At 73.6% G+C, this 56652-nt stretch carries 46 protein-coding genes and 1 pseudogene (1 of these 47 only partly in view); 26 read left to right on the plus strand and 21 right to left on the minus strand.

What is annotated here, in order from left to right; genetic code table 11:
- Positions 1 to 190: the final stretch of an aminoglycoside phosphotransferase family protein gene (locus tag ACZ4XD_RS08085; RefSeq protein WP_468039340.1), read on the plus strand. 701 nt of this gene lie to the left of the window's left edge; the window shows 190 of its 891 coding nt (coding positions 702–891); its start codon lies beyond the left edge, outside the window; it ends in the stop codon at positions 188 to 190.
- Between the two features lie 50 nt (positions 191 to 240).
- Here the strand turns inward: ACZ4XD_RS08085 and ACZ4XD_RS08090 are convergent, their stop codons facing one another.
- Positions 241 to 960 (minus strand): exonuclease domain-containing protein, encoded by a 720-nt coding sequence (locus ACZ4XD_RS08090; RefSeq protein WP_468039342.1) that lies wholly within the window; start codon positions 958 to 960, stop codon positions 241 to 243.
- A 227-nt stretch (positions 961 to 1187) separates the two neighbouring features.
- On the opposite strand from ACZ4XD_RS08090, the gene ACZ4XD_RS08095 reads away from it, so the two are divergent.
- The gene (locus ACZ4XD_RS08095; protein ID WP_468039344.1) at positions 1188 to 2132 is read left to right on the plus strand and encodes an SDR family NAD(P)-dependent oxidoreductase; all 945 of its coding nucleotides are present in this window, start codon (positions 1188 to 1190) and stop codon (positions 2130 to 2132) included.
- A gap of 17 nt (positions 2133 to 2149) precedes the next feature.
- Here the strand turns inward: ACZ4XD_RS08095 and ACZ4XD_RS08100 are convergent, their stop codons facing one another.
- From ACZ4XD_RS08100 to ACZ4XD_RS08110, 3 genes are all read right to left on the minus strand, one after another.
- Complete coding sequence (locus tag ACZ4XD_RS08100) at positions 2150 to 3400, minus strand: SAV2148 family HEPN domain-containing protein (RefSeq protein WP_063770835.1); 1251 nt, start codon at positions 3398 to 3400, stop codon at positions 2150 to 2152.
- A 100-nt stretch (positions 3401 to 3500) separates the two neighbouring features.
- On the minus strand, positions 3501 to 4829 hold the full coding sequence (locus ACZ4XD_RS08105) for a copper amine oxidase (protein ID WP_468039347.1): 1329 nt from the start codon (positions 4827 to 4829) through the stop codon (positions 3501 to 3503).
- Positions 4830 to 4869: 40 nt separating this feature from the next.
- Positions 4870 to 5676 (minus strand): Tat pathway signal sequence domain protein, encoded by an 807-nt coding sequence (locus ACZ4XD_RS08110; protein WP_468039349.1) that lies wholly within the window; start codon positions 5674 to 5676, stop codon positions 4870 to 4872.
- A 255-nt stretch (positions 5677 to 5931) separates the two neighbouring features.
- Here ACZ4XD_RS08110 and glgX point away from each other — a divergent pair, with 255 nt between their 5' ends.
- Positions 5932 to 8136 carry a glycogen debranching protein GlgX gene (gene glgX / locus ACZ4XD_RS08115; protein WP_468039351.1) on the plus strand — a complete coding sequence of 735 codons (2205 nt, stop codon included), beginning with the start codon at positions 5932 to 5934 and terminating at the stop codon, positions 8134 to 8136.
- Here the strand turns inward: glgX and ACZ4XD_RS08120 are convergent.
- On the minus strand, positions 8096 to 9418 hold the full coding sequence (locus ACZ4XD_RS08120) for an MFS transporter (RefSeq protein WP_468039353.1): 1323 nt from the start codon (positions 9416 to 9418) through the stop codon (positions 8096 to 8098). The genes glgX and ACZ4XD_RS08120 overlap by 41 nt on opposite strands.
- Before the next feature lie 150 nt (positions 9419 to 9568).
- On the opposite strand from ACZ4XD_RS08120, the gene treY reads away from it, so the two are divergent.
- Complete coding sequence (treY, locus tag ACZ4XD_RS08125; RefSeq protein ID WP_468039355.1) at positions 9569 to 12028, plus strand: malto-oligosyltrehalose synthase; 2460 nt, start codon at positions 9569 to 9571, stop codon at positions 12026 to 12028.
- A gap of 56 nt (positions 12029 to 12084) precedes the next feature.
- Here the strand turns inward: treY and ACZ4XD_RS08130 are convergent, their stop codons facing one another.
- Positions 12085 to 12981: a LysR family transcriptional regulator gene (locus ACZ4XD_RS08130; RefSeq protein WP_468039357.1), complete on the minus strand. Its 897-nt coding sequence runs from the start codon at positions 12979 to 12981 to the stop codon at positions 12085 to 12087.
- Between the two features lie 131 nt (positions 12982 to 13112).
- Between ACZ4XD_RS08130 and lpdA the strand changes: the two genes are divergently transcribed.
- Positions 13113 to 14558: a dihydrolipoyl dehydrogenase gene (lpdA, locus tag ACZ4XD_RS08135; protein WP_468039359.1), complete on the plus strand. Its 1446-nt coding sequence runs from the start codon at positions 13113 to 13115 to the stop codon at positions 14556 to 14558.
- A gap of 49 nt (positions 14559 to 14607) precedes the next feature.
- Here lpdA and ACZ4XD_RS08140 read toward each other — a convergent pair whose 3' ends face one another.
- Positions 14608 to 15153, minus strand: a complete 546-nt coding sequence (locus ACZ4XD_RS08140) for an FHA domain-containing protein (RefSeq protein ID WP_468039361.1) — start codon at positions 15151 to 15153, stop codon at positions 14608 to 14610.
- A 192-nt stretch (positions 15154 to 15345) separates the two neighbouring features.
- Here ACZ4XD_RS08140 and treZ point away from each other — a divergent pair, with 192 nt between their 5' ends.
- The gene (treZ, locus tag ACZ4XD_RS08145) at positions 15346 to 17124 is read left to right on the plus strand and encodes a malto-oligosyltrehalose trehalohydrolase (RefSeq protein WP_468039363.1); all 1779 of its coding nucleotides are present in this window, start codon (positions 15346 to 15348) and stop codon (positions 17122 to 17124) included.
- A 7-nt stretch (positions 17125 to 17131) separates the two neighbouring features.
- On the opposite strand, the gene ACZ4XD_RS08150 is transcribed toward treZ, so the two are convergent.
- A complete protein-coding gene (locus ACZ4XD_RS08150) occupies positions 17132 to 17665 on the minus strand; it encodes a type 1 glutamine amidotransferase domain-containing protein (RefSeq protein ID WP_468039365.1) in 534 nt (177 codons plus the stop codon).
- A gap of 253 nt (positions 17666 to 17918) precedes the next feature.
- Here ACZ4XD_RS08150 and ACZ4XD_RS08155 point away from each other — a divergent pair, with 253 nt between their 5' ends.
- From ACZ4XD_RS08155 to ACZ4XD_RS08170, 4 genes are all read left to right on the plus strand, one after another.
- Positions 17919 to 19529: a PucR family transcriptional regulator gene (locus ACZ4XD_RS08155; RefSeq protein ID WP_468039367.1), complete on the plus strand. Its 1611-nt coding sequence runs from the start codon at positions 17919 to 17921 to the stop codon at positions 19527 to 19529.
- 63 nt (positions 19530 to 19592) lie between these two features.
- Positions 19593 to 20528, plus strand: a complete 936-nt coding sequence (locus tag ACZ4XD_RS08160; RefSeq protein ID WP_468039369.1) for a metallophosphoesterase family protein — start codon at positions 19593 to 19595, stop codon at positions 20526 to 20528.
- On the plus strand, positions 20525 to 21184 hold the full coding sequence (locus ACZ4XD_RS08165) for a 4'-phosphopantetheinyl transferase family protein (RefSeq protein WP_468039371.1): 660 nt from the start codon (positions 20525 to 20527) through the stop codon (positions 21182 to 21184). The genes ACZ4XD_RS08160 and ACZ4XD_RS08165 overlap by 4 nt, the downstream gene beginning before the upstream one ends.
- Positions 21185 to 21318: 134 nt before the next feature.
- Complete coding sequence (locus ACZ4XD_RS08170) at positions 21319 to 22617, plus strand: NPCBM/NEW2 domain-containing protein (protein ID WP_468039373.1); 1299 nt, start codon at positions 21319 to 21321, stop codon at positions 22615 to 22617.
- A 149-nt stretch (positions 22618 to 22766) separates the two neighbouring features.
- Here the strand turns inward: ACZ4XD_RS08170 and msrB are convergent, their stop codons facing one another.
- From msrB to ACZ4XD_RS08190, 4 genes are all read right to left on the minus strand, one after another.
- Positions 22767 to 23174, minus strand: coding sequence for a peptide-methionine (R)-S-oxide reductase MsrB (gene msrB / locus ACZ4XD_RS08175; RefSeq protein WP_468039375.1), 408 nt, complete (start codon positions 23172 to 23174; stop codon positions 22767 to 22769).
- 15 nt (positions 23175 to 23189) lie between these two features.
- On the minus strand, positions 23190 to 24587 hold the full coding sequence (gene murC / locus ACZ4XD_RS08180) for a UDP-N-acetylmuramate--L-alanine ligase (protein WP_468039377.1): 1398 nt from the start codon (positions 24585 to 24587) through the stop codon (positions 23190 to 23192).
- A gap of 147 nt (positions 24588 to 24734) precedes the next feature.
- Positions 24735 to 25409, minus strand: coding sequence for a response regulator (locus ACZ4XD_RS08185; protein WP_468039380.1), 675 nt, complete (start codon positions 25407 to 25409; stop codon positions 24735 to 24737).
- Entirely contained in the window at positions 25406 to 26665 is a 1260-nt protein-coding gene (locus ACZ4XD_RS08190; RefSeq protein ID WP_468039382.1) for a sensor histidine kinase, read from the minus strand. The genes ACZ4XD_RS08185 and ACZ4XD_RS08190 overlap by 4 nt, the downstream gene beginning before the upstream one ends.
- Before the next feature lie 184 nt (positions 26666 to 26849).
- Between ACZ4XD_RS08190 and ACZ4XD_RS08195 the strand changes: the two genes are divergently transcribed.
- On the plus strand, positions 26850 to 27947 hold the full coding sequence (locus ACZ4XD_RS08195; RefSeq protein WP_468039384.1) for an ABC transporter permease: 1098 nt from the start codon (positions 26850 to 26852) through the stop codon (positions 27945 to 27947).
- The gene (locus tag ACZ4XD_RS08200; protein ID WP_468039386.1) at positions 27944 to 28630 is read left to right on the plus strand and encodes an ABC transporter ATP-binding protein; all 687 of its coding nucleotides are present in this window, start codon (positions 27944 to 27946) and stop codon (positions 28628 to 28630) included. The genes ACZ4XD_RS08195 and ACZ4XD_RS08200 overlap by 4 nt, the downstream gene beginning before the upstream one ends.
- A gap of 94 nt (positions 28631 to 28724) precedes the next feature.
- Here the strand turns inward: ACZ4XD_RS08200 and ACZ4XD_RS08205 are convergent, their stop codons facing one another.
- Together ACZ4XD_RS08205 and ACZ4XD_RS08210 are read right to left on the minus strand one after the other, a co-directional pair.
- Positions 28725 to 29222, minus strand: a complete 498-nt coding sequence (locus tag ACZ4XD_RS08205) for a hypothetical protein (RefSeq protein ID WP_042159562.1) — start codon at positions 29220 to 29222, stop codon at positions 28725 to 28727.
- 139 nt (positions 29223 to 29361) lie between these two features.
- The gene (locus ACZ4XD_RS08210) at positions 29362 to 30186 is read right to left on the minus strand and encodes a pyrimidine reductase family protein (RefSeq protein ID WP_468039388.1); all 825 of its coding nucleotides are present in this window, start codon (positions 30184 to 30186) and stop codon (positions 29362 to 29364) included.
- Positions 30187 to 30253: 67 nt separating this feature from the next.
- Between ACZ4XD_RS08210 and zapE the strand changes: the two genes are divergently transcribed.
- Complete coding sequence (zapE, locus tag ACZ4XD_RS08215) at positions 30254 to 31372, plus strand: cell division protein ZapE (protein ID WP_468039390.1); 1119 nt, start codon at positions 30254 to 30256, stop codon at positions 31370 to 31372.
- A gap of 110 nt (positions 31373 to 31482) precedes the next feature.
- Positions 31483 to 32856, plus strand: coding sequence for an alkaline phosphatase PhoX (locus ACZ4XD_RS08220; RefSeq protein WP_468039392.1), 1374 nt, complete (start codon positions 31483 to 31485; stop codon positions 32854 to 32856).
- A 171-nt stretch (positions 32857 to 33027) separates the two neighbouring features.
- Here the strand turns inward: ACZ4XD_RS08220 and ACZ4XD_RS08225 are convergent, their stop codons facing one another.
- Together ACZ4XD_RS08225 and ACZ4XD_RS08230 are read right to left on the minus strand one after the other, a co-directional pair.
- The gene (locus tag ACZ4XD_RS08225; RefSeq protein ID WP_468039394.1) at positions 33028 to 33696 is read right to left on the minus strand and encodes an ABC transporter; all 669 of its coding nucleotides are present in this window, start codon (positions 33694 to 33696) and stop codon (positions 33028 to 33030) included.
- On the minus strand, positions 33693 to 34613 hold the full coding sequence (locus ACZ4XD_RS08230; protein WP_468039396.1) for an ATP-binding cassette domain-containing protein: 921 nt from the start codon (positions 34611 to 34613) through the stop codon (positions 33693 to 33695). The genes ACZ4XD_RS08225 and ACZ4XD_RS08230 overlap by 4 nt, the downstream gene beginning before the upstream one ends.
- A 225-nt stretch (positions 34614 to 34838) precedes the next feature.
- On the opposite strand from ACZ4XD_RS08230, the gene ACZ4XD_RS08235 reads away from it, so the two are divergent.
- From ACZ4XD_RS08235 to ACZ4XD_RS08255, 5 genes and pseudogenes are all read left to right on the plus strand, one after another.
- Positions 34839 to 35588 carry an aminoacyl-tRNA hydrolase gene (locus tag ACZ4XD_RS08235; protein ID WP_468039398.1) on the plus strand — a complete coding sequence of 250 codons (750 nt, stop codon included), beginning with the start codon at positions 34839 to 34841 and terminating at the stop codon, positions 35586 to 35588.
- 216 nt (positions 35589 to 35804) lie between these two features.
- Positions 35805 to 37239, plus strand: a pseudogene (locus ACZ4XD_RS08240) (MbnB/TglH/ChrH family RiPP precursor modification enzyme).
- A gap of 5 nt (positions 37240 to 37244) precedes the next feature.
- Positions 37245 to 38225, plus strand: coding sequence for a TIGR04222 domain-containing membrane protein (locus ACZ4XD_RS08245; protein WP_468039400.1), 981 nt, complete (start codon positions 37245 to 37247; stop codon positions 38223 to 38225).
- A gap of 73 nt (positions 38226 to 38298) precedes the next feature.
- The gene (locus tag ACZ4XD_RS08250; RefSeq protein WP_468039402.1) at positions 38299 to 39099 is read left to right on the plus strand and encodes a TIGR04222 domain-containing membrane protein; all 801 of its coding nucleotides are present in this window, start codon (positions 38299 to 38301) and stop codon (positions 39097 to 39099) included.
- Between the two features lie 84 nt (positions 39100 to 39183).
- Positions 39184 to 40872: an alpha/beta hydrolase gene (locus tag ACZ4XD_RS08255; protein WP_468039404.1), complete on the plus strand. Its 1689-nt coding sequence runs from the start codon at positions 39184 to 39186 to the stop codon at positions 40870 to 40872.
- A gap of 84 nt (positions 40873 to 40956) precedes the next feature.
- Here ACZ4XD_RS08255 and hemQ read toward each other — a convergent pair whose 3' ends face one another.
- Together hemQ and hemG are read right to left on the minus strand one after the other, a co-directional pair.
- On the minus strand, positions 40957 to 41718 hold the full coding sequence (gene hemQ, locus ACZ4XD_RS08260) for a hydrogen peroxide-dependent heme synthase (RefSeq protein WP_370682770.1): 762 nt from the start codon (positions 41716 to 41718) through the stop codon (positions 40957 to 40959).
- Between the two features lie 2 nt (positions 41719 to 41720).
- Positions 41721 to 43181: a protoporphyrinogen oxidase gene (hemG, locus tag ACZ4XD_RS08265; RefSeq protein WP_468039407.1), complete on the minus strand. Its 1461-nt coding sequence runs from the start codon at positions 43179 to 43181 to the stop codon at positions 41721 to 41723.
- 343 nt (positions 43182 to 43524) lie between these two features.
- On the opposite strand from hemG, the gene ACZ4XD_RS08270 reads away from it, so the two are divergent.
- Both ACZ4XD_RS08270 and ACZ4XD_RS08275 read left to right on the plus strand, forming a co-directional pair.
- The gene (locus ACZ4XD_RS08270) at positions 43525 to 44721 is read left to right on the plus strand and encodes a thiolase family protein (protein ID WP_042159579.1); all 1197 of its coding nucleotides are present in this window, start codon (positions 43525 to 43527) and stop codon (positions 44719 to 44721) included.
- Between the two features lie 222 nt (positions 44722 to 44943).
- A complete protein-coding gene (locus ACZ4XD_RS08275) occupies positions 44944 to 46326 on the plus strand; it encodes an FAD-dependent oxidoreductase (protein WP_468039411.1) in 1383 nt (460 codons plus the stop codon).
- 48 nt (positions 46327 to 46374) lie between these two features.
- Here the strand turns inward: ACZ4XD_RS08275 and ACZ4XD_RS08280 are convergent, their stop codons facing one another.
- Together ACZ4XD_RS08280 and hemE are read right to left on the minus strand one after the other, a co-directional pair.
- The gene (locus ACZ4XD_RS08280; RefSeq protein WP_468039413.1) at positions 46375 to 47910 is read right to left on the minus strand and encodes a hypothetical protein; all 1536 of its coding nucleotides are present in this window, start codon (positions 47908 to 47910) and stop codon (positions 46375 to 46377) included.
- Between the two features lie 31 nt (positions 47911 to 47941).
- Positions 47942 to 49009 (minus strand): uroporphyrinogen decarboxylase, encoded by a 1068-nt coding sequence (gene hemE, locus ACZ4XD_RS08285; protein ID WP_042159583.1) that lies wholly within the window; start codon positions 49007 to 49009, stop codon positions 47942 to 47944.
- Positions 49010 to 49156: 147 nt separating this feature from the next.
- Between hemE and ACZ4XD_RS08290 the strand changes: the two genes are divergently transcribed.
- The 3 genes from ACZ4XD_RS08290 to ACZ4XD_RS08300 all read left to right on the plus strand — a co-directional run bounded on the left by ACZ4XD_RS08290 (position 49157) and on the right by ACZ4XD_RS08300 (position 52158).
- Positions 49157 to 49813 (plus strand): DUF3000 domain-containing protein, encoded by a 657-nt coding sequence (locus tag ACZ4XD_RS08290; RefSeq protein WP_468039416.1) that lies wholly within the window; start codon positions 49157 to 49159, stop codon positions 49811 to 49813.
- A gap of 330 nt (positions 49814 to 50143) precedes the next feature.
- On the plus strand, positions 50144 to 50806 hold the full coding sequence (locus ACZ4XD_RS08295) for a response regulator transcription factor (RefSeq protein WP_018536954.1): 663 nt from the start codon (positions 50144 to 50146) through the stop codon (positions 50804 to 50806).
- Between the two features lie 77 nt (positions 50807 to 50883).
- Positions 50884 to 52158 (plus strand): HRDC domain-containing protein, encoded by a 1275-nt coding sequence (locus ACZ4XD_RS08300; protein WP_468039419.1) that lies wholly within the window; start codon positions 50884 to 50886, stop codon positions 52156 to 52158.
- A gap of 55 nt (positions 52159 to 52213) precedes the next feature.
- Here the strand turns inward: ACZ4XD_RS08300 and ACZ4XD_RS08305 are convergent, their stop codons facing one another.
- Positions 52214 to 52903: a PepSY domain-containing protein gene (locus tag ACZ4XD_RS08305; RefSeq protein ID WP_468039421.1), complete on the minus strand. Its 690-nt coding sequence runs from the start codon at positions 52901 to 52903 to the stop codon at positions 52214 to 52216.
- A gap of 250 nt (positions 52904 to 53153) precedes the next feature.
- Here ACZ4XD_RS08305 and ACZ4XD_RS08310 point away from each other — a divergent pair, with 250 nt between their 5' ends.
- Complete coding sequence (locus ACZ4XD_RS08310) at positions 53154 to 54380, plus strand: thiolase family protein (protein WP_468039423.1); 1227 nt, start codon at positions 53154 to 53156, stop codon at positions 54378 to 54380.
- On the plus strand, positions 54377 to 56512 hold the full coding sequence (locus ACZ4XD_RS08315) for a 3-hydroxyacyl-CoA dehydrogenase NAD-binding domain-containing protein (RefSeq protein WP_468039426.1): 2136 nt from the start codon (positions 54377 to 54379) through the stop codon (positions 56510 to 56512). Before ACZ4XD_RS08310 ends, ACZ4XD_RS08315 begins: the two co-directional genes overlap by 4 nt.
- Positions 56513 to 56652 lie beyond the last annotated feature (140 nt).

Raw genomic sequence — 56652 nt, forward strand, 5'->3', positions numbered from 1 at the left:
TGTGTCCGTCTACGGCTGGGATGTACGGGACTGGGAGGGCTGCGCCGTGCTGCGCGGTTCGCGGGAGACGGCGAGCTGTGCCTGGGTGTCCCAGCACGCGCCCGGAAACCCGGCGGCACGCAAGGAGTTCCGGCGCCGGATCGCCTCTCTGCGCGACAAGGACGCGACGGTGCGGTGGTATCCCTTCTGAGCGGGGCGGTCCGACGGACCCGGCCCTGCGGCCCGGCCGGCCGCTGTCGCTCAGACCTCGGCCTGGTACGGGATCAGCGGCCAGGCCGGCTCGACTATCGCCCGGGGGTCACCGGAGCGCCGCAAATACGCCTGGAACGAGGCGGCTTGTTCGGCGGCCGCCTGCTCCTGGAGGGTGTGCAGCGCACGGGGTGACGGGAGGGCGACGGCCGGATACTTCTCCCCGATGCGCCGGGCGACGCCGGCCGCGGCTGCCGCGTCGGCGCCCGCTTCGTGTGCGCCGTCCAGCCGGACGCCGTAATGACCGCAGAGTGCCTGGAGGGCGCGCTTCCCCTTGCGGTAGCGGTCCACATGCTTGTCCAGAACGAGGGGGTCGATGACCGGTGCGGGCGCGTGACCGAGGCGTTCGGTCAGGGTGCGCAGGCCGTGGCGGCGGCACTCGCGGTCCAGCAGCGAGAGGTCATAGCGCGCGTTCATCACCACCAACGGGATCTCCGCGCGCAGGGCATCAGCCAGCGCCTCGGTGATTTCCGCTATGGCGGTAGCCGGCGGACGCCCGTGCTCTTGGACATATGCGGTGGAAATGCCGTGAATGGCCGCTGCCTCGTCGGGAATCGGCACACCTGGATCCAGCAGCCAGGTCAGCTTGGCGGCCGGCCGGCCGTCCCCCTCCAAGCGGAGCAGGGCCGCGGTGACGATGCGGTCCTGCTCGACGTCGGTGCCTGTGGTCTCCAGATCGAAGCTGACCAGCAGCCCCTGATGCCAACTCATGCCGAAACCTCGCTTCGCCCGGCCTCGCACTCGCGCGGCGCGCACCCCTCCATGACGAACCCCCGGCCCTCGGCCGGGGGAATCCCCGTGCTGCACTCGCTCATGCGGCCTCCTTCGGTGGTACTTCCCCCGTTGCTCGCCCACTCTCGCACGCACCACTGACAATCGACCGCCGGCCTGTCGCGGCACAGGCCCCACCCGTCCCCCGCACCCCTAGGCTGACGGCCATGGACCTACGGCTGGCAGGACAGGGCGCGCTGGTGACGGGCAGCAGTTCGGGTATCGGGGCCACGATCGCCGAGACGCTGGCGGACGAGGGGTGTGACGTCCTCGTCCACGGGCGGAACGCGGGGGCCGCGGCGGCCGTCGCCGAGCAGGTCGCGGCCCGTGGGGTGCGGGCCGAAGTGGTGCTCGGTGATCTGACGGAACCGGGCATCGCCGAGCAGGTCGCCCTCACCGCTCGGGACTTCGGGGCCCATATCCTCGTCAACAACGCCGGCCCGTTCGCCGAGCACGACTGGGACAGCTCCCGGCCGTCCGACTGGCGGGCCGCCTTCGAGGGGAATGTGCTGCCGACGGTGCGGGTCAGCCAGACGCTGCTGCCGTCGCTGCGCGCCCACGGCTGGGGCCGGGTGATCACCATCGGCAGCCGGGCGGTACGGACACCGCTGCCCCACATGGTGACGTACTCCGCCGCCAAGGCCGCCGTGGTGAACATGACCACCAGCCTGGCCCGGCACCTCGCCGGCACCGGGGTCACCGCGAACTGTGTGAGCCCGGGGGTGATCGTCACCCCGTCCATGTACCGGATGTTCGAGGAGCGGTCGGCCGGGGACGACGGCAGCCAGGGTGAGCCGGAGGGCGGACCGGACGAGGCGGACCTCGTCGCGGAGTATGCGCCGAACCCGAGCGGGCGGCTGGGTCGCCCGTCGGACATCGCGGCCGCGGTCGCCTATCTGGCGAGCCCGCTCGCGGACTATGTCAACGGGATCGAGCTGCGGGTCGACGGGGGGGGTCACGGGGACGCCGTAGGGGACGTCCTAGGGGACGCCGTAGGGCTCGCCCGGCCGGCTTGTCACATTCCGCCCTCCGTTGCCCCGTTCCCCCCTCCCTTGGGGGCCGGCCCGCGGTGCCGGGGCCCGTGGTACGGCGGTTGCCGCCCCCGCGGGTGACGGGGGCGGCGTCCGGTTCAGGAAACCGGCCGCGAATCCGCCCACATGCTCTCGAATTCCTCCCGGTAGGTCTCGAAGAGGCCGTGGTCGCCGTCGCGGGTGTGCGGGGCGTCCTGGCGGACGACCTCCCGGCCGCCGCCACGCAGGACGAGAACGGGGGATTCCATTCCGCGGCTCTTGCGGAGGTAGGGCTGGACGACGGCCACGCCGTCGGGACCGTCGCCGTCGACGAGGTAGGCGGTGAAGCGCGGGGTCTCGTCGAAGACCTGGATCTCGAAGGCGCCGGGGTCGCGCAGCCGGGCCCGGACCCGCCGCATATGGAGGATGTTCATCTCGATGGAGCGGCTCATCTCGCCCTTCTTCAGGCCGATTTCGCGCTCCCGGCGGCGGACCGCGCTGCTGGCCGGGTTGAGGAAGAGCAGCCGGACACGGCAGCCGGATTCGGCGAGCCGGACCAGGCGGCGGCCGGAGTAGTTCTGGACCAGGAGGTTGAGCCCTATGCCCACGGCGTCGAGGCGGCGGGCGTCGCCGAAGAGGTCCTCGGCGGGGAGCTGGCGCTGCAGGCGCACCCGGTCGGAGTGCACCCCGATGACATCGGCGTAGCGGTCGCCGACCAGGTCCTCCACCGCGTCGATCGGCAGCCGTCCGGAGATGCGGGTGCCGACACCGGAGCCGAGTATGTCCAGGAGGCGGGCGGAGGCGCGCTCGGCCTGGGCGAGCACCGTCTCGGACAGGGCGCGGTTGCGGGAGACGATGTTGCGGGCGACCTCCAGTTCGTCGAGGGCCAGCTCGACCTCGCGGCGGTCGTCGAAGTAGGGCTCGAAGCAGGGCCAGTGCTGGACCATCAGTTCGCGGAGTTGCGGCAGCGTCAGAAAGCTGACGATGTTGTCGTCGGCGGGGTCGAGGAGGTAGCCCTTGCGGCGGCTGACCTCGCGGACGGCGACCGCGCGCTGCACCCACTCCTGACCGGCGGGGCCGGCCGCGGCGATGACCCATTCGTCGCCGTGCACCGGTTCGTAGATGGGCCGCAGGACGGCGGCGACGACGGCCCGCAGCCGTTGCTCGACGAGATTCAGCCAGATGTAGGCGCGGCCGGCCCGGCGGGCGCGGGTGCGCACCTCGCTCCAGGCGTCGGCGCCCCAGTCCAGCTCAGCGCCGATCTCCAGCGGTCGTGCCAGGGACACCGCGCCGGGCGGTGCGTCGACGGAGCCGCCCTCATGGCCCTCATGACTCTCGTCACCAGGGGGCAACTCCAGCCCGCCGCTCACCTGCCACCGCCTTCCGAACCCCCGTGCCAACGATCAAGGCAGACTACTGCGGTGCGGGAGGCGGTGCAGCAGGATGGATGGAGTCGGTCAGCAACTCCCCTTATCCATAGTGCCCGTTGTGCCCGGACAGCGGGGGCGGAGTGAGCGGATTCATAGCGGTGACATCGCGGGGGACCAGCTGGAAGCCCTGCCAGTGCACGGGCATCGGCTCCTGGTCCTCGTCCCTGGCGATGTGGTGGAACCCGATGTTGACCCACGCGATGGGGTGTTTCAGCGGCTGGCCGTTGACCCAGGTGTCGACGCTCTTGCCGGCCCGGGGTCCGCAGTTGGCCAGGTTGTTGCTGGCGAACTGCTCACATTTGTTGTACTCGGTGAAATAGACGTCATGTGTGGTGTAACTGCGCCCGCTGTATTTGGTGGTCGGTCCGGGGACGATCTCGTACGAGCGCGGGTGGCCGTCCTTGTTGCGGCCCGCGCCCACCACCCGCCACCAGCGCAGCGGGCCGGCGTCCCCGGCCAGCTCCTTGGTGACCGGTCTGCGGGTGGTGCGGATGGTGGGGGTGCGGCCGTCGGGACGGACGGTGGTGGCGGAGTCGAACTGCTCGACCGTGTTGGCGGCGGAGCCGCCCAGGCCGAAGTTGAGCCGCCAGAAGACATTGTGGCTGTGGCTGGTGGCGTAGTCCTTGGCGCCCTTGCCGAGCGGCGCGCCCCGGCCGTCCCCGGCGTCGTAGTCGCCCGGCGAGACGGTGCCGGTGGCGCCGACCTGCACGGTCATGGTGCCGTCGCCGGAGAACCGCCATTCGCTGATGTACTCGTACCAGCCGACCTTGTTGACGGTGTAGAGCAGCAGGTCCTTGCCCTGGAGCTGGTAGATCTTGGCCCGCTCCCCGGGGTAGGGGCCCATGCGGTAGGCGTGGCCGCGGGCGCGGGTGGTGGCGCACAGGCCGCTGACGTCGGGGTGGGCGGGGTCATAGGCGCCGGGGACCCTGACGGTCTTGATGGTGCCGCCGGGGCATTCGGCGGGGTCGAGCTTCTGCAGGCCCTGGGCGAAGCCCTGGCCGGTGAGGTCGTCGTATTCGTTGCGGCCGTCGTCGTAGGGGACGTGGATCTGGGCGAGCTTGGCGGTGGTGAGGACCTTGACCGGGGTGCGTTCGCCCTTGGGCTGGTAGGAGACCTCGTCCAGGACGAGCCCGGCGTTGCCCTCGTAGTGCCAGCACATGCGCCAGACGGTGCCGCCGTCCAGCGTCTGGGTAATGCGGTGGGCGGCGCCGCAAGAGGGGGTGGGCGCGGGTGCGGCGGGGGCCTCGGGGGCGGCCTGGGCGGCCGGGCCGGTCGTCAGGGCGGCCGTGGCGAGCGTGAGGGAGACGGCGGCGAGGACCGCGGCGCGTCGGTGCGGGCGGCGGAGGGCAGGGGTGGGTCTTCCGGGCAAGGCGGGCTCCGGTGGGGTGGGATGCGGTCGGTGGCGGCGGTCAGCCCAGGCGGGCGACGGTGCGGGCACTGAGGTCGATCACGAAGCGGCGGGTGTCGATCCACTGGCCGTTCTTCACCTTGGTGAAGAGGCGGATGCAGCGGTGTGCCCCGCAGTCGCCGAGGGCGCCCGGGGCGTCGCCCTCGGCGCGGCCGCGGTAGACGAAGCCGGTGACGGCGAGCGGGTCGGGCCCGGTGAGGTCGCGGCCGGTGGCGGCGCGGTAGTCCTGACGCAGCCCGGAGCCCAGCGGGGCGGCGATCAGCAGCCGGGCCGCCTCGACGGCCTCGGCACGGCTGGGCGGCGGCTGGACGCCGTGCCGGGTGTCCGTCGACTCGACCTTCGAGGTGGTGAGGTTGACGGTCTTGGTGAGGTAGCTGTCGCTCGTGTAGTCGTAGAACGAGACCAGCGCCCGGCGCGGCGGGTCGGCGAGCCCGGTCTCCGCGGGGGTGAGTTCGGCCAGGTCGGTGGTGAGGCGTTCGGGCCCGGGCCGTCCGGTGACGTCGGCGGCGGCGCCGCGCCGGGTGGGCGGCAGCGCCAGCTCCTGGGCGCGCCGCAGTTCGTCGTCGGTGAGCGGGTCCCGTCCCCGGCCGCGCTCCCCCTCCGCGGGGGCTTTCTCCACGACGCCGGGTGGCGGCGGCCCCTGGTCGCGTCCCGGGACGGCCGCGGCGGGCCGGCTGCGGGGGTCCCTACCGCCGGTGGCGCCGGCGTCGGACGGCAAGGTGACCGCGACCATGGCGGCGGTGCCGGTCAGGGCGACGGCGGCGCCCGCGACGGCTTTGCCCAGGTGGCGGTGCATCAGATGGCGCACGGTTCCCCCCTGCTGTCACGTCCTCGTGACACGCATGTCGGCTCCCCCGGCCGGTCCTCCGGTAGGACGACCTGTAGGGCGACCAGTAGGACGATGCGACATCGCGACAGGTTGCCACCATTCAGCGGAGATCTCGGGAAAAAGCCTTTGGGTACGAAAAGTTGCGACAGATGGGGGGAAGGATTTCGCACCGTTCCGCGGAGGTGTGTCGTGGAGTCGCCGCAGCGCCCGGGAAGAAAGTGGAAGAGTCTACGCATGCAGGTCTGGCCGGGACAGATGTATCCGCTGGGTGCCACCTATGACGGGGCGGGCACCAACTTCGCGGTGTTCTCCGAAGCCGCGAAGCGCATCGAACTGTGTCTGCTGCACGACGACGGTTCGGAGACCGCCGTCGAGCTGCGCGAGAGCGACGCCTTTGTGCGGCACGCGTATCTTCCGGGGGTGATGCCGGGGCAGCGTTACGGCTTCCGGGCGCACGGTCCGTACGAGCCGGAGCGGGGGCAGCGCTGCAATTCGGCGAAGCTGCTGCTCGACCCGTACGCCCGCGCCATGAGCGGCCGGATCGACTGGAACGAGGCCGTCTACGGCTATCACTTCGGGCGGCCCGAAGTCCGCAACGACCTGGACTCGGCGCCGCACACCATGGCGTCGGTGGTGGTCAATCCGTACTTCGACTGGGGTGACGACCGCCCGCCGCGCACCGCGTATCACGAGACGGTGCTCTACGAGGCCCATGTGAAGGGCCTGACGATGCGCCATCCGGAGCTCCCCGAGGAGCTGCGCGGCACCTATGCCGCGCTGGCGCATCCGGCGATCATCGACCATCTGACGAAGCTCGGGGTGACCGCGCTGGAGCTGATGCCGGTGCATCAGTTCGTCCAGGACCACCGGCTGGTGGACGCGGGGCTGACGAACTACTGGGGCTACAACACCATCGGCTTCTTCGCCCCGCACAACGCCTATGCGTCCTGGGGCGACCGCGGGCAGCAGGTGCTGGAGTTCAAGACGGCGGTGCGGGCGCTGCACCAGGCCGGTATCGAGGTGATCCTCGATGTGGTCTACAACCACACCGCCGAGGGCAGCCACCTGGGCCCGACGCTGTCGTTCCGGGGGCTGGACAACGCCTCCTACTACCGGCTCTGCGACGACCGGCAGTACTACATGGACACCACGGGTACCGGGAATTCGCTGTTGATGCGCAGCCCGCATGTGCTCCAGCTGGTGATGGACTCGCTGCGCTACTGGGTGCAGGAGATGCGGGTGGACGGCTTCCGCTTCGATCTGGCGGCGACGCTGGCCCGGCAGTTCCATGAGGTGGACCGGCTGTCGTCGTTCTTCGATCTGGTCCACCAGGACCCGGTGGTCAGCCAGGTGAAGCTGATCGCCGAGCCGTGGGACGTCGGTGAGGGCGGCTATCAGGTGGGCAACTTCCCGCCGCTGTGGACCGAGTGGAACGGGAAGTACCGGGACACCGTGCGGGACCTGTGGCGGGGCGAGCCGCGCACCCTGGCGGAGTTCGGATCCCGGCTGACGGGTTCCTCGGACCTCTACCAGGAGGACGGGCGGCGGCCGCTGGCCTCGGTGAACTTCGTGACCTGCCATGACGGCTTCACGCTGCACGATCTGGTGGCGTACAACGACAAACACAACGAGGCCAACGGCGAGGACAACCGGGACGGTGAGCGCTTCAACCGGTCCTGGAACTGCGGTGCCGAGGGACCGACCGACGATCCCGGGGTGCGGCGGCTGCGGGCGCGGCAGATGCGCAACTTCCTGGCCACGCTGATGCTCTCGCAGGGCGTGCCGATGCTCAGCCACGGGGACGAGTTCGGGCGCAGCCAGGGCGGCAACAACAACGCGTACTGCCAGGACAACGAGCTGTCGTGGGTGCGCTGGCCGGAGCGGGCGCGGGGCGCGGGCGCCGGGGAGCCGGACGACCCGGACGCGGACGGGGCGGATGGAGCGGAGGGGCCGGACGAGGCGGCGGACGCGGACGCGGAGCAGCTGGCGCTGGTGGCGTTCGTGCGGCAGATGGTGTGGCTGCGGCGGGACCATCCGGTGTTCCGTCGCCGGCGGTTCTTCCAGGGCCACCCGGCGGACGGCGCCCATGACGAGCTGTCCGACATCGCCTGGTTCACGGCGGGCGGCGAGGAGATGGGGCCGCGCGACTGGCAGTCGGTGCATGCCAAGGCGCTGACGGTGTTCCTCAACGGCAGTTCGATCTCCGAGCCGGGCCCCCGGGGCGAGCCGGTCACCGATGACTCGTTCCTGCTGATGTTCAACGCCCACGACCAGGAGAAGGAGTTCAGGGTTCCCGAGCACCTCGGGCGGCAGTGGCAGGTCGTGGTGGACACCGACCGGCCGCGGGCGGTGGCGGACGGCGGCGGTGCCAAGGTGAAGGCCGGTGACCGGCTGACGCTCATCGGGCGGAGCCTGCTGGTGCTCCAGCGGCCGGCCTGACCGCGGCGGCCGGCCGGCCCGTGGCCCGGGTGGTCAGGGCCAGGGCCAGGATCAGTACGGCGGCGCCCACGGCCACCGCGAAGGCGGCGGACGGGCCGTGGGCCTCGGCGAGCCGGCCGGAGACGGCCAGTGACAGGGCCTGGCCGCCCACGATCGCGCTGGTCAGGAAGGCCATCGACTCGGCCAGCCGGCCGGCCGGCACCAGCCGTTCGGTGAGGCCGAACAGCGTGATCAGATGCGGGGCGAAGGCCGCGCCGAGGACCACGACGGCCAGATAGAGCGCCCCCAGGGACCGGACGAACAACAGCGGCACGGACAGCGCGATGAGTGCCACGGCGGCCGCCCGCCAGCGGACCGGCAGCCCGATCCGGGCGGGCACCAGCGCCAGCGCCAGCCCGGCCACCGCGCTCATCACCCCCATCGCGGCATAGACCAGCCCGGCCTGGGCGGGCCGGTGCAGGTCCGCGGTGAGCGCGGTGATGCCGGACTGGCAGGCACCGAAGAGGGCGCCCTGCAACGCCATCGAGGCGCGCATGGCGTGCACCGCGCGGGGCATCCGGGCGCGGGCCGGCCGGGCGGGGCGCCGGCCTCGGGGGCCGTCCGGAGCCGGCCCGCCCCCGGCGCCCGTGGGCCGCGGCGCAGCGGTCGTGGGATGCAGCACCGCGGCCGTGGGATGCAGCACCGCGGCCGTCGGATGCAGCGCGAACGCCGAGCCGCAGACCGCGAGCAGCAGCGCGGCCAGGGCGAGCGCCACGGCCGGGTGGGCCACCGTGGCGGACAGCCCCACCAGCGCCGGGCCGAGCACGAACGACACCTCGTCCAGGGTGCCTTCGAAGGACAGCGCGGTGTGGACCAGACGGTCGTCGGGGGCGCGGCGGGCGAGCGCGACGAGCCGGGTGCGGGCCAGCGGCCCGATCTGCGGCACTCCGGCCCCGGCGAGCAGCGCGATCAGGGCGAGCGGCAGCGCCCCATTCCGGGCGAGCGCGGCCACCACCAGCGCGGTCACGGCCAGGGCGTCGAACCAGCAGGCGGCGAGCACCACCGGCCGCTGCCCGTGCCGGTCGGCGAGCCGGCCGAGCAGTGGGCCGCCCGCCGTCTGGCCGGCCGCCAGCGCACCGCCCACCAGGCCCGCGGTGGCCAGCGAGCCGCTGGTCTCCGCCACCAGCAGCAGACTGCCGAACTGGCACATGGCGGTCGGGAGCCGGCCGAGGAAGGAGACGACGGGCAGCAGCGGCCCGCCCAGCGCGAGCACCCGGCGGAAGGCGGCGGTGGCAGCGGTCATCGCCCGACGCTAACCGGCGGGCCGCCGCGCGCCCACGGACCGGACCTACGAAGGTCCCCGCCCCCGGCGCCCACTCCGTCGGAGGAAACAACGACACCCATGCGGCAGGGAGATGACACAACGGGCCGTCAGCGGGGTACGGGTGTTCCCATGACGCAGCCCTCCAGTCCGTCGCCGACCGCCACCTACCGGCTGCAACTCCAGCCGGACTTCCCGTTCGCCGCCGCCGAGCGGGCCGTCCCGCATCTGGCCGCGCTGGGCATCTCCCATCTGCACCTCTCTCCGGTGCTGGAGGCGGTGCCGGGCTCCACACACGGCTACGACGTGGTCGACCACACGGCCGTACGGGCCGAGCTGGGCGGTGAGACGGGGCTGCGGGCGCTGGCGGCGACGGCCCGCGCACACGGCCTCGGGCTCGTCGTCGACCTGGTGCCGAACCATATGGCGGTGCCGGAGCCGATGTCGCTGAACGGGCCGCTGTGGCAGGTGCTGCGGGACGGCCCGGCGTCCCCGTACGCGCGCTGGTTCGACATCGACTGGGGTGCCGGGCACGGCGGGCGGCTGCTGCTGCCGGTGCTCGGCGGCCGGATCGGCGAGGAGCGGCGGCACTTCCGCGTCGAGGGCGAGGTGCTGCGCTATCACGGGCATGCCTTCCCGTTGCGCCCCGGGACCGAGAAGCTGCCGCCGGACCGTCTCTTGGAGGCCCAGTGGTACCGCCTCGCCTGGTGGCGGCTGGCCCGCAGCGAGCTGAACTACCGCCGCTTCTTCACCATTTCGGAGCTGATCGGGGTGCGCGTCGAGGACCCCGAGGTGTTCGAGGCGACGCACGGCACGGTGCTGCGGCTGATGGATGAGGGCGTCATCGACGGGCTGCGCATCGACCACCCGGACGGTCTGGCGGACCCCGGCGGCTATCTGACCCGGCTGCACGAGCGGACCGGCGGCCGCTGGACGGTGGTGGAGAAGATCCTCACCGGGGACGAGCGGCTCCCGGACAGCTGGGCCTGTGCGGGCACCACCGGCTATGACGCCCTGCGGCACATCGACGGGCTGTTCGTCTGCCCCCAGGGGGCCGGACGGCTGTTCTCCCACTACCGGGACTTCGTCACCCCGCTGGCCGACGAGGGCGGCGACTGGGAGGAGACGGTGCGCCGGGCCGCGTACGAGGTCGTCACCCACGATCTGGCCACCGAGATCGAGCGGCTGGTGCGGACCGCGGCGCGGATCAGCGCCCGCGCCCCCGGGCCGGGCGACCATGCGACCTGGGCGCTGCGGCACGCCCTCCGTGAGCTGCTGGTGCGGCTGCCGGTCTACCGTCCCTATGCCGCGGATCCGGCCCGGGCCGGGCAGGACGCGGCCATGCTGGACGCGGCGGCGGCGCAGGCGCGTACCGCCTTCCGGGTGCCCGAGGAGGCGCGGGCGGTCGATCTGCTCCGTGATCTGGCGCTCGGCCGGCTGACCGACCCACCGGAGCAGGACTCCACGGACTGCGCCGACTTCACCGCGCGGTTCGCGCAGACCGCGTCCGCGCTGCACGCCAAATCCGTGGAGGACACCGCCTTCTACCGCTATCCGGTGCTGCTGTCGGCCTGCGAGGTCGGCGGCGATCCGGGGGAGCCGGCGCTCGCCCCGGAGGTGTTCCATACGTACTGCGCCCGGCTTCAGCGGGACCGGCCGGCGGCCGGCACGGTGCTCTCCACCCACGACACCAAGCGCAGCGCCGATGTACGGGCGCGGATCGCGGTGCTGTCGGAGTGCCCGGACCGGTGGCGGGATGTGCTCGGCGCGATGGGCGACGACGCGGTGTGCGGTCGCACGGCGAGTGCGCTGGACGGGATCGGCCCAGCGGACCCGATGGTGTCGTGGCTGGCCTGGCAGACCGCGTTCGGCCTGGGTGCGGCCGGGGACGGCGGGGCGGCGGAGCGGGTGGCGCCCGCGGTGCTCAAGGCGGCCCGGGAGGCCGGGCTGCGGACCTCGTGGACGGAGCGGAACGCGGGCTACGAGGACGCCGTCGAGGAGTTCGTCCGCAACGGGCCCTGCGGTCCCACGGCCGCCCCGCTCGCCGCGCTGGACGGGGAGCTCGCCCCGTTCGTCCGCGCGAATGTGCTGGGCGCGACGCTGCTCCAGCTCACCATGCCGGGCGTCCCCGACCTCTATCAGGGCACCGAGCTGGGCTATGCCGCGCTGGTCGACCCGGACAACCGGCGGCCGGCCCGCTTCCGCCCCGAGCTGCTCACCGCGCTGGACGGCGGGAGCCCGCCGGGCGATCTGTCCGGCGAGAAGCTCCGGCTGACCGCCGCGGCACTGCGGCTGCGGCGTGACCATCCGCAGTGGTTCGGCGCCGCGGCCTCGTACGAGCCGGTGTACGGGGAGGGCCCGGCGGCCGAGCACTGTGTGGCGTTCTGCCGCAGCGGGCGGGTGCTCACGGTGGTGACCCGGCTGTCGCTGCGGCTGGTGGAGACCGGCGGCTGGTGGGACACCCTGCTGCGGCTGCCGTCCGAGGGCCCCTGGCGCGAGCTGCTGACCGGGCGTGAGCTGCCGGGCGGCACGGTGGTGGGGCTGAGCGACCTGCTGGCGGAGTCGCCGGTGGCGCTCTTCGCCCGCGAGTGACGTGACGTGGCGTCAGTTTCTGCCGTCCCGCTGTTCATTCGCGCGTGGTGTAGCAGTCAGTCCGCGGTGTCCGGGTGCCCCTCCGTGCCGCCCACCGTGCGCAGCAGCTCCGTGAACTCCGCGGCCGCGCCGGTCGGTTCGACCCGGGAGAAGACGGTGATGTCGCGGTGCCAGGGTGGGTCGGTGGGCACGACCGCACAGTCGAGGCCGCGGAGTTCATGGGCCGCGGTCAGCAGGACACCGACGCCCGCCGACGCCATCCGGACGGCCGTGGAACTGTGCTGGGTGCGGACCGCGGTCCGCGGGGTGAAGCCGGCCCGTTCGCACTCCCGGTCCAGCCAGCGCCGCCCGTCCACGACCGGCTCCAGGCTGCACCGCACCCAGGGGCGGTCCGCCAGCTCGGCGAGGCGGACCGATTGCCGGGCGGCGAGCGGATCACCGTGCGGGACGACCAGCACCATCCGCTCCCGTCCCACGACGGTGACCGGGCCCGGCCAGTCCTTGGGGCGCGGCCCGAGCGCCAGATCGGCGACCCCGCGGGCCATCTGCTCGTCCAACTCCTCGGTGGTGGCGTACTCATGGAGCACCAGACGGACGCCCGGACGCGCGCGGGCCCACCGGGCGCAGACCTCCGGGAGCACCCCGACCGCCTGGGCGTGCACCGTCGCGATATGCAGTTCGCCGCTCTCCGCGCCGCCCGCCGCGAGCGCGGCGCGGCGGGCCTGCCGGGCGCTGCGGACGGCGAGCTGGGCGTGCGGGAAGTAGGCGCGGCCCATCGCGGTCAGCCGTACCCCGCGCGTCATCCGCTCCAGCAGCGGGCCGCCGACCGTCCGCTCCAGCGCCTTGATCTGGTGCGAGAGCGCGGACTGGGTGACATGCAGCGCCTCGGCGGCACGGGTGAAGGACTCCTGCTCCACGACCGCGACGAGGTACTCCATCTGCCGCAGACTCATGCCCGCCCCTCCCGGTGCCCTCGGCCCTCATGACGCACCACACGGGAAGCCCCGGCGCATGAAGGTTCTTCATCGCCTCCATGGAAACATTGCCTTGGACTCATCACCGCAGGTGGGCGGAGTCTGAGTGCATGAGTGAGACAGCGCCGAACACGGCGGACGTGATCGTCATCGGCGGCGGCACCGGCGGCTACAGCACCGCCCTGCGCGCCGCGTCCCTGGGCCTGCGGGTGGTGCTGGCCGAACGCGATCTGATCGGCGGCACCTGTCTGCACCGCGGCTGCATTCCCAGCAAGGCCATGCTGCACGCGGCCGAGTTGGTGGACGGCATCGCGGAGGCCCGCGAACGGTGGGGCGTCAAGGCCACCGTCGACTCCCTGGACTGGCCGGCCCTGGTGGCCACCCGTGACACCATCGTCGCCCGCAACCACCAGGGCGTGGCCGGGCACTTGCGGACGGCGGGGGTGCGGGTCCTCCAGGGCACCGCGCGGCTGACCGGGCCCCGTACGGTCCATGTCGAGGGCGCCGGGGAGTTCACCGCGCGGCGCGGCATCGTGCTGGCCACCGGCTCCCGGCCGAGGATGCTGCCGGGCCTGGCCGCGGACGGCCGACGGGTGGTGACCAGCGACGACGCACTGTTCGCGGCCGGGCTTCCGGCGTCCGTCCTCGTCCTGGGCGGCGGGGCGATCGGCGTCGAGTACGCGTCCTTCCACCGCTCCATGGGGGCCGGGGTCACCCTCGTCGAGGCGGCCGGGCGGCTGCTTCCGATGGAGGACGAGGATGTCGGCCGCCATCTGGCGCGCGGGCTGAAGAAGCGCGGTATCGCGGTCCGTACGGGCTCCACGCTCACCGACACCGAGCTGCTGCCGGACGGGGTGCGGGCCACCGTGCGCACCCCGAAGGGCGAGGAGCTGGTGATCGAGGCCGAGCGGCTGCTGGTCGCGGTGGGGCGGGCCCCGGTGACGGACGGGCTGGATCTGGCGGCGGCCGGGCTGGCGGCGGACGAGCGGGGGTTCGTCGCACCGGCGGACTGGTCTCGGCTGGAGACCGCCCTCCCGGGCATCCATGTGGTCGGCGATCTGCTGCCGCCGCCGTCCCCGGGGCTGGCCCACGCCTCCTTCGCGGAGGGCCTGTTGGTGGCCGAGACCCTGGCGGGGCTGCCGTCGCGGCCGGTGGACTACGCGGCCGTGCCGCGGGTGACGTACTCCGCACCGCAGACCGCGTCGGTCGGCCGGACCGAGGCCGAGGCGCGCGCCGGCGGCCTGGACATCAAGGTGAACACCATGCCGCTGGCCGCCACCGCCAAGGGCATGGTGCACGGCCAGGGCGGCATGGTGAAGGTGATCGCGACGGCGGACGGTGCGGGCGGTGCGGGCGGTGCGGCAACGGGCACGGTGCTCGGGGTCCATCTCGTCGGCCCGCATGTCTCGGAGATGATCGCGGAGAGCCAGCTGATCGTGGGCTGGGACGCCGAACCGGCCGATGTCGCCCAGCACATCCACGCCCATCCGACGCTGTCGGAGGCGGTCGGCGAGGCGTTTCTGACGCTGGCGGGGCGGGGGCTGCACCAGCACTGAGCGGGGCCGGGGCACCCGCGGCCCCGTCCTCCGGCGCGCGCCGCCCCGCTCAGCGCTCCGTCAGGACGTAATCCACCTGGCCGAACCTGATGTGGTCCCCGGGGCCGACCGGCACCTCGCCCACCACCCGGCGGCCGTTGACGCAGGTGCCGTTGGTGGAACCGAGGTCGCGCAGCAGCCAGCCCTGGCCGGCGCTGCGGAGTTCGGCGTGGGTGCGGGAGACCGTCTCGTGGTTGAGGCGCAGACCGGAACCGGGGGCTCGTCCTATGGCCAGCGGGAGTGGGCCCGGCTCGGGCAGCAGCAGCTTCGGCAGCCGCTCCGTACGCCAGGCGCGGCGCACCCGGAGGTGGAAGGCGGACACCCGGCCCACCATCCGCAGTACCACGCCCTGGACCTTGCCGCGGGTCGCCAAGTCGGCGGTGACCAGGTCGAGTTCGGACTGCTGTTGGGCGGTCAGAACGAGTTCCAGGCGTCGCAGGAAGGTGTCCTGGGACAGCCGTCCCTGCGCCGCGCCGTCACGCAGCAGGTCGAGGGCGCGTTCCCGGTCGGCGTCCGACGGCCGCGCCGGACGCGCAGGGAACTCGAGCGAAGTCATACCGGGATTCTCCGGCGACCGCGAGCCGCTGTCCAGGCGATGTGGCTGCGCAGAGCGCTGCGGACGGGTCCGCGGCCTCGCCGGAACGGCCCAGCGGATGGCGCGATGTGGCTGCGCGTCGCCACGTCGGACTGTCGGGCGGCGCGGCGGCGTGCTTTCGTCGGGGCCGGGACCGAACGAAGGAGGACGGCCGTGCTGTTCGAGGTGTGGGCGCCACAGGCCGGGCGGGTCGCTCTCCAGTGGGCGGGGGACCGGGCGGGCGAGCCGCCGGTCCCGATGGAGCGCGATGCCGCCCGCGCGGGCTGGTGGCGGGCCGAGGCACCGGCCCGGGACGGGGACCGGTACGCCTTCCGGCTGGACGGCGGGCCACCGCTGCCCGATCCGCGGGCCGCCCGGCTCCCGGAGGGCCCGGGCGGGCCCGCCGCGGTCGTCGCACACGACCGGTTCGGCTGGCGGCATCCGTGGCCGGGCCGCCCGCTGCCCGGTGCGGTCCTCTACGAACTGCACATCGGGACCTACACCCCCGAGGGCACCTTCGACGCCGCAGCCGCGCGGCTGCGGCACCTCGCCGACCTGGGCATCACCCATGTCTCCCTGATGCCGGTCTGCCCGTTCCCCGGCACCCATGGGTGGGGGTACGACGGGGTCGCGCCCTGGGCGGTGCACGAACCGTACGGCGGGCCGGACGGGCTCAAGCGGTTCGTGGACGCGGCGCACGGGCTCGGACTGGGGGTCGTGCTCGATGTGGTGCACAACCACCTCGGCCCGTCCGGCAACCCTCTCCCGGCGTTCGGGCCGTACTTCACCGACACCCATCAGACCCCGTGGGGCGCGGCGGTCAATCTCGACGCCCCCGGTTCCGATGAGGTGCGCGCCTACTTCCTCTCCAGTGCGCTCTCCTGGCTGCGCGACTACCGGCTCGACGGACTGCGGCTGGACGCCGTGCACGCACTGCACGACGACCGCTCCCCGCACTTCCTGGCCGCCCTGTCCGCCGCCGTCGACGCACTGGCCCGGCGGCTGGGGCGCCCGCTGTTCCTGGTCGCCGAGTCCGATCTCAACGATCCGCGCACCACCGCGCCCCGGGCGGACGGCGGGCAGGGGCTGCACGCCCAGTGGAACGACGACTTTCATCACGCCCTGCACACCGCGCTCACCGGCGAATCCCAGGGCTATTACGCCGACTTCGCGCGGGCCCCGCTCGCCGCCCTCGCCAAGACGCTGACCGGCGGCTTCTTCCACGACGGTACGCACTCCGCCTTCCGCGGCCGGCGGCACGGCGCACCGCTCGACCTGCGGGTCACCCCCGCCTACCGGCTGCTGGCCTACGCCCAGACGCACGACCAGATCGGCAACCGCGCGCTCGGCGACCGGCTCGCCGCCGGGCTCTCCCCCGGCCTGCTGGCCTGCGCCGCCACGCTGGTGCTGTGCGCGCCGTTCACCCCGATGCTGTTCATGGGCGAGGAATGGGGCGCGACCACCCCGTGGCAGTACTTCACCGATCACCAGGATCCGGAGCTGGCGGAGGCCGTACGGGAAGGGCGGCGGCGCGAGTTCACCGCGCACGAGTGGGCCGGTGACGCCGCGGACTGGCCCGACCCGCAGGACCCGGCGACCCGCGACCGCTGCGTCCTGGACTGGACCGAACCGGCCCGGGAGCCGCACACCGCGCTGCTGGCCTGGCACCGCACGCTGCTGGCGCTCCGTCATGAGCTGCCCCCGCTGACCGACCCGGACCCGCGGCACACCGCCGTCCACTACGACGAGGCGGCCCGCTGGCTCCTGCTGCGGCGCGGTCCCCTACGGGTGGCGGTCAATCTCGCGCCGGACACCACGGCCGCCGTCCCGCTGGGCGACGACGGCGGGGCCGCCGGGCTCCAGGCCCTGGCCGGCTGGCCCGGTGCCCGGCTCCCCGACGCGGACGGGGTGCTGCGGCTCCCGCCGGAATCGGCGGTGGTGCTGGGCCCGTAGGGGCCCGTCAGTGCGAGAACTCCGAGACGAACGCCGCGCAGAAGGCCTCCAGATCGGCCGGCTTCCGGCTGGTGATCAGGGTGTTCGGTCCGGCGGTGCAGATCTTGACCTGCTCGTCGACCCAGGTGCCGCCCGCGTTGCGGATGTCGGTCCGCAGGCTCGGCCAGGAGGTCAGGGTGCGGCCACGCACCACATCGGCCTCGATCAGCGTCCACGGCGCATGGCAGATCGCGGCCACCGGCCGTCCGGCGTCGAAGAAGGACTTGATGAACGCCACGGCCCGCCGGTCCAGCCGCAGGGCGTCCGGGTTGGCGACCCCGCCGGGCAGCACCAGTCCGTCGAAGTCCGCCGCGGTCGCCTCGTCCACCGTCAGATCGACGGGGAAGGTGTCCGCCTTGTCCAGGTGGTGGTACGCCTGGACCTTGCCCGCGCGGGTGGAGACCAGCGTCGGACCGCCGCCCGCGTCGGTCACCGCCTGCCACGGCCGGGTCAGCTCGACCTCTTCGGTGCCCTCGGGGGCCACCAGAAACGCCGCCTGCATACCGAGCTCACGTCCCTTCGTCGGGTCGCGAAGCGGGGAGGGTTCCCCGCTCCCACACCTCTCGACCATAACGGCCCGCCGGGCCCGCGCTCATCCGCGGGACGGGGCGGTGTTCCCGGCCCCGCACCGCGCACCGCACAGCTGCCGCCAGCGGCCGGCCGCGCCGCCCTCCGGCCGCCCGAACCCGCAGGCCACACCGCCCGGCCGGTCGCCCGGGTGTCCACCGCGGGGCCCTCTGCTGGACACTGTGTCTATGCCCCTGCACCTCTCCGACCTGCTGGCCCGGCCCGATCTCCGGCTGTCGGTCACCTACGACGTGCCGCAGCGGCTGCTGGCCCGCACGATCGAAGCGGCGACGGTCTCGGATCTGCCGGCGCCGGGAAAGTGGCTCCAGGGCGGCGAACTCCTCATGACCATCGGCCTGTTGCTGCCGCAGGAACCGGCCGCGTGCCGGGCGTACGTACGGGACGTGGCCGAGGGCGGGGCGGCCTGTCTGGCGCTCGGCCTGGGGCAGGGGCTGCCGTACCAGGAGGCTCCGGAGCCGCTGGTGACCGCGGCCGGGGAGGCCGGGCTGCCGCTGCTGACGGTGCCGGACGGGGTGCCGTTCATCGCGGTCACCAAGGCGGTCTTCGAGGCCCGGGCCGAGGAGCAGCGCGAGCGGCTCCAGCGGGCATTCGCCACCCAGCGGCGGCTGACGGCCGCGGCGACCGGCGGCGGACTGCGGCCGATGCTCGCGGAGTGGACGGCCGCCACCGGGGTCGGCGCGGCGGTGTTCGACCCGCTGGGGCGGCTGCTCGCGGCGGGTGAGCGGGCGCAGCGGACACCGCCGGCAGCGGCCCGGGACCTGATCGGGCGGGTCGCCGCGCGCGGACTGCGCGGCAGCGCGTCCAGCACGGCCGCCGGGGAGCAGCTGGAGGTGCAGCCGCTGGGGGCGCGCCGGCTGCGGGGCCTGCTGCTGCTCACCGGCCGCCCCGACGACGCCGCCCGTTCGGTCGTCCCCGGCCTGGTCTCGCTGCTCTCCCTGGAGCTGGAGCGGCGGCACCTGCGCGATGAGCCGGAGCGCCGCCGCAGGTCGGCGCTGCTGTCGGAGCTGCTGGCGGAGGAGGATCCGGCCGCCGGTCGGGCCCGGGACATCCTGCGGTCGGTGGGGCTGACGGCCGAGCGGGTGCGGGGAGTCGTGGTGGCGGCCGGGGGCGGTGCGGGCGAGGGCGGGGCCCTGACCGCGCCGGGGGCCGGGGCCGGGGCTCCGGACGGCGCCGCGCAGGAGATGGCCGCCGATCTGGCGCTGGCGATGCCCGGTGGCCTGGTCAGGGTGGTGGACGAGGCGCCGGGCGCGGTCATCGAGGCAGTGATCGGCGAGGATCTGGACATCCGCGATGTGCTCGCCCGTTTCGCCCCGGGCCGCCCGGCCGGCATCGGCCCGGCCAGCGCCCCCGAAGCGGTACGGGTGTCCGTGCGCCAGGCCACGGGGCTGCTCGCCGTCAGCCGGGCGAGCGGCGAACCCGCGGAGGCCCGGCAGAGCCAGGCCAGCCGGCTGCTGCTCGACCTGGGCGACCGCCGGACGCTGCACGGCTACGCCGACACCGTGCTCGGCCCGCTCGATCTCGCGGACCACGGCGAGGAGTTGACCGCCACCCTCGCCGCCTGGCTGGAGACCGGCGGCGCCTGGGACGCCACCAGCCGGCGCCTCGGCGTCCACCGGCACACCGTCCGCAACCGCCTCGACAAGGTCATGGACCTCACCGGCCGCCGCCTCGACGACCCCGACGACCGCTTCGACCTCTGGCTGGCCACCCGTATCCGCCGCGGCGACGCCGCCTCCGACACCGGCGGCCGGCCGGCCGCACCACCCCCAGAGCGGTGACGCAGGGCAGTTCCCCCCAGGTCCGCGCTTCACTCTCGCGCCCGCACCGTCTTTACTTCGATGATGACCTACGAGATCCGCACCCCCACACCCGGCGCCGCCGGGCCCGCCGCCGGCTCCTCGCACGGCGGCGGCCGCGGCAGATTGGTGGCCGTCAGCGATCTGCACGTCCGCTACAAGGAGAACCGCGACATCGTCGAGGGGTTAAGACCGGAGTCCGAGGACGACTGGCTGCTGGTCGCCGGCGATGTCGGGGAGTTCGTCTCCGACATCCGCTGGGCGCTGTCGCTGCTCAGCAGCCGGTTCGCCCAGGTGGTGTGGGTGCCCGGCAATCACGAGCTGTGGACCCCGGCCCAGGACCCGGTGCAGCTGCGCGGCGTGGAACGCTACGAGCATCTGGTGGACATCTGCCGGGAGTTGGGCGTGCTCACCCCCGAGGACCCGTATCCGGTGTGGGAGGGCGACGGCGGACCCGTCGTCATCGCACCGCTGTTCCTCCTCTACGACTACACCTTCCGGCAGCCGGGGACGAGGTCCAAGAAGGAGGCGCTCGCCCGCGCCGAGAAGGCCGGGGTGGTCTGCACCGACGAGCACTTCCTGCATCCGGACCCGTATCCGAGCCGGGAGGCGTGGTGCCGGGCGCGGGTGGCCGAAACCGAGGCCCGGCTCGCCGCCGTGCCGGAGGAGTTGCCCACCGTGCTCGTCAACCACTGGCCGGTGGTACGCGAGCCCACCCGGCCCCTGTGGTACCCGGATTTCGCACTGTGGTGCGGTACGGAGTCGACCGCGGACTGGCCGCACCGGTTCCGTGCCGCCGCGGTCGTGTACGGCCATCTCCACATCCCGCGGCTGCTGACCCTGGACGGCGTACCGCACCAGGAGGTCTCGCTCGGCTATCCGCGGGAGTGGCAGCGCCGGGCCGCCGCGCCGGGCCGCCCGGTCCAGATCCTGCCCACGCCGGCCACGGTCGCCTCCGGCACCCCCGGGAGCCCCGCATGATCGAGAAGCTGCTGCCGGCCCCGGTCAGCACCGCCGAGGCCTTCGATGACGCACCGCTGTCCGAGATGTTCCCCGAGGAGTGGGCGCAGGTGGCCAACGCCGTGCCCAAGCGGCAGCGGGAGTTCGGCACCGTACGCGGCTGCGCCCGCCGGGCCCTGGCCGAGCTGGGCTTCGCCCCCGCGCCGCTGCTCCCCGGCCCCAACCGGGAGCCGCAGTGGCCGGACGGCGTCGTCGGCGCCATGACGCACTGCGCCGGCTACCGCGCCGTGGCGGTGGCCCGCGCGGGAGAGGTACGGACGATCGGCCTGGACGCGGAGCCCAATCTGCCGCTGAACGACCCCGGGGTGGTCGACCTCGTCACCCTCCCCGAGGAGCGCGCGCAGATCCGCCGGCTGGCCGCGCTCCAGCCCGAAGTCTGCTGGGAGCGCCTGGTGTTCAGCGCGAAGGAGAGCGTCTACAAGGCGTGGTTCCCCCTCACCCGCCGCTGGCTCGACTTCGAGGAGGCGCTGCTCACCCTCGACCCGACGAACGCCACCTTCACCGCGCGCCTGCTCGTCCCCGGGCCCGTGGTCGACGGCAGCGAACTCACCGCATTCAGCGGCCGGTGGCTCGTCGGTTCGGGGCTGGTGGTGACGGCGATCGTGGAACCGGTGTGACGGGGCGGCCGCGGGTGGCGGGGAGGCCCCCGCGGCCCATCCGGTGTCAAATGACGCACCGGCAGCGGGGTACCGGTAGACCTTGGGGTATTTTTCATGGCCCGTCAGGACGTTGAAGGGTCATCAGCCCACTCATGCAAGAGCACAGCGACACCACCGGTGGGACCGCGCCCTCCGACACCGAGCTGGTCCGGCGTATCCGTGCGGCGGCCGGGCCCGGCGGCCGGCTGTCGGCCGGCCCGTATGGCGCCCCGGTCCCGGACGGCGCGGCCGGGGCGGGCGAGGAGGCCCTCAACGAGTTCCACCGCCGGCACTACGCCGCGGTACTGGCCTACGCCCGGGGCTGCTGCCGGTCCTCCCAGGCGGCGGCCGATCTGACGAAGGAAGCCATCAACGGCGTCCTGCACTCCCCCGGCCCGGACGAGGCTTCCGATGCGGCCTGGCGGGACAGCCTGCTGGCGGCGGTACGCCACACCGCCGCCGCCTGGCACCAGCACTCCCGGAACACCGAGCTGCGCGACGACTTCGCGTCCTGGCTGGCCGCCCAGCCGGAAGGCGCCGGTACCGCGGACGGCGAGCGGCCGGCCCCGGCCGGGGGCGGCCGGCCGTCCGGCGGCGGCGTGCCCACGGCCGGTATGAGCTTCTCGGGGACGGTCCCGTCCGCCGCGCCGGACCAGCCCCGGCGGACGTGGTTCTCTCCGGCGCGGATCACCGTGCTCGCGGTCGCGGTGGCCGTCCTGGCCGGTGTCGCGATATCCGCCGGCTCGCTGTTCGGCCCGTCGCGGCACGAGGCCGAGGCCGACGGACCCGCACCGTCCGGACACACGTCGGCGCCCGCCCCGGGCCGGTCGCCGACCACCTCCCCCAAGGATTCGGCGAGCGCCTCCCGCTCGGCGTCCGGCTCCCCGGACCCCACCCGCAGCGCGGCATCGAAACAACCGAAGCCGCGGCACCCGTCGCCCAAGAAGCCGTCGTCCTCCGCGCGTCCGGGCCACAAGAACAAACCGCCGGGCCACACCACTTCACTGACCGACCGGCAGTGGATCGCCAGCAGCGACAGCTACGCGCCCACGCGGCTGAACAGCAGCGTCGACGGACATCCCCTCACCATCCAGGGAGCCGGCTATGCGCAGGGGCTGGGCGCGCACGCCGACAGCCAGCTCCTCTACGACCTCGGCGGCTCCTGCTCCGCCCTCACCGTGGACGTCGGCCTCGATGACGAGGTGGGTGCGAACGGCTCCGTGGTCTTCCAGATCTACCGGGACAACACCCTGGTCGCCGACAGCGGGCTGATGACCGTCGACCAGCCCGCCCAGCGCCTCACCGCGGATCTCTCCGGCGGCAGCCAGCTGCGGCTCGTGGTCACCGACGGCGGCAACGGGAACAACTCCGACCACGCCGACTGGGGCAACCCCCAGCTCACCTGCCGCTGATCCGGCCACCGGGCAGCGGCCGGACGGCGGCCTGACTGCGGCCGGACGGCGACCGGATCAGGACGGCCCGCCCCTGGAGCGCCGGACCGGCGTCCGGGGGCGGTTCCGCGCCGTGCCGTCCATGCCGCCCATGCCGTCCGGCGCTCCGCTCACCGCTCGTCCGGCACCAGCCGCAGCGAGATCGAGTTGATGCAGTACCGCTGGTCGGTGGGGGTGGGGTACCCCTCGCCCTCGAAGACGTGCCCGAGGTGGGAGCCGCAGCGGGCGCACCGTACTTCGGTCCGCACCATGCCGTGGGAGTTGTCAGGGATGAGCTCCACGGCGTCCGCGTCGCGGGGGTCGTAGAAGGACGGCCAGCCGCAGTGGCTCTCGAACTTGGTGTCGGAGCGGAAGAGCTCGGCACCACAGGCCCGGCAGGAGTAGACGCCCTCGGTCTTGGTGTCGGTGTATTCGCCGACGAAGGCGGGCTCGGTGCCGGCCTGGCGGAGCACCTGATACTCCGCCGGGCTCAGCTCGGCGCGCCACTGCTCGTCGGGCTTGTCGATCTCGTACGGCATCCGGGTCTCCTCAGCTCAGCTGCCCAGGCGGGACAGGATGGCGGGGCCGAGGTCGGTCACATCGCCCGCGCCCATGGTGAGAACAAGGTCACCGGGCTTCGCCATTCCGGCGATGACCTCCGGAACGGCGGCCTGGTCGTGCTCGGGGGTGACATCGGCGCCCGCGGCCCGCGCGGCGTCGATGATCAGGGCGCTGGTGATGCCCGGGATCGGGTCCTCCCGCGCCGGGTAGATGTCCAGCACGACGGAGGCGTCGGCGAGGGCGAGCGCCTGGCCCATCTCCGTGCCCAGCTCCTGGGTGCGGGAGAAGAGATGCGGCTGGAAGACGACCAGTACCCGGGCGCCCTCGGCGGCGCCGCGGATCGCTTCCAGGTCGGCGGTCATCTCCGTGGGGTGGTGCGCGTAGGAGTCGATGACCTGGACGCCGGCCGCCTCGCCCTTGAGCTGGAGGCGGCGCTTGACGCCGGTGTACTTGCCGAGCGCGGAGGCGAGGTTGTGCGGCGGGAGGCCCAGGGCGACGCCGGCGGCCAGCGCGGCGACGGCGTTGTGGGCGTAGTGCCGGCCAGGAACGGAGACCGTGAACGTGAGGATCTTGCCGCTGGTCAGGGTGACGGTGACATCGCTGGTCAGGCCGCGGGGGTTGACCTTGAGGATGCGGACGTCGGCGTCCTCGGACTCGCCGTAGGTGACGACCTCGATGTCGTAGCGGCCGGAGATCCGCTCGGTCAGCTCGCGGGCACCGGGCTGGTCGGCGGCGATGACCAGGGTGCCGCCGGGGCGGATGCGGCCGACGAAGGTCTCGAAGGACTCGTAGATCTCGTCCATCGAGGCGTAGTTGGCGTGGTGGTCCAGCTCCACGTTGAGGATGATGGCGACCTCGGGGGCGTACTTGTGGAAGCTGCGGTCGCTCTCGTCGGCCTCGGCGACGAAGATCTCGCCGCTGCCGTGCTCGGCGTTGGACCCGGGGGCGTCGAGGTCGCCGCCGATGGCGTAGGACGGCTTGAGGCCGAGGGCGCCGAGGGAGACGGCGAGCATGGAGGTCGTCGTCGTCTTGCCGTGGGTGCCCGCCACGGCGATGGGGCGCAGGCCGTCCATGAGGGAGGCGAGGGCGTCGGAGCGGTGCACGACGGGGATGCCGCGCTCGTGGGCGGCGGCCAGCTCGGGGTTGTCGGGGCGGATCGCGGAGGAGACGACGACGCTGGTGGCGTCCTCGGCGAGATGCCCGGCGGCATGGCCGATGTGGACCGTGGCACCGAGGGCGCGCAGGGCCTGGGCGGTCGCGGAGTCCTTGGCGTCGCTGCCCGCCACCCGGGCGCCGCGCTGCGCAAGGATCTTGGCGATGCCCGACATACCGGCTCCGCCGATGCCGATGAAGTGCGGCCGGTCCATCGAGGCTGGGATGGCGGGTGCCATGGGTGGGTCTCCCTGATGTCGATCGTCGCGAGCGGTGGTGCGGTCGTTCTGTCGTGCTGTCGTGCTGTCGATGATTCTCGCACCCGGCACCGACAGAACCGGTCCACGGATCCCGGCCGGGCGCGCGCTCCGGCGCCGGGAGGGAGGTCAGCGGCGGATCAGGCCCTGTGCGGTGGCGGCGGCGACCGCGGACGTACGGGAGTCCACGCCCAGCTTGGAGTAAATGTGGACGAGATGGGACTTGACGGTCGCCTGGCTGAGGAAGAGCTGTTTGCTGATCGCCGCGTTCGACAGGCCGTCGGCGACGAGCTGGAGGACCTCGGTCTCGCGGCGGGACAGCGCGGAGGCGGGGGTGCGCATCCGGTCCATGAGGCGCAGCGCGACGGCCGGGGCGAGCGCGGACTTCCCGGCGGCGGCGGTGCGTACCGCGGCGGCCAGCTCCTCGGGCGGGGCGTCCTTGAGGAGGTAGCCGGTGGCGCCGGCCTCGATGGCGGCGAGGATGTCGGCGTCGGTGTCGTAGGTGGTCAGGATGAGGACGCGCGGGGCGCCGGGGGCGGCGGAGATCGCGGCGGTGGCCTGGGAGCCGAGCATCCGGCCGCCGAACTGGAGGTCCATGAGGACCACGTCGACGCCGAGCCGGGCGGCCAGGCCGACGGCCTGCTCCGCGGTCGGTACATCGGCGACGATCTCGAAGTCCTCCTCGGTCTCCAGGACGGCCCGCAGTCCGGCGCGGACCACCGGGTGGTCGTCGGCGAGCAGCAGCCGGATGCGCTGGGGACGTGCGGGAGGGGCCGGGGGCTCCGGGGAGTCCGTCGCGGTCACGAGGCGGCCTCCGGTGCGAGATCGGGGGCCGGGGCGGCGTCGGGCGCGGGCGCGGCGCAGGGCAGGGTGACGGCGACCGCGGTGCCCTCCCCCGGGGCGGACTCGACGACGAGGGTGCCCTGGAGGGCGCGGGCCCGGGCGCGCATCGCGGCGAGGCCGAAGCCGGTGCCGGGGACCGCGGCGGAGCCGGGTGCGGGCACCTCGGCGGGGACGAACCCGATGCCGTCGTCGACGATGTCCAGCGCGACCTCGGTGTCCATGTAGCTGAGGGTCAGCTCGACGCGCCCCGCGGCGGCGTGCCGGACGGTGTTGGCGAGCGCGGACTGGGCGATGCGCAGGAGCGCGACCTCGTGCGGGGTGGGCAGCGCGGTGGGCGCGCCGGAGACCTGGCAGTGCACGGCGAGACCGGAGGTCCGGGCCGTGGTGGCGCAGACCCGTTCCAGGGCGGCGGGCAGCGACCCGGCCTCCAGGTCGGGCGGGCTGAGCGCGCGCACGAAGCGGCGTGCCTCGGCGAGGTTGTCGACGGCGGCGGTACGGGCCTGCCGGACGTGACCGAGGGCGGTGCCGGGCCGCTCGGGCAGGGCGCGCTCGGCGGCCCGCAGCAGCAGCTGGATGCTGGACAGGCCCTGCGCGAGGGTGTCGTGGATCTCGCGGGCCAGCCGTTCGCGTTCGGCGAGCACACCGGCGGCGTGTTCGGCGTCGGCCAGTTCACCGCGGGTCGCGGTGAGCTCCTCGATGAGGCGGCGGCGCTGTTCGCTCTCCCGGTAGAGGGCCTCGTAGCCGAGGACGACGGCGACCGCGACGGCGGCACCCAGGGCCGGGCCGAGCACCGTACCGACGCTCAGGGTGTGGGTGTGCCGGCCGAACCCGGCGATGGCGGCGAGGGTGGTGGCCGCGACCGCGGGCAGGGCCCAGCGCCGCGGCAGCAGATGCAGCTGGACGAAGAAGAGCGGGAAGGCCACCCAGACGCCGTCCGGGGTGAGGGCCAGCAGGACCAGCCACACCGCGCCCAGAGCGGCGAGCCAGAGGGCGGCGGCGCCGGTGGAGGTGCGCAGCCGGGGCAGCCGGTGGCCGGTGACGTAGAGCGCGCACAGCGCCACCGCGGCGGCGACCACGGCGGGGGCGTCGGGGGTGCGGTCGGCCACCGCCCGTACGGCGGCGAGCGCGAGCAGCGCGGCCACCATCAGATGCAGGCAGCTGCGCAGCGCCCGCTGGACGGGGGTGAGGGAGGGAGAGGTCACGGCTTCTTCGGTCACGGCGCCTCCAGGCTAAGGGCCCCATTCACCGGCGGCATCAACCAAAGGATTGACCGCGGGACGCACCTTTCGGCGCCGGTGGACCACTCCCCGGCGCGATGCCGCGGCCCCGTCCGGGAGGCGACGGTGGGGACCAGCCGCCGGGCAGTGGGGTCCGGCGCCCGATCCGAAGAAGGCAAAGCCTGTGTTCGTCGCCTGGAGAGACCTGAGACACGCCAAGGGGCGGTTCGCCCTGATGGGCACCGTCATCGTGCTGATCACGGTGCTGGTGGGCCTGCTGTCGGGCCTGACGGCTGGCCTGGGCCGGGAGAACACCTCGGCGATCACCGGGCTGCCCGCCGACCACCTGGTGTTCTCGGCGCCCGCCGACGGCAGCAAGATCGCGTTCACCGATTCGCGGCTGCCGGAGCGGACCGTGCGGGACTGGGCGCGGGTGCCGGGCGTACGGCATGCCGAGCCGCTGGGCATCACGACGACCAGGGCCGAGGCGGACGGGCGGACCGCCGCGGTCTCGGCGTTCGGGGTGCGGCCCGGGTCCGGCCCGGCGCCGGAGCGGGTCGCTGACGGCGCGGTGGTGCTGTCCGCGAAGGCCGCCGCGTCGCTCGGGCTGCGGGCCGGCGGGCGGCTGACGCTGGGCGGGCGGACCTTCGAGGTCGCTGCGGTGTCGGGCGCGGCGATGTACAGCCACACCCCGGTGGTGTGGACGTCGCTGGGCGACTGGCAACGGCTCGCGGGCGGCGGCGGGCCGGCGCGCGGCGCTCCCGGCGGCGGTCCCGTCGGCGCGACGGTGCTCGCCCTGTCCACCACGGGGACGTCCGGTCTGGCGGCCGCCGACCGGGAGCTCGGCACGAAGACCGTCACCACCGACGACGCCGTGCGGGCCATCGGCTCGTTCACCGCCGAGAACGGTTCGCTCCAGCTGATGCGCGGCTTTCTGTTCGCCATCTCCGCGCTGGTCATCGGCGCGTTCTTCACGGTGTGGACGATCCAGCGCAGCGGCGATGTCGCGGTGCTGAAGGCGCTGGGCGCCTCGACCGGCGCGCTGCTGCGGGACGCGCTCGGCCAGGCCGTCGTCCTGCTGGTGACCGGGACCGCGCTGGGCACCGCCCTGGCGGCGGCGGTGGGCGCGGCGGTCGGCGGCACCGTGCCGTTCGTGCTGGATCCGCCGACGGTGCTGGTCCCGGCCCTGATCATGATCGCGCTGGGCGTCGCCGGCGCCGCGCTCGCCATCCGCCGCCTCACCTCCGTCGACCCGCTGACCGCCCTGGGAAGTGCCCGATGAGCCTCGAACTGACCGATGTCACCCTCACCTACCCCGACGGCGGGGCCCGGCTGACCGCGCTGGACCGGGTCTCGCTGACCGTGCCCCCCGGCGGTCTGACGGCGGTGATCGGGCCGTCCGGATCCGGGAAGTCCAGCCTGCTCGCGGTCGCCGCGACGCTGATCCGCCCGGACCACGGACGGGTGGTGATCGACGGCACCGACACCGCCGGACGCGGCCGCGCCGAGCTGACGGCGCTGCGCCGCACCACCATCGGCACGGTCTTCCAGCAGCCGAACCTGCTGCCGTCGCTGACCGCCGCCGAGCAGCTCCAGGTGATGGCCCATCTGGACGGCCGACCGCCCCGTGGGACGCGCTCCCGGGCGCGGGAACTGCTGGCGGCGGTCGGCCTGGCGGAGCTGGCGGACCGGCGGCCGCATCAGCTGTCGGGCGGTCAGCGGCAGCGGGTCAATATCGCCCGGGCGCTGATGAACGAGCCCGCGGTGCTGCTGGTGGACGAGCCGACCAGCGCCCTGGACCACGAGCGGGGCGCCGCGGTGCTCGCACTGCTGCGCACCCTCACCAGGGAGCGCGGCACCGCGACGGTGCTGGTCACCCATGACCCCGCGCATCTGGACGTGGCGGACGAGGTCGCCGAGGTACGGGACGGCCGGCTCCGCCCGCACCACGGCGCCCGCCGCTGATCTCCCGCGCGCGGGACGGTCCCCGGCGCGCGAAACGGCCCCGGCGCGCCGGAGCCGGTCCCTCCGGAGGGACCGGCTCCGCGCCGGCCGCCCTTCAGCCGCCCGCGGTGTCCTGAGGCTGGTCGTCCGCCGCGTGCGAGAAGAGCTTGAGCACCGGGACGCCGACCTTGTGGCGGGCGCGGGAGGCCCAGTCGCGGTGGAAGAACTCCTCGACGAAGTGCGGGGTGGTCAGCACGATCACCTCGTCCGCGCCGGTCTCGTCGACGATGGACCGCAGCAGGTCCAGCGGTTTGTCCTCGACCACCTGCCCGACGGCCTCCGAACCGGCGTCGCGCAGCGCCTGGAGGGTGTGCGCCAGGGCCAGCTCGGCGGGGGCCTCGGCCTGGGAGCCGCCCGGTTCCTCGGCCTCCCGTACGGCGTCGTCGAACTCGCCGAGGGCGACATCGTCGATGGCCCGCAGCAGCACGTCCTGCTTACCCCGCGGCTGCATGAGCACGACGAACGAGATCCGGTCATCGCCGTGCAGGGTGGTCACGAACTCCACGTCGGCGGGCGTCAGAGGCTTCTCGATCATCAATACGCTCGTGAACACGACGGACGCCCTTCTTCTCTTTGGGGCGCCGCATGGCACGGAGCCCGACAGACACCATCCTGCCCCGTCGCCACACGGGACCTGTTGGCTTTTAGTGTGCCCAACGGAAGCTAAGCGGAACAGATTGTTCCGCTGATTGTCAGGACCGACGGTAGCGAGTGAACAGGAACCCGGCCTCTTCCAACACCGACGCCAGGGTGAACCGCTCCGGCACCGCGACGGCCGGACCGTTCATGATCCTCGCCGCGTCACCCAGGGCGACCACCGGCGCCAGCGACAGACACATCTCGTCCAGCGCGTCGGCCGCCGCCAGCTGCCCCAGCAGCCGCGGACCGCCCTCCGTCAGCAGCCGGTGATGGCCCCGCCCGGCCAGCACCCCGGCCACCCGGGCCGGGTCGACCCCCAGCCCCTCCCCGGCGAACAGCACCTCGGCGCCCGCCGCACGGGCCCGGTCCACCCGGTCCGCCGGCGCCGCCGCACCGGTCAGCACCACGGTGGGCACCAGCGGCTCGGTGAACAGGGGCAGGGTGAAGTCCAGCCCGAGACCGGCGGTCACCACGGCGATGGCGGGGGCCGGGCCCTGGCCGGCGGCGGCCCGGCGGGCGGCGAACGCCTCCCGGGCGCGCCCCGGCCGGTAGCCCTCCTGCCGCACCGTCTCCGCCCCCACCACCACGGCGTCCGCGAGCCCCCGCAGCACCCCGAAGATCCGCATGTCGGCCGCACCGGACAGCGGCTGCGAGCGGCCGTCGTGATGGGCCGCGCCGTCCAGGGAGGACACCATGTTCGCCCGCAGCCAGCCGGGGCGCCCGGAGCGCACCGGGTCGTCCGCAGCCGGGTACGCGTAGACCTCGGCCAGCTCGTCCAGCGTCCACTCACGGTCCGTGGGGTCGGGCGCCGCCGCCCCACTGCCGTCGAGGTCAGGGGCCGGTACGGGTGGGGCGGGGAGCGGGAACAGGCGTCGCATGGCGGCAGTGTGACATGCCTCGCTCACCGGACCGGCGGGTACCGCACACGCGATAGGCTGGACGGCTGTGTCGCCTTCCCAGCCCTCCGCCCCGCAGACCGACCCGACAGCCGGACCGCCGGCCGACGGTGACGACGCGGTGCCCGCCGCCCTCACCGCCCGCGCCCCGCACGTCCCGGCCGACCGCCTGGTCGCCGAGATGGTGCCGCCGCCGCGCTTCCAGGGCGCCCGCTTCGACACCTACATCCCGGACGCGAAGCAGCCCAGCCAGGCCGAGGCCGTCCAGGTCCTGAGCGACTTCGCGGACGGCATCGACGCCGGACGGGCGGGCGCGGGCAAGCGACGCTGGTTCGCCAGGAAGCCGGCGGCACCCCAGGGCCCCCGCGGGGTCTATCTGGACGGCGGCTACGGCGTCGGCAAGACCCATCTGCTCGCCTCCCTGTGGCACGCCACCCCCGCCCCGGCCGAGCGCAAGGCCTTCGGCACCTTCGTCGAGCTGACCAATCTCGTCGGCGCGCTCGGCTTCCAGCAGACCGTCCGGACGCTCGGCGAGCACAAGCTGCTGTGCATCGACGAGTTCGAGCTCGACGACCCCGGTGACACGGTCCTGGTCTCCACCCTGCTCGGCAAGCTGGTGGACGCCGGGGTGGCGCTGGCCGCCACCTCCAACACCCTGCCCGGCAAGCTCGGCGAGGGCCGGTTCGCGGCCGCCGACTTCCTGCGCGAGATCCAGGGGCTGAGCGCCCACTTCCGTCCGCTGCGCATCGACGGCGAGGACTACCGTCACCGCGGTCTGCCCGAGGCTCCCGCCCCGTACGACGACGAGACCGTCACCCGCACCGCGTACCGCACCCCCGGCGCCTCGCTCGACGACTTCCCGTCCCTGCTGGACCATCTGTCCAAGGTGCACCCCAGCCGCTACGGCGCCATGTGCGACGGCATCGAGGCGGTCTGCCTCACCGATGTCCAGGCGGTGCCGGACCAGTCCACGGCGCTGCGGCTGGTAGTCCTCGCGGACCGGCTCTACGACCGTGAGGTGCCGCTGGTGACCTCCGGCAAGGCCTTCGACGAGCTCTTCAGCGACGAGATGCTGCGGGGCGGCTACCGCAAGAAGTACTACCGGGCGATCTCCCGGCTGACGGCGCTGGCCCGCGACGCGGGCACCCTGGTGACCGACGCGCGGTAGGCGGAACAGCGGCAACACCCGGTTGGTGCCCGCCGGCTGGTTCCCGGCGGCCCGGCCGCGTGGTACACACGAGCGGGTCACATCACCTGTCCGCCAACAGGGAGTTGCCCATGTCCGCGACACGACGTCAGATCCTGGCACGCACCGGTGCGCTGGGGGCGGGGATCGCCTTCTCCGGAAGCCTCACGGAGCTCTTCACGGGAACCGCGACCGCGCAGAGCATGGGACAGCGCGGCTACGGCCCGCTGGTGCCGGACCCGGACGGTCTGCTCGACCTCCCGCGGGGCTTCCGCTACCGGGTCCTGTCCCGGGAGGGCGACCCGCTGCGCTCGGGAGAGGGCAAGGTGCCCAGCAACTGTGACGGCATGGCTGCCTTCCCCGCTCCCGGCCACCGCGGCGGCACCCACCTGGTCCGCAACCACGAGAACCGTACGAACTCCCGCCAGGCCGTCCCCCGGGTCCGCGATCTGACCTACGACCCCGGTGGTGAGGGCGGCTGTACGGCCCTCGCACTCGACCGGGACAACAAGGTGCTCTCCGAGCGGGTCGCCATCGCCGGCACCTCCACCAACTGCGCGGGTGGTCCCACCCCCTGGAACACCTGGCTGACCTGCGAGGAGACCGAGTTCCGGGCCGGTGAGGAGAACTACACCAAGGACCACGGCTTCATCTTCGAGGTCGATCCCTACGACCCGCGGCGCACCGGAGCCGTCCCGCTGACCGCGATGGGCCGTTTCCAGCACGAGGCGATCGCCGTGGACCCCGGCACCGGCATCGTCTACGAGACCGAGGACGCCTTCGAGAAGCCGTTCGGCCTCTTCTACCGCTTTCTGCCCGAGAAGCCGATGGGCGGCCGCGGTTCGCTCCGGGCCGGCGGCCGCCTCCAGGCGCTGCGTGTCCCCGGTGTGCCCGACCTGTCCACCATCCAGCGGCCCGGCACCAGCTTCGACCACGTCACCTGGGTCGATGTGCCCGACCCGCTGGCCCGTGAGACCCCGATCCGCTTCCAGGACTTCGGCCCCCAGGGCATCACCCACGCCCAGAAACTGGAGGGCTGCTACTGGGGCGGCTCCTGCGTCTACTTCATCTCCAGCTTCGCCCACCGGGACGCCGGTTCGGCGGCGGACCACTACGGCCAGGTGTGGAAGTACGACCCGAAGAAGCGGCGGCTGACCCAGGTCGTCGTCTTCGGCCCGGACAGCGACCTCCAACTGCCCGGCGAATCCCCCGACAACATCTGCCTCGCGCCCAGCGGCGGCCTGATGGTCTGCGAGGACGGCGAGGGCGCCCAGCACGTCTTCGGCCTCACCCGGCGCGGCGAGGTCTACGCGATGGCCCGCGGCCGGCAGAACATCGGCACCCCGGAGAAGCCGGAGTGGGGCGAGTTCGCCGGCGTGACGTTCTCGCCCGACCACCGCACGATGTACGTCAACTGCTACACGCCGGGGACGACGTTCGCGGTGACGGGGCCTTGGCATCACTGAGGCGGGGGCACTGACGCTGCGGCGGGGCCCACTCCCCCCACCCCCGAACCCACCCCCGCCCCCTCCCCCGAAGGGGGAGGAGGGGGAGGGGGCGGGGGAGAGCCGGTGCCCCTTCTCGGGGGCTTCGCCCTTCAGCCCCCGCCCCGTCAGCCCCAGCCGTCAGCCCCGCCGTCACCCCCGCCGTGAGCTGAGGGCGCACGCGGCCGCCGTGGCGGCGGCCGCGATGAGCCCGGTGGCGGCGAGCGGCAGCCAAGGGGTGCTGATCGTCCCGTGGACGGAGCCGGTGACCAGGCCCGATACGGCGGCGTTGGCGGGCGAGGCGCCCAGGACCAACAGCAGCAGGGCGGCGAGCAGACCCGTCGGGATGCTCCAGCCGGTGCTGCGCAGCACCGGCCAGTTGCTCAGCGCGCCGATGGCGATGCCCATGAGCAGACACACCAGCGCGGCGAGCAGCCCGGCGAACGCCGCGGGCGGGACCGGAACGGCCACCTGAAGGTCGGTGGAGCGCGGTTCCGACAGCAGCACGACCACGGCCGTGCCGAGCAGTGCCAGCAGCAGCCCGGTGCAGGCCGCGGTCAGTACGGAGGCGAGGTGTACCCGGCCGGGCCCGGCGGCGGCCGCGGCGCAATTGCGGGCGGCGGGCGGCTCGTTGGTGACACAGACCCGGGTCAGCCATACGGCGGCCGGCAGCAGCCCGCCGGCGGCGTAGCCGAACGCGTCGAGGATCGGGCCGCCGCTCTGGACGCCGATGGCCAGCCAGGCGGCGTAGAGGAGGACCGGCGGCAGCCAGCGGTGCGAGCCGATGAGCAGTGCCGTCTGATAACGGAGGAGAGCGATCACGGGAGGGGGGCCTCATCGGGTGCGGGCGAATCGTTGTCGGCGGCGGGGGCGGCGGCGTGCGGCAGCGGGACGGCGGTGACCGAGCGGATGTGCCACGGCGGACGGGCGGTGAGCAGGGCGCGCAGCAGGGCGTCGGAGTGGGCGGCCGGCACCGTCAGCCGGAGCGTCCCGTCCGGTCCGGGCGCGATTTCCGGTGTGCCGGGCAGCTGCCGCGCTCCGGTGCGCGGCAGACTGCCCGCTGCGCCCTGGGCCTCGATGAGCACACGGGGACCGGCCGCGGCCGTCGCACCCGCCGTCGGACCGCTCTCCTCGTGGGGCAGCAGCTGTCCGTCCGCGACCCGGTAGCGGGCGTCGGCGGCGCCCGCCAGCCGTCGCGGGTCGTGGTCGACGAACACGACGGTGCCGCCGTCGGCGACCCGTTCGGCGACCGCCCGGTCGAGCACCTCGCGCGCGCCGCCGTCCAGACCGGTCCAGGCCTCGTCGAGGACCAAGAGGTCGGGCTCGGCGAGCAGCGCCTGGGCGACCGCGACCTTCTGGCTCGTCCCCTTGGACAGCTCCGCCAGCCGGGTCCGGGCATGCCCGGCCGCCTCGAAGCGTTCCAGCCATTCGGTGGCGCGGCGGGTCGCTTCGGGGCCGGGCAGACCGTGGATGCGGCCGAGGTGAGTGAGGTAGCCGGCGGCGGTGAAGGGGAGGGCGACCGGGAAGCGTTCGGGCACGTAGGCGGTGCGCGGGCGGCCGGTGATCCGGCCGGTGCTGGGCCGGTCGATCCCGGCGAGCAGCCGCAGCAGGGTGGATTTCCCGCTGCCGTTGGTCCCCTCGACGCGCAGCAGCGCACGGGCGGGCACGTCGAGGTCCACCTCCCGCAGCACCCAGGGGCCGCGCACCCCGTACCGCCGCCCCACCCCGTCCAGCCTCATACGTCCCGGCACCTCCGCTGCCTCCTGGCGGCCCCGCCGCACCAGTCCCCGACGGTAGCCAAGGCGGCCGCCCGGTGCCTGCCCGGGGGCGGGTTCAGCGCCGGACCGTATGCGCCCCAACCTCGCGCCGGGCGGACGGAGTTGACCCTGGCCGCGGCCCCGCGAGGGCCGGGCAGCCGGATACGGGCCGGGGGCGCTGTCGGTGGCGGCTGGCAGACTGGGCGGGTGACCAGCACCGAGACCGCCGGGCCGTCCGGCGACAGCGCCGACAGCCCCTTCGAGCACGCAGCGACCGACCGGGACGCGGCGCCGCAGTTCGTGCTGCCGCTCGTCGTCCGGATCGAGCGGGAGGCCCCGCCGGCGCGTACGGACGCGCTGGAGACGGCCGCGCGGGCGGTGCTGGTGCTGCTGGCCGACGAGCGGTCGGCCGGGGACGGCGAGTGGGCAGCGGCGGTGCGGGACTGGCAGGACGCCCGGATCCGGAAGGTGGTGCGGCGGGCGCGCCGCGCCGAGTGGCGGCGGGCGACGGCGCTGCCGGGCATCACGGTCACCGGCCACGGGGCCGAGGTGCGGGTCTTCCCGCCGGTGCCGCTGGACGGCTGGCCGAAGGACCTGGCGCGCCTCCAGGTCTCCGGCACGGAGCTGGACGATCCGCAGCCGCCCGGGGCGCCCGCCGACGGCCCGGTGCTGTGGTTCAGCCCCGAGCTGGAGATGTCGGCGGGCAAGGAGATGGCGCAGGCCGGGCACGGCGCGCAGCTGGCGTGGTGGGAGCTGTCCGAGGAGGAGCGGGCGGCCTGGCGGGCGGCCGGCTTCCCGCTGTCGGTGCGGTCCGCCGGGCGCGCGGAGTGGGACGCGCTCACCCGCAGCGGTCTGCCCGTGGTGCGGGACGCCGGGTTCACCGAGATCGCGCCCGGTTCCTGCACGGTCGTGGCCGACCACCCCGCGCTGCGGAGGGCCCTGTCGGCCGAAAGGTGAGCCGGCGGGGCGGGCCCCGCGCCGGCCCGATCAGGCCACCGTCCGGCGCCGCCCGCGCCCGTCACCGCCGTACGGCAGAGGTGGGCCCGCAGCGGCGCCGCGCAACACCGCCACGGCGCCGCTGAAGCTCAAATCAACCTCTGAACTCGGCCGGTGCAGGGTTCGGCCGGGCCTGGCGCGGCATGAGTACGACACCACGGAGCTGGAGGGGGAGCCATGGAGCGCCTGGGTACGGGAATCGGCTGGCGGCCGGAAATCGCCGCGGAGATCGCGGAGCTGCCCGGGGTGGACTGGGTCGAGGTGGTCGCGGAGAACATCTGCCCGGGCCATCTGCCGTACGCCCTGGAGGAGTTGCGTAAGCGCGGCACGACCGTGATCCCGCACGGGGTCTCGCTCGGCCTCGGGGGCGCCGACCGTCCGGACCCCGGCCGGCTGACCGCGCTGGCCGAGCGCGCCGAGGCGCTCGGCGCACCGCTGGTCACCGAGCACATCGCCTTCGTCCGGGCGGGCGGTCCGCTCACCGCCTCGCCCCGTATGGAGGCCGGGCATCTGCTGCCGGTACCGAGGACCCGGGACGCGCTGGACGTGCTGTGCGAGAACGTACGGATCGCCCAGGACTCCCTGCCGGTGCCGCTGGCGCTGGAGAACATCGCCGCCCTCATCAACTGGCCGGGCGAGGAGCTGACCGAGGGGCGGTTCCTGGCCGAGCTGGTGGAACGGACCGGGGTGCGGCTGCTGATCGATGTCGCCAACCTCCACACCAACCACATCAACCGGGGCGAGGACCCACGGGCCGCCCTCGACGAGCTGCCGCTGGACGCCCTCACCTACGTCCATGTCGCGGGCGGGGTGGAGCGCGACGGGGTGTGGCACGACAGCCACGCCCACCCGGTGACCAGGCCCGTGCTGGACGTGCTCGCCGCGCTGTGTGACCGGACCACCCCGCCCGGGGTGCTGCTGGAGCGGGACGACGACTTCCCCGAAGGCGGGGAACTGGCCGGCGAACTCGATGCGATACGCACCGTGCTGAAGGAGGCCCGCCATGACCGGGCGGCTTGAGGCGGTGCCGGACAGCGCGCCGGTGACGGACGCGACGGTGCCGGGCGGCGCGTCGGTACCGGATCCCACCGAAGGCGCACCGCCCGGAGCGGCCGCGGCAGACGGCACCACGGACACCACACCCGAGGAGGCGGCCACCGCCCCCGGCGCCGGCCCCGGCCCGGAAACCGACACCCACGCCGCCCGCCAGCGGCTGGCGCTGGCGCAGACCGCGCTGCTGTCCGCGCTGGTCGCCGGGACGCCCGCCCCGGAGGGCTTCGACCGCACCCGGCTGCGGGTGCAGAGCTGGGCGCTGGCCGCCAAGCGGGCCGAGGTGGTCGCCAAGGTCGCGCCCGAACTGCCGGAGATCCTCGGCGCCGACTACCGGGCCGCCTTCGCGGACCATGCCAGGAACCGGCCCATGAGCGGCGGCTACCGCCAGGACGCCCTGGACTTCGCGGCGCATCTGCTGGCCCAGGGGCGGCCCGAAGATGCCGCCGCGCGCCGGGAGTTGACGCGCTGGTGGCGGGAGCGTGCGGGCCCGAAGCCGCCGTCCGCACGGCCCGCGGCCCGGCTGGCTCGCGCTCTGCGGCTCTTCCGGCGACGGGGGTGACCGCGATGTCCTACCCCCAGGCGGTGTACGCGGGGCTCGCCGCCTCGTCGCTGCTGCTGATCCTCGGCACCGTAGTGGTGCGGCTGCGCACCCCGTCCGTCCGGCGGGCCGACGCCCTGGCCCACGACGTGTGGGAGATGGCGTTCCTGGCCGGCGGCCCCGGGCGGGTGGTGGACGCCGCACTCGCCGGGATGCACGAGGACGGCCGGCTGGCCGTGGGCGGCCCCGGAGTGGTGACCGTGCGTCAGGCGCTCGCGCGGGACGCCGTCGAGGCGGCCGTGCTGGACGCGATCGCCCGGACGCCCGGCGGGGCGCTCGCCGCGCTGCGGGGCACGGCGATGCGCGGCCCGGCGGTGCAGGCCGTCGGCGACGGGCTGGCGGCCCGCGGGCTGCTGCGCCGGCCGCGGCTCGGCCGGGGCCCGCGCCGGTGGGCGGGCGTCCAGACGGCGGTGTGCGGGGTGCTCTTCCTCGTGGGTCTGCTGCTCTCGGTCGCGGGGTCCGGCGGAGACGACGGTTCCGGGGTGCCGCCGGTCGTCACGACCGCGCCCGCGGTGATCGGCGGTCTGGTCGTGGCGTCGCTGTGCCGGAAGGCGCTCGCCCGGCGGATCACCAGGGCGGGGTCCTTCGCCCTGCACACCGCGAAGGTGGCGCACGCGCCCGCGGGAGCCGGCGGGGCCTGGCAGCCCGCCGGGCTGGTGGTGGCGCTCGGCGGTACGGCGCTGATCGCGGACGAGCTGCTGCGGCAGCAGTTCGAGGAGGCACAGCGGGCCGCGGCGGGCAGTGGCTCCGCCTCGTCCGGCAGCTCCGCGTCCGATGCCTCCGGGGGCGGCTCGGGGAGCGACGGTGGCTCCTGGTGCGGGTCCTCCGACGGCGGGTCCGGGTGCGGCAGCGGCGGCTCGTCGTGCGGCGGTAGTACGAGCTGCGGGGGCGGCTCGTCGTGCGGGGGCGGGTCGAGCTGTGGCGGCGGAGGCTGCGGGGGCGGCTGAACCCGGCGGGCAACTGCCCGCATCCTGAGAAACGTGTGGCGGCCGTTGCGGCACCTCGCATAGAAACTCCGGCATGTGGCTGCTCTTCTTCCTCGTCGCCTGTTCGGCGGCGGTGCTGTCCTGTGCGCTGCTCTGCCGTGCGGCGGTCGCCGCGGCCCGCGCCACCCCCGGGCCGGCCCCGCGGCCGGCTCCCGGGACCGTCCCGGAGGCGGCCGCCGCGCGCCGCGGCCCCGGCCTGACCCTGTACGAGATGGCGTACCTCTCGGGCGGCCCGCACCGGCTCGCCGACGTGGTGCTGGTGCTGATGGCCCAGCAGCGGCGGCTGCTGCTCGCCGACACCGGCTGGGCCACCGTCGTCGACCCGGTCGGCAAGGACGCCGTCGAGCGCGCCACCCTCACCGCCATCGGCCCCGAAGGGCAGTGCCGCATACCGGTGATACGGGACGCCCTGGTCGGCGACGACGCGGTGCGGCAGGTGGCCGACCGGCTGGTGACCGACGGGCTGGCGGTGCCCGCCGCGGTCCGTCCGGGCGTCGGCAGCGCCGTCCGCCTGGTGCAGGGCGCCGCTCTGCTGGTGCTGCTGTCCGCCGCGGCGTCCTACTGGATGGCACCGGCCGGCGCGGACACCGGGCTGCTCCTGGCCTGGTTCTCGCTGCCGCTGATCCTCACCCTCGGGACCTGGGCCGTGGCCCGCTTCGAGCTCCACCCGTACAGCGACTGGGCCACCACCGCCGGCGAGCGGCAACTGCCCGGCGTGGGCCACTCCCCCGCCGCCCCTGCCACGCCCGCCTCCCTCGTCACTCTTGCCCTCCGTGGCCCCGCCGCCCTCACCGATCCCGCCTTGCGCGCCGCGCTCCACTCTTCCGGGGCATAGCCTCCGACACCGGTGCCAGGTGCTTTACAACGACAATCGCCGCCTCAAATATCCCTTTTGTATGCACACACGAAGGGACGGCCAGTGAGAGCACTTGCGTTGTACGGCACCATCGGGTCGCTGCTGGTGACCGCCCTCGCCACTGCCCCGGCAGGCGGCGCCACGGGGGCCGCCGCCGCGCCACCCGCACCCGTTCCGCACCGCATCGAATTCGGCCGCTGCGCCGCGGTGGAGCATCTGCCGTCGACCGTCGAATGCGGCAGACTCACCGTTCCTCTCGACTACGCGCGCCCCGACGGCAAGAAGATCCACCTCACCGTCAGCCGGATCCGTGCCACGGCGCGCGGCGAACGGCAGGGTGCCCTGGTCTTCAACCCCGGCGGCCCCGGCGCGTCCAGCATGGAGTTCCCGCTCTACGGGGGGCTCCCCAAGTGGCGCAGGGTGGCCCGCGCCTATGACTTCGTGGGCTACTCGCCACGGGGTGTGGGCCGCTCGGCGCCGCTGTCGTGCCAGAACCCCAAGGAGTTCGCCAAGGCGCCCACCGACAGCCGGATGAACCCCGATGCCGCCTTCAAGCGGCAGAAGCGGGCGGAGGCCAGGGAGTACGCCCGCGGCTGTGTCCGCCGGGCCGGCGCGGACCTGCCGTACTACAACTCCGTCAACAACGCCCGCGACCTGGACATGCTGCGGGCCGCGCTCGGTGAGAAGAAGCTGACGTTCATGGGCGCCTCGTACGGGACGTACTTCGGTGCGCTCTACGCGACGCTGTTCTCCGGGCACGTACGGCGGATGATCTTCGACAGTGTGGTCAACCCCGCGCCCCGGAAGATCTGGTACCAGAACAACCTCGACCAGGACGTCGCCTTCGAGCGCCGCTGGGGCGACTGGCTGGGCTGGGTCGCCCGGCACCATGCGCACTACCGCCTCGGTACGACGAAGAAGGCGGTGCAGCAGGCCTACAACAAGGCCGCGGGCAAGCTGCGCCGCGCACCGCTCAACGGGAAGATCGGTGCCGGCCAGCTCCAGTCGGCGTTCCTGAAGACCGGCTACAACGACGCCTTCTGGCCGATGCGCGCCGAGGCGCTCGCGGGGTACCTGCACGGCAACCCCAAGCCGCTGATCGCCCAGGCCCTGCCTCGGGACACCGGCGCCGCCGCCGACGAGAACAGCAACGCCGTCTACACGGCCGTGGAGTGCAATGACGCGCCCTGGCCGCACGACTGGCGGACCTGGAACCGGGACAACACGGAGATCGCCCGGATCGCCCCGTTCGAGACCTGGGACAACGCCTGGATGAATCTGCCGTGCGCCTACTGGCCCGACCGGCCGATGTCGGCCGCCGCCGAGCTCGACGACGCGGTGCGCCGCGCTGACCACCCCGCCGCCGGGCGTGACCTGGCCGCTGCCGCCGGGCATATGGCCCGGACCCGGATCGACGACGCGCTCCATGGGCGGCGGGGTCCGCTCGATGTCCGTACGGAGCCCGGTGCGCTGCCGCCGGTGCTGCTGCTGGCGGCCGAGCGGGACGCGGCGACGCCGTACCGGGGGGCACTGGAGCTCCAGCGCCGGCTGCCCGGCTCCTCGCTGGTCACCGAGAACGGCGCGGGCACCCATGGCGTCGCGTTCAACGACAACGCCTGTGTGACCAGGTACGCCGAGGCGTATCTGCTGCACGGGAAGATCCCGGCGCACAAGGTCTACTGCGCACCGCGCGCGGAGCCGCTGCCGGGCCAGCAGGCGACCCGGGCCCAGCACGCCCTGCCCGGGAAGTAGCCGACCCCTTTGCGCCGCGGGCCGTCCCTGAGGGGGCGGCCCGCGGTGTGGTGTCCGGGAACCCGCCCGGACGCGCGCGTCCGGTTAGGCCAGACCCGCGACCAGCTCGGCGACCGGCTTGCGCCGCCCCGTGTAGAACGGGATCTCCTCGCGGACGTGCATCCGCGCCTCGGAGCCGCGCAGATGGCGCATGAGGTCGACGATGCGGTAGAGCTCATCGGCCTCGAAGGCCAGCACCCACTCGTAGTCGCCGAGCGAGAAGGACGGCACGGTGTTGGCGCGCACGTCCGGGAAGCCGCGGGCCATCTTGCCGTGGTCGGCCAGCATCCGGCGGCGGTCCTCGTCGGGGAGGAGGTACCACTCGTAGGAGCGCACGAAGGGGTAGACGCTCACATAGGCGCGCGGCTGCTCGTCGGCCAGGAAGGCCGGGATGTGCGACTTGTTGAACTCGGCGGGGCGGTGCAGCGCCATGTTCGACCACACCGGCTCCAGCGCACGGCCCAGACGGGTCCGGCGGAAGAGGTTGTACGCCTCCTGGAGGGCGTCCGAGCTCTCCGAGTGCCACCAGATCATCAGGTCCGCGTCGGCCCGCAGACCGGACACGTCGTAGGTGCCGCGGACCACCACGTCCTTGGCCGCGAGCTGCGCGAACAGCTCCTCGACCTCGTCGGCGTAGCCGCTGCGGTCCTCCGGGAGGACATCGCGCAGCTTGAACACGGACCAGAGGGTGTAGCGGATGACCTCGTTGAGGTCCTTGGCCTTCTTGCCGGCGTGCGGCACCTTCTCGGGCGCCGCGGGGGTCTGCGGCGCGGAAGCGGGAGTGGAAGCGTCTGTCATGTGGTCCATTCTCACTCGGCGGGGACGGCGTCCGGCGTCAGGGTGCCGAGGAGCTCGTCCGCGGCGCGGCGCGCCGAGCCGATGCAGGCCGGGATGCCGACGCCGTCGTAGACCGCGCCGCACACCCGCAGCGCACCCGGCATCCGGGCGACCGCCGCGCGGATCCCGGCGACCCGCTCCAGATGGCCGACGGCGTACTGCGGCAGTCCGCCTTCCCAGCGGGTGACCGTGCTCGCCACCGGGCGGGCGGTCAGGCCGACCGCCGCGCCGAGGTCGGCGAGCGAGAGGCCGACCAGTTCGGAGTCGTCGCGCTGGAGGTCGGCGGTGTCCTGGTACCTGCCGAGGGAGGTGCGCAGCACGAAGAGGTCGGGGTCGGCGGCGCCGATCCAGCCCCATTTGTGGCTGGCGAAGGTCGAGGCCTTGATGCGGTGGCCGTCGACGGGCGGTACGAGGAAGCCGCTGCCGCCGGGCACCCGGTCCAGGTCGGCGCGGCGGAAGGCCATGGTGACCAGCGCCATCGAGGCGTAGTCGACGGTGTCCAGTGCGGCGGCCGCCTCGGGGCACTCGGTGCGCAGCAGGCCGGCCGCGGCGCCCGCGGGCGTGGCCAGCACGACCGCGTCGGCCTCGATGGTCCGGTCGCCGGCGCGGATCCGCCAGCCCTCCCCCGCGGACCGGTGGAGGGCCTGGACGGGCGTCCCGAGGTGGATCTCGCCGCCGGCCCGGCGCACGGCCTCGGCGACGGCGGACGGCAGCGTCCCGATCCCGCCGTCGATGCCCATGAAGACCGGAGGCGTCCGGTCCGGCCCGCCCGGAGGTGCGGTGGCGGCGGCGCGCGCCTGGAGGGCTCGTACGCCTTCGAGCAGGGAGCGCTGCGAACGGGCGGCCTCGAAGAGCTGCGGGACGGCGGCGCGCATCGAGATGCGGTAGGCGTCGCCCGCGTAGACGCCGCCGAGCAGCGGTTCGACGAGCCGGTCGACGACCTCCCGGCCGAGCCGGGCGGCGACATACGCGCCGACCGCGACGTCTTCCCCGGCCTCGGTCCGCGCCAGCGTCTCGTCCTCGGCGATCCGCGCCATCCCCTCCGGCGAGATCACCCCGGAGGCGGCGAGCAGCCCCAGATCCCCGGGAACCCCCATGACATGCCCCTTGGGCATCGGGCGCAGCGCACCGCGGGTCCACAGCGACGCGCTGGCCGTGGCGGGCGGCTGAAGCCGGTCGCCGAGCCCGACCTGGCGCGCGAGGTCCACCGCCTCCGGGCGCCTGGCCAGCATCGATTCGGCACCGAGATCGACCGGGACGCCCGCGACCGCCCCGGCGCGCAGCTTCCCGCCGAGCCGGCCGGATGCCTCCAGGACGGTCACCCGGGCGCCGCCTTCGAGGAGGCGGTGCGCGGCCGCCAGCCCGGAGATGCCTCCACCGATGACGACGGCATGACCGGGCTCGCGGCCCGTACGGGTGTGCGCTGCGCTCATGCCTCCACTCTCTCAGAGCCCACTGACACCACCGTGACCGGATCGCGGTCCGCGGACGGCGACCCCGGTGGGCCACGGTCCGCCGAAGGGCCCACCACGGCAGGCCACTTCGAGGGGGCGTCATGCGGGAAGCGGTGCGGGCGGGTACACCCCGCAGCCGGCGGACGGGGCAGCGACCGCGCCCGGGGGCCGCCGGGCCGCCCGGAGCGTCCGGGACGGCTGCGGAAGGTGACCGGGAGCCCCGTTGACAGCGGGCGGCGACGGGCAAAGACTCGTGGTCGGCGGGCGTCGATCTTCGTACCGCCGCACCGATGCCGAGCCGGGACAGCGAGGACAGTGCCTGATGACCGACCCACGCGTACGGGATGTCTACATCGTCGATGCCGTACGGACCCCCGTCGGCAAGTACGGCGGCGCGCTGGCCGGGGTACGTCCCGACGACCTCGCCGCCCATGTGCTCAAGGCCCTGGTGGACCGCACTCCGGACCTCGACCCGGCCCGGATCGACGACGTCTGCTTCGGTGACGCGAACGGCGCGGGCGAGGACAACCGCAATGTGGCGCGGATGGCGGTGCTGCTGGCCGGGCTGCCGGTGACCGTCCCCGGCGTGACCGTGAACCGGCTGTGCGGGTCGGGCCTGGAGGCGGTCATCCAGGCGGCCCGCGCCATCGCGCACGGCGACGCGCATATCGCGGTGGCGGGCGGGGTGGAGTCGATGAGCCGGGCGCCGTATGTGCTGCGCAAGCCCGAACGCGCCTATCCGGCGGGCCATCAGGAGATGTTCTCCTCGACGCTGGGCTGGCGGATGGTCAATCCGCGGATGCAGCCGGAGTGGACGGTCGCGCTGGGCGAGGGTGCCGAGCTGATCGCCGACCAGCACGGCATCACCCGCGAGCAGCAGGACGTGTTCGCGCTGGCCAGCCACCAGAAGGCGGTGCGTGCCTGGCAGGAGGGCGCCTATGACGCCGAGGTCGTACCGCTGCCGGACGTGGACCTGGTGCGCGACGAGGCGATCCGGGAGGCGTCCTCCCTGACCTCGCTGTCCAAGCTGAAGCCGGTGTTCCGCCCGGCCGGCGGCACGGTCACCGCCGGGAACTCCTCGCCGCTCAACGACGGTGCGGCCGCGCTGCTGCTGGTCGACGAGGAGGGGCTGCGGGCCACCGGGCGGGAGCCGCTGGCCCGTATCCGCGCGAGCGCGGTGACCGGCGTCGAGCCGCAGCTGTTCGGCCTGGGCCCGGTGGAGGCGGTGCGGCGCGCGCTGGAGCGGTCCGGGCGCGGCTTCGACGAGGTGACCACCTTCGAGCTCAACGAGGCCTTCGCGGCCCAGGCGTTGGGCTGTATCGGGCAGTGGCCGGAGCTGGACCCCGCGGTGGTGAACCCGCGCGGCGGCGCCATCGCCATCGGCCACCCGCTGGGCGCGTCCGGTGCCCGTCTCGCGGGCTCGGTGGCCCACCAACTCGCCGCCCTGGGCTCGGGCACCGGGCTCGCCGCACTGTGCATCGGCGTGGGCCAGGGGCTCGCACTGGTCCTGGAGCGCTGAGTCCCCGCCGCGGCGGGCCGGACGGCCGGTCCGCCGCGCGGTACGGTCCCGGCCGGCCCCCGCGGACACCCTGCGGGCCGTAACGTAGCGAACCCGGGCGGCCGCGCCTCCAGGACACGGAGTCGCCGACGCCCCCACACGGCACGGCACCCACAAGGCGCGGCACCCACACGACGCGGCACCCACACCACAAAGCACCCACTCGGCGAAGGGGTACACGGCATGGCGACGGAGCGGCTGGTGGTCGTCGGGGGCGATGCGGCGGGGATGGCCGCGGCATCGCAGGCACGCCGGCTGCGGAAGCCCGGCGAGCTGGCGATCACTGCCTTCGAGCGGGGCCACTTCACCTCGTACTCCGCCTGTGGCATCCCGTACTGGGTGGGCGGCGACGTCGACGGCCCGGACGCGCTGATCGCCCGTACGGCCGAGGAGCACCGCGCCCGGGACATCGATCTGCGGATGCGTACCGAGGTCACCGAACTCGACCTGGACCGCGGCCGGGTGCGCACCCGGGAGCTGGACAACGGCGGCCGGGAGTCATGGACCGGCTTCGACAAGCTGGTGCTGGCGACCGGCGCGCGGCCGCGCCGCCCCGGCCTGCCGGGGATCGACGCACCGGGGGTGCACGGCGTGCAGACCCTCGACGACGGCCAGGCCCTGCTGGACACCCTCGACGCGTCGTCCGGCCGGCGGGCGGTCGTCGTGGGCGCGGGCTACATCGGCGTGGAGATGGCCGAGGCGCTGATCCGTCGCGGCTACGCGGTCACCGTCCTGGAGCAGAGCGCCCAGCCGATGTCCACCCTGGACCCGGACATGGGCGCGCTCGTCCATGAGGCGATGTGCGGGATGGGCATCGAGACGGTGTGCGGGACGACCGTCACCGGTGTGCTGACGGATGAGGACGGGCGGGCCCGCGCGGTCACCACCGAGGACGGCGAGTACCCGGCGGATGTGGTCGTGCTGGGCCTGGGGGTCCGCCCCGAGACCACGCTCGCCGCCGCGGCCGGGCTGCCGCTGGGCGAGTCAGGCGGGCTGCTCACCGATCTCGCGATGCGGGTCCGCGGCCAGGACCACATCTGGGCCGGCGGCGACTGTGTGGAGGTGCTGGACCTGATCTCCGGGCGCACCCGCCATATCGCGCTGGGCACCCACGCCAACAAGCACGGCCAGGTCATCGGCGCCAATGTGGGCGGCGGCTATGCCACCTTCCCCGGTGTCGTCGGCACGGCCGTCAGCAAGGTCTGCGATCTGGAGATCGCCCGGACGGGGCTGCTGGAGCGTGAGGCGCTGGCCGCCGGACTGCGCTTCGTCACGGCGACCGTCGAGGCCACCAGCCGCGCGGGCTACTACCCCGGCGCCCGCCCGATGCAGGTCAAGATGCTCGCCGAGCGCCGTACGGGCCGGTTGCTGGGGGTGCAGATCGTCGGCCGCGAGGGCGCCGGCAAGCGGGTGGACATCGCGGCGGTCGCGCTCACGGCCGGTATGACGGTGGAGCGGATGACCGCCCTCGACCTCGGCTATGCCCCGCCGTTCTCCCCGGTCTGGGACCCCGTCCTGGTGGCGGCCCGCAAGGCGGCCGGGGCCGTACGGGCCGCCGGGGCCTGACGCCGCGGTACGACGCCGGACCGCCCCGGTTCACCGGACCGCCCCGGCTCAGTCGTCGTCCTCGCCGTACCCGTCCTCCGCGGCCTCGTCCCAGGTGTCGCACCACTCCAGCCACTCCTCGGCGAGCGGCGCGAGGTTCCGGGGGCAGGCCCAGGCGTCCGGCTCCCGCGCGCCCTCCGGGGCCGGGAAGCTCTCCGGGGCACAGAGGTGGGCGAGGTGCTCACCGGCCTCGCCGGGCAGAGCGGACCCCGCTCCCGGGTGTGCGTCCCCGTGCGGGCACGTCTCCGGTACCGCTGTTGCGACGGCGCTCTCCAGAACGGGGCGCAGCTCGCGGTAGACGGACGGCGGCGGGTCCGGATAGGCGAGGTCCAGGCTCTGACACACGGTCAGGAACAGCATCAGCCGTTCGTGGGCGGTGCCGGGACCGCCCACGAAGCGGCGGGCGGCCCACAGCCCGAGGTCCTCGGTCCGTTCCTCGCCCCCGGCGGCGCCGCGCAGCACTCCCGCCAGCCGCGCCGCGTCCCAGGTCCCGTCAGGGCGCAGGCACTCCGCGTCCAGGTACTCCGTCCGGCGCTCGCCGAAGAACCGGTCGCGGGCCGTGATGAGCGGGTCGAGGGTGTCGTGGGCGAGCGACCGCAGATGGGCACGGCAGGTCCAGGCGGCGGGTGACGCGTCCGCGAAGCCGTCCTCGTAGCTCCGCTGGAGCCGGGCGCGGCCGCCCGGGGTGAGGAGGTGGTAGCCGGTGCCGGCGTCGGTGTCCGGGTCGCCCGAGAGCTCGGGGTGGGCGCCGTCCCCATGGGAGCAGGTCGCGCCCTCCAGCACCCGCAGGGCGTCTTCCAGCGTCTTGATCATGTCGTCGAGCACCCAGCGCGGCCTGATCATCCCGGAAGCAGCTTCCCAGCATCCGGCGCGGAGCAGGACGAGGTGCCCGGCGAGGGCTCCCGTGGTGGGGTGCGCGGGGAGACCGGTCCCGGCGGTGATCTCGTACGCGGGCTCGACGCCGCCGCGCGGATAGCCGTGCAGGACCGACGCGAGGTCCTCGATGCTGTCCTCGTACTGGTGCGGAACGCGCTCGGGAATGCCCTGCGGCGTGCCGGGGGCGATGATCTCGGCGGCGATCCGCGCGAACACCGCGACAGCGTGCGGGCAGCGGTACTCCTCCTTCGTGCCCGGCTCCTGCCACGCCGGGTCCGCCTCGGTCGGCGTGCCGTTGCCGAGGAGCACCACGTCCGGAGCGCTGCCGGTCAGCCAGAGTTCATCGAACTCGATCTGCTCCAGGGCGCTTTCGTAGGGGTGTGTGCGGTGGTCGCAGGGCGGGCCTTCCAGGGCGCGGGCCGCCGTGCGCAGCACCTCCGCGACCTGCCCGGCCGTCGCGTCATCCGCCTTCGTGGCGAGGTAGCGGCTCATCGAGAGCAGCCCGTAGACCCACTCGGCGGCGCGCTCGCCCCCGGGGTCGGCGGCGAGCCGGCGGGCACAGTCGAGGACGACCGGATCGGCCGTCCCGGCCGTGGAGCGGTGGTCGACCAGCTGCCAGGCGGCGGCGAGGTCGGCTATCGGGGCGTCGGCGGAGGCATACATGATCACGACGACGCCCCGGGGGCGGGAGTGGTTCCGCTCAGCGTGCCGTCTGCGTGTGGACGTACTCGACCAGGCGGGTCAGCGCGTCCGGGTCGGTGGTCGGCAGGACGCCGTGGCCGAGGTTGAAGATGTGACCCTCCAGGCCGGCGGCCGCGTCGAGGACCTCACGGGCCTTGGTCTCGACGGCCTCGCGGGGCGCGAAGAGCACGGCGGGGTCGATGTTGCCCTGGAGCGCCTTGCCGGGGCCGACCCGGCGGGCCGCCTCGTCCAGCGGGACCCGCCAGTCGACGCCGACGACATCCGCGCCCGCCTCGCCCAGCAGGCCGAGAAGTTCACCGGTGCCGACACCGAAGTGGATCCGCGGCACGCCCAGGCCCTCGACGGCCCGGAAGACCTTGGCGGAGGCCGGCATCACGGAGCGGCGGTAGTCGGCCGGCGAGAGCGCGCCGACCCAGGAGTCGAAGAGCTGCACCGCGCTCGCCCCGGCCGCGATCTGGACCTTGAGGAAGGTGGCGGTGATGTCGGCGAGCCGGTCCAGGAGGTCGGCCCACAGCTGCGGGTCGCCGTACATGAGGGCCTTGGTGCGCTCGTGGTTGCGCGACGGGCCGCCCTCGACGAGGTAGCTGGCGAGCGTGAAGGGCGCACCGGCGAAGCCGATCAGCGGGGTGCCGCCCAGCTCGCGGACGAGCATGCCGATGGCCTCGGTGACGTACGGGACGTCGCCGGACTCCAGCGGGCGCAGCTGCTCCAGATCGGCGCGGGTGCGGATCGGGTTCTCGACGACCGGGCCGACGCCGGGCTTGATGTCGAGGTCGATGCCGATGGCCTTGAGGGGGACGACGATGTCGCTGAAGTAGATGGCGGCGTCGACGTTGTGGCGGCGCACGGGCTGCAGTGTGATCTCGGTGACCAGCTCGGGCCGCATGCACGAGTCGAGCATCGCGATGCCCTCTCGGACCTTGCGGTATTCCGGGAGTGAGCGCCCCGCCTGGCGCATGAACCACACCGGGGTGTGCGGCACCGGCTCCCGCCGGCATGCCTTGAGGAAGGCCGAGTCTTGGGTACCGGTCTGCTGCTGGCCCGCGGGGCTGAGGTTGGCGCTCACGCCCCAAATCTTCGCACGACGGCCCGCCCGCTGATCGGGGCAGGTGGCCGATATCTCCGCATGCGCCCGAGGGCGCCTCCGAATGGGCGACGCGCGCACCGGGTGTCCTCCCCGTATGCGGGCCCGGTTCCGCCTAATCTTCCGGGCATGGCTGCGGCTCACGAACACCTCGCGGACAGCGCGGACGAGGCCCCGATCCCCTTCCGTCAGGCGGTCGAGGCGCTCCGCGCGGCACGACTGCGGCCGGAGATCGAGATCGATCCGACACCCGCGCCGAAACGGCTCGCCCCGTTCGCGTACGCGCTGGAGGCGGCGGTCGTCGAGCGCGGCGCGGGTCCGGACGGCGAGGACCGGGATCTGGCGGACGGCCGGCTGGTGGTGCTGCACAACCCGGCCGGGGACGAGGCCTGGCACGGCACGTTCCGGGTGGTGACGCTGGCACGGGCGGAACTGGAGCCGGAGATGGGTGCCGATCCGCTGCTGCCGGAGGTGTCCTGGTCGTGGCTCACGGGGGCGCTGGACGCGCGCGGGGTGCACTACGGCGCACCGAGCGGGACGGTCACCCGGGCCGGCTCGCACTACTTCGGCGGGCTCGCGGCGCGTGAGCCGGCGACCCAGATCGAGATCCGGGCGTCCTGGACGCCGGCCGAGGGACCCGGCGGGGTGCCGGACCTGGCGGCGCACCTGTCGGCGTGGTGCGATCTGCTGTGCCAGGTCGCGGGCCTGCCGCCGGCCCCGCTCGACATGACGACGCGCGGCGGGATCGTCCCGCTGCCGCAGCGCCGCGGCGCCCAGCCCCGCTGAATTCGGCGCTCCCCGGGACCGGGCCGCGGTGTTCGCACACCGCCGGCCCGGTGCTCGTTCCGTGGCCCGCCCGCCCCTGCCTCCCCTGACGAGGTCCGGTGACGCGGTCCGGGCGGGATCGCGTACGGCTTTGATCATCTCGGTGCGCACCGGGTACTCACCCTGATCGATCATGCATCCGATTTGCCCGAATTGCCCCTAACTAAATCGTGATCAAAGTCTAAAGTCCCGCCGGATTGCTGCCGAAGAGGTCAGTGACCCTTCAAACACGGATCATTCCGGCTCCCCCAAGTCGGCGTCCGTCCCCCGCCACTCCCCCCAGGAGGCCCGGTGTCTGTTCTTCTCGAGCAACCTTCGAGCCTGGTCGCCTACCGCCCGAACAAGCCGACGGCCATGGTCGTCGTGGCCGACCCTCGCGTGCGCTCCACCGTCACCCGCCACCTGTGGGCCCTCGGAGTGCGCGACGTGATCGAGGCGTCGTCGATCGCGGAGGCCCGTCCCCGCGTCGGCAATCCGCGCGACATCTGCGTTGCCGACGTCCACCTTCCCGACGGCTCCGGCCTGACGCTGCTGTCCGAGACCCGGGCGGCGGGGTGGCCCAACGGCCTCGCGCTGTCCGCGGCCGACGACATCGGCGCCGTACGCAACGCCCTGGCCGGCGGCGTCAAGGGCTATGTCGTCACCGGCACCCGCACCAACCTGGGCCTTCCCGGCCGCCCCGGCACCTCGCCCATCGGCGCCAACGCGGCCCGCATGCAGCGCCGCCCCCCGGGCGCCCCCGGCCACCCGGGCGGCTACCGGGAGCTGTCGGGGCGCGAGGTCGAGGTGTTGCGGCTGGTGGCGGAGGGCCAGTCCAACAAGGCCATCGGCGTCTCGATGGGACTGTCGGCGCTGACCGTCAAGAGCCATCTCGCCCGTATTGCCCGCAAGCTCGGCACCGGCGACCGGGCCGGAATGGTGGCCGTCGCCTTGCGCACCGGCATCATTCACTGACCGTCCACATGACCGGCTCGCCCGTCGAGGGAACGTTCCCTCGACGGGCGACGTGCATACACAGATACCCTTGACTGGTGACCGACGCCCAAAAGACCGCAGCAGACACGACACTGCGAGCAACCGGAGACTCGCCTCCGGACCTCCGACCGGCGCCGGTCCCTCTCCTGGAGCCCCGCGAGGGCATCCCCCCGGTGACCGCCACGGACGAGGCACTCGCCGAGGTCGTGGCCGCCTTCGCGGCCGGTACGGGCCCGGTGGCCGTCGACGCCGAGCGGGCCTCGGGCTACCGCTACGGCCAGCGCGCCTACCTCGTACAGCTGCGCCGCGAGGGCGCCGGCAGTGTGCTGGTCGACCCGGTCGGCTGCCCCGACCTGTCGGCACTGGGGGAGGCGATCGGCGACGCCGAGTGGGTGCTGCACGCCGCCACCCAGGACCTGCCGTGTCTGCGTGACATAGGGATGGTCCCCACCCGGCTGTTCGACACCGAGCTGGCCGGACGGCTGGCCGGCTTCGCCCGGGTCGGCCTGGGCGCCATGGTCGAGAACGTCCTCGGCTTCGCCCTGGAGAAGGGCCACTCCGCCGTCGACTGGTCCACCCGCCCGCTGCCCGAGCCCTGGCTGCGTTACGCCGCGCTCGATGTCGAGCTGCTGGTGGATCTGCGGGACGCGCTGGAGGAGGAGCTGACGCAGCAGGGGAAGCTGGAGTGGGCCCGGCAGGAGTTCGCGGCGATCGCCGCCGCTCCCCCGCCGCCGCCCCGCAAGGACCCCTGGCGCCGCACGTCCGGCATGCACAAGGTCCGCCGGCGCCGCCAGATGGCGGTCGTACGGGAGCTGTGGACGGCCCGTGACCAGGTCGCCCAGCGACGCGATGTCTCGCCCGGGAAGGTGCTCGGGGACGCCGCGATCGTGGAGGCGGCGCTGAGCCTGCCGCCGAACAGTCACGCGCTGGCGGGGCTGCCCGGCTTCGGGCACCGGATGGGCCGCCGGCAGCTGGAGCAGTGGCAGGCCGCCGTGGACCGCGCCCGGGCGCTGCCCGAGAGCGAGCTGCCGCAGCCCGGCCAGCCGCTCAACGGCCCGCCGCCGCCCCGCGCCTGGGCCGACAAGGACCCGGCCGCCGCGGCCCGGCTGTCGGCCGCCCGTGCGGCGGTCACCGCGCTCGCCGAGAACCTGAATCTCCCGCAGGAGAATCTGATCACTCCGGACACGGTGCGCCGGCTGTGCTGGGAGCCGCCGGCCGAGCCGACCCGGGAAACGGTCGCCGAGGTGCTGTCCGGCCACGGCGCCCGCCCCTGGCAGATCGAACAGGTCGCGCCGATCCTGACCGAGGCGCTGCTGACGGACGCCGGCTGACGCGGCTGCCCCGGGCGGCGAAGCACTCCGGCCCGGGGCAGGTGAGAACGGTCGCTCAGTCCTGATCGACGTGCATCCACAGGACCTTGCGGTTGGTCGCGTCGATCTCGTACGTGGTCTCGTTCCAGTCATCGGTGGTCACCACGCCCACCGTCCACGCCACGGTGTCGTTGCCGTGGTCGGCGTCGCCGAGCTCGATGGTGGTGACGGTGCCCTTCGTCTTCTCGGTGGCCGTCTCCGCGGCCTGCTGGGCCGTGACGGTGGCCTTGTCCAGCCGGGCGGCCAGCTCCTGTTTGTCGTCGGGGTCGTCCGACTGGGGTTGCGGCTTCTGGGCCTTGCCGGAGACCGCGTCGACGCGCACCGCGTACGCCGTCCCGTCGGTCGTCGCCACCACGGTGTCCCAATAGGGGCTGGCGGGCGTCCCCTTGAGCTCCGCGGCGATCGCCTCCGAGGACGGGACGGCCGCGATCGCGGCCTTCAGCGCCTGCCCGTAGTCCACCTTGGCCTGGGGAACCAGGGCCTTGCGCTGGGCCTGGTCCGCGCTGAGCGAACCGCTCGGCGAGGCGGCGGTGGCGGGCACCGCCCGCGAGGGGGCCGCGCTCTTCTGCGGGCTTGCCGTGTCGTTGCCGCTGCCGCAGCCCGACAGCAGCGCGCCCGCGGCGGCGACGGCACAGACCAGTCCGATCGTGCGCGGCCCCGCCGGACGCCCGCGCCGGACCACGACACCACTCCTATTCGTATCCATATGGGCACTTTAGGTGTGTGATGGGATGAATTGCTCCAAGACCCGGCGGTATTCAGCCCTTTTCGATCACTGGTTTCCGCCGGTTGCGGCGCGACCGCGCGGCAGCCGGGGCGTCCGCCGGGTGTGACCTTCAACGCTCCGGGCGGTGGGGGTGTGCAGCTTGGTTACCCGTAAGTAGCATGTCGGTGGGAAGCGCCCCGCGGGGCGCCCCGCAGCAGCAGTGCCATCCCGCACCTGGAGGAGAGCCAACGTGCCTCGTACCGCTAGGGACGTCGTCTTCGTCGACGGCGTCCGCACCCCGTTCGGCAAGGCGGGCCCGAAGGGCATCTACCACGAGACCCGCGCCGACGATCTCGTCGTGAAGGCCATCCGGGAGCTGCTGCGCCGCAACCCGGCACTGGACCCCGCGAAGATCGACGAGGTCGCCATCGCCGCGACCACCCAGATCGGTGACCAGGGCCTGACCATCGGCCGCACGGCCGGCATCCTGGCGGGCCTCCCGCAGTCCGTGCCCGGCTACTCCATCGACCGCATGTGCGCCGGTGCGCTGACCGCCGTCACGGCGACCGCCGGCTCCATCGCCTTCGGCGCGTACGACGCCGTCATCGCCGGCGGTGTCGAGCACATGGGCCGCCACCCCATGGGTGAGGGCGTCGACCCGAACCCGCGGTTCGTGAGCGAGAAGCTGGTCGACCAGTCCGCCCTGTTCATGGGCATGACGGCGGAGAACCTCCACGACCGCTACCCGCACATCACCAAGCAGCGCGCCGACGAGTACGCCGTGCGCTCGCAGGAGAAGGCGGCGAAGGCGTACGCGAACGGCAAGATCCAGCAGGATCTGGTGCCCATCTCGGTGCGCAACACCAACGCGGAGGTCGGCGAGACGGGCTGGGGCCTGGTCACCGCCGACGAGCCGATGCGTCCGGGGACGACCCTGGAGAACCTCGCCGGCCTGAAGACGCCGTTCCGTACGCACGGCCGCGTCACCGCCGGTAACGCCGCCGGTCTCAACGACGGCGCCACCGCCTCGGTCATCGCCTCCGAGGACTTCGCCCGGGAGCACGACCTCCCGGTCAAGATGCGCCTGGTCTCCTACGCCTTCGCCGGTGTCGAGCCCGAGGTCATGGGCTACGGCCCGATCCCGGCCACCGAGAAGGCGCTCGCCAAGGCGGGCCTGGGCATCGAGGACATCAACCTCTTCGAGATCAACGAGGCGTTCGCCGTGCAGGTGCTCGCCTTCCTCGACCACTACGGCATCGCCGACGACGACGCGCGCGTCAACCAGTACGGCGGCGCCATCGCCTTCGGCCACCCGCTGGCCTCCTCCGGTGTGCGGCTGATGACGCAGCTGGCCCGGCAGTTCGAGGAGCAGCCGGAGGTCCGCTACGGCCTGACGACCATGTGCGTCGGCTTCGGCATGGGCGCGACGGTCATCTGGGAGAACCCGAACCACAAGGACGCCGGAGGCGACAAGTGAGCACCACCACCACCGCCGAACTCCTGAAGGGCGCGGCCGAGCTGTTCCCCGACGAGGTCGTCACGTCGGCGCACGTCCGCCACCTCGACCTGCCGTACGGCGCGGGCAAGTTCGCGCTGATCACGCTCGACAACGGCTTCGACCACACCAAGCCGACCACCTTCGGCCCGGGCTCGCTGGCGAACCTCAACGCCGCGCTCGACCAGGTCGAGAAGGAGGCCGCGGACGGCGACATCGTCGGCGTCGGCCTCACCGGCAAGCCGTTCATCTTCGCCGTCGGCGCCGACCTCAAGGGCGTCGAGCTGCTGAAGAAGCACGAGGACGCGCTGGCCATCGGCAAGGGCGGCCACGAGGTCTTCAAGCGGCTCGCGAAGCTCGCCGTACCGACCTTCGCCTACTACAACGGTGCCGCGATGGGCGGTGGCGTCGAGGTCGGTCTGCACTGCTCCTACCGCACCGTCTCCAAGGCCCTCCCGGCCTTCTCGCTGCCCGAGGTCTTCCTCGGTCTCGTCCCCGGCTGGGGCGGCTGTGCGCTGCTGCCGAACCTCATCGGCGCGGACAAGGCCGTCTCGGTCATCATCGAGAACTCGCTCAACCAGAACAAGCAGCTCAAGGGCCAGCAGGTCTTCGACCTCGGCATCGCGGACGCGATCTTCGAGGGCGCGGACTTCCTGGAGCAGTCGCTGATCTGGACCGCGAACGTCCTCAAGGGCGACGTGACGGTCGAGCGCCCCGAGGTCGACCGCGGCGAGGCCTGGGACCAGGCCGTCGCCAAGGGCAAGTTCATCGCCGACGGCAAGGTGCACGGCGCCGCCCCGGCCGCCTACCGCGCGCTGGACATCATCGCGGCCGCCAAGGACGGCGACCTCCAGGCCGGTTTCGACGCCGAGGACCAGGCCCTGGCGGACCTGATCATGGGCGGCGAACTCCGCGCCGGGATCTACTCGTTCAACCTGGTGCAGAAGCGCGCCAAGCGCCCCGCCGGTGCGCCGGACAAGAACCTGGCGCGCCCGGTCAGCAAGGTCGGTGTGGTCGGCGCCGGTCTGATGGCCTCGCAGCTGGCCCTGCTGTTCCTGCGCCGCCTGGAGGTGCCGGTCGTGCTGACCGACATCGACCAGGAGCGCGTCGACAAGGGTGTGGGCTATGTCCACGCCGAGATCGACAAGCTGCTCGGCAAGGGCCGGATCAACCAGGACAAGGCCAACCGCCTCAAGGCCCTGGTCTCCGGTGTCCTCGACAAGGCCGAGGGCTTCTCCGACGCCGACTTCATCATCGAGGCGGTCTTCGAGGAGATCGGCGTCAAGCAGACGGTGTTCGCGGAGGTGGAGGCCGTCGCCCCGGCGCACGCGATCCTCGCCACCAACACCTCCTCGCTGTCGGTCACCGAGATGGCGTCGAAGCTGAAGCACCCCGAGCGGGTCGTCGGCTTCCACTTCTTCAACCCGGTCGCGATCCTGCCGCTGCTGGAGATCGTCCGCGGTGAGAAGACCGATGACGCCTCGCTGGCCACGGCCTTCGGTGTCGCCAAGAAGCTGAAGAAGACCGCGGTCCTGGTGAAGGACGCCCCGGCGTTCGTCGTCAACCGCATCCTGACCCGCTTCATGGGCGAGATCCAGAACGTCATCGACGAGGGCACCCCGGTCGAGGTCGCCGAGAAGGCCATCGAGCCGCTCGGTCTGCCGATGTCGCCGCTGGTGCTGCTGGAGCTGGTCGGCCCGGCGATCGGTCTGCACGTCTCCGAGACGCTCAACCGCGCCTTCCCGGACCGCTTCACGGTCTCCCCGAACCTCAAGGCCGTCGTCGAGGCCGGCAAGCGCGGCTTCTACGTCTACGACTCCGGCAAGCCGGAGCTGGACCCCGAGGTCGCCGCGCTGCTCAAGCAGGGCGACTCGGTGCTGACGGAGGACCAGGTCCGCGACCGCGTCCTGGACGCCGTCGCGCAGGAGATCGGCCTGATGCTGGACGAGGGCGTGGTCGCCGAGGCGCAGGACATCGACCTGTGCCTGATCACCGGCGCCGGCTGGCCCTTCCACCTGGGCGGCATCACGCCGTACCTGGACCGTGCGGGCGTCTCCGAGCGGGTGCGGGGCAAGAAGTTCCTGGCCCCGGGCATCGCGAGCGTGCCCGCCTAAGGGTGCGCGGCTGACAGCGAAGGCGGGGGGGGGGGGGGGGGGGGGGGGGGGGGGTGTTTTGTTTTTCTGTTTGGGTTTGGTGCGTTGGGGGGGGGGGGGGGGACCGAGTTCTTTTTTCCTTTCTTTTTTCCACACGGCAC

The sequence above is a fragment of the Streptomyces sp. NPDC029466 genome, from assembly GCF_055574515.1.

Coding starts and splice junctions, on each gene's coding strand:
- ACZ4XD_RS08090 (WP_468039342.1), bottom strand. CDS start 960: ATGAGTTGGCATCAGGGGCTGCTGGTCAGCTTCGATCTGGAGACCACA.
- ACZ4XD_RS08095 (WP_468039344.1), top strand. CDS start 1,188: ATGGACCTACGGCTGGCAGGACAGGGCGCGCTGGTGACGGGCAGCAGT.
- glgX (WP_468039351.1), top strand. CDS start 5,932: ATGCAGGTCTGGCCGGGACAGATGTATCCGCTGGGTGCCACCTATGAC.
- ACZ4XD_RS08120 (WP_468039353.1), bottom strand. CDS start 9,418: ATGACCGCTGCCACCGCCGCCTTCCGCCGGGTGCTCGCGCTGGGCGGG.
- treY (WP_468039355.1), top strand. CDS start 9,569: ATGACGCAGCCCTCCAGTCCGTCGCCGACCGCCACCTACCGGCTGCAA.
- ACZ4XD_RS08130 (WP_468039357.1), bottom strand. CDS start 12,981: ATGAGTCTGCGGCAGATGGAGTACCTCGTCGCGGTCGTGGAGCAGGAG.
- lpdA (WP_468039359.1), top strand. CDS start 13,113: ATGAGTGAGACAGCGCCGAACACGGCGGACGTGATCGTCATCGGCGGC.
- ACZ4XD_RS08140 (WP_468039361.1), bottom strand. CDS start 15,153: ATGACTTCGCTCGAGTTCCCTGCGCGTCCGGCGCGGCCGTCGGACGCC.
- ACZ4XD_RS08150 (WP_468039365.1), bottom strand. CDS start 17,665: ATGCAGGCGGCGTTTCTGGTGGCCCCCGAGGGCACCGAAGAGGTCGAG.
- ACZ4XD_RS08155 (WP_468039367.1), top strand. CDS start 17,919: ATGCCCCTGCACCTCTCCGACCTGCTGGCCCGGCCCGATCTCCGGCTG.
- ACZ4XD_RS08160 (WP_468039369.1), top strand. CDS start 19,593: ATGACCTACGAGATCCGCACCCCCACACCCGGCGCCGCCGGGCCCGCC.
- ACZ4XD_RS08165 (WP_468039371.1), top strand. CDS start 20,525: ATGATCGAGAAGCTGCTGCCGGCCCCGGTCAGCACCGCCGAGGCCTTC.
- ACZ4XD_RS08170 (WP_468039373.1), top strand. CDS start 21,319: ATGCAAGAGCACAGCGACACCACCGGTGGGACCGCGCCCTCCGACACC.
- msrB (WP_468039375.1), bottom strand. CDS start 23,174: ATGCCGTACGAGATCGACAAGCCCGACGAGCAGTGGCGCGCCGAGCTG.
- murC (WP_468039377.1), bottom strand. CDS start 24,587: ATGGCACCCGCCATCCCAGCCTCGATGGACCGGCCGCACTTCATCGGC.
- ACZ4XD_RS08200 (WP_468039386.1), top strand. CDS start 27,944: ATGAGCCTCGAACTGACCGATGTCACCCTCACCTACCCCGACGGCGGG.
- ACZ4XD_RS08210 (WP_468039388.1), bottom strand. CDS start 30,186: ATGCGACGCCTGTTCCCGCTCCCCGCCCCACCCGTACCGGCCCCTGAC.
- ACZ4XD_RS08220 (WP_468039392.1), top strand. CDS start 31,483: ATGTCCGCGACACGACGTCAGATCCTGGCACGCACCGGTGCGCTGGGG.
- ACZ4XD_RS08230 (WP_468039396.1), bottom strand. CDS start 34,613: ATGAGGCTGGACGGGGTGGGGCGGCGGTACGGGGTGCGCGGCCCCTGG.
- ACZ4XD_RS08245 (WP_468039400.1), top strand. CDS start 37,245: ATGTCCTACCCCCAGGCGGTGTACGCGGGGCTCGCCGCCTCGTCGCTG.
- ACZ4XD_RS08250 (WP_468039402.1), top strand. CDS start 38,299: ATGTGGCTGCTCTTCTTCCTCGTCGCCTGTTCGGCGGCGGTGCTGTCC.
- hemQ (WP_370682770.1), bottom strand. CDS start 41,718: ATGGACCACATGACAGACGCTTCCACTCCCGCTTCCGCGCCGCAGACC.
- hemG (WP_468039407.1), bottom strand. CDS start 43,181: ATGAGCGCAGCGCACACCCGTACGGGCCGCGAGCCCGGTCATGCCGTC.
- ACZ4XD_RS08270 (WP_042159579.1), top strand. CDS start 43,525: ATGACCGACCCACGCGTACGGGATGTCTACATCGTCGATGCCGTACGG.
- ACZ4XD_RS08275 (WP_468039411.1), top strand. CDS start 44,944: ATGGCGACGGAGCGGCTGGTGGTCGTCGGGGGCGATGCGGCGGGGATG.
- ACZ4XD_RS08290 (WP_468039416.1), top strand. CDS start 49,157: ATGGCTGCGGCTCACGAACACCTCGCGGACAGCGCGGACGAGGCCCCG.
- ACZ4XD_RS08305 (WP_468039421.1), bottom strand. CDS start 52,903: ATGGATACGAATAGGAGTGGTGTCGTGGTCCGGCGCGGGCGTCCGGCG.